The sequence below is a fragment of the Actinocorallia aurea genome (assembly GCF_054783995.1).
The window spans coordinates 110,474-156,719 of the sequence record NZ_BAAGPQ010000011.1 but is presented as its reverse complement, the minus strand read 5'-3'; the positions used below and the strand labels follow the sequence as shown (position 1 = coordinate 156,719).

General features: G+C 75.8%; 20 protein-coding genes and 1 riboswitch (1 of these 21 only partly in view). Of the genes, 19 read left to right on the top strand and 1 reads right to left on the bottom strand.

Features of this window, described 5'->3' with window-relative positions; translation table 11 throughout:
* Positions 1-72 precede the first annotated feature (72 nt).
* The gene (locus ACYVOM_RS12270; protein ID WP_460303427.1) at positions 73-474 is read left to right on the top strand and encodes a PPOX class F420-dependent oxidoreductase; all 402 of its coding nucleotides are present in this window, start codon (positions 73-75) and stop codon (positions 472-474) included.
* 36 nt (positions 475-510) lie between these two features.
* Here ACYVOM_RS12270 and sigJ read toward each other — a convergent pair whose 3' ends face one another.
* Positions 511-1,419 (bottom strand): RNA polymerase sigma factor SigJ, encoded by a 909-nt coding sequence (gene sigJ, locus ACYVOM_RS12265; RefSeq protein WP_460303426.1) that lies wholly within the window; start codon positions 1,417-1,419, stop codon positions 511-513.
* 303 nt (positions 1,420-1,722) lie between these two features.
* Here sigJ and ACYVOM_RS12260 point away from each other — a divergent pair, with 303 nt between their 5' ends.
* From ACYVOM_RS12260 to ACYVOM_RS12175, 18 genes are all read left to right on the top strand, one after another.
* Complete coding sequence (locus tag ACYVOM_RS12260) at positions 1,723-3,099, top strand: NtaA/DmoA family FMN-dependent monooxygenase (protein ID WP_460303425.1); 1,377 nt, start codon at positions 1,723-1,725, stop codon at positions 3,097-3,099.
* A 31-nt stretch (positions 3,100-3,130) separates the two neighbouring features.
* On the top strand, positions 3,131-4,318 hold the full coding sequence (locus ACYVOM_RS12255; protein ID WP_460303424.1) for an LLM class flavin-dependent oxidoreductase: 1,188 nt from the start codon (positions 3,131-3,133) through the stop codon (positions 4,316-4,318).
* A 187-nt stretch (positions 4,319-4,505) separates the two neighbouring features.
* A complete protein-coding gene (locus tag ACYVOM_RS12250) occupies positions 4,506-5,630 on the top strand; it encodes an LLM class flavin-dependent oxidoreductase (protein ID WP_460303423.1) in 1,125 nt (374 codons plus the stop codon).
* A complete protein-coding gene (locus ACYVOM_RS12245) occupies positions 5,627-6,487 on the top strand; it encodes a glutathione S-transferase C-terminal domain-containing protein (RefSeq protein WP_460303422.1) in 861 nt (286 codons plus the stop codon). Before ACYVOM_RS12250 ends, ACYVOM_RS12245 begins: the two co-directional genes overlap by 4 nt.
* Positions 6,488-6,583: 96 nt before the next feature.
* Positions 6,584-6,931, top strand: coding sequence for a hypothetical protein (locus ACYVOM_RS12240; RefSeq protein ID WP_460303421.1), 348 nt, complete (start codon positions 6,584-6,586; stop codon positions 6,929-6,931).
* A gap of 260 nt (positions 6,932-7,191) precedes the next feature.
* Positions 7,192-7,297, top strand: a riboswitch (SAM riboswitch).
* Positions 7,298-7,307: 10 nt separating this feature from the next.
* Positions 7,308-8,600: a response regulator transcription factor gene (locus ACYVOM_RS12235; protein ID WP_460303420.1), complete on the top strand. Its 1,293-nt coding sequence runs from the start codon at positions 7,308-7,310 to the stop codon at positions 8,598-8,600.
* Between the two features lie 89 nt (positions 8,601-8,689).
* Positions 8,690-17,737, top strand: a complete 9,048-nt coding sequence (locus ACYVOM_RS12230; protein WP_460303419.1) for a type I polyketide synthase — start codon at positions 8,690-8,692, stop codon at positions 17,735-17,737.
* A gap of 23 nt (positions 17,738-17,760) precedes the next feature.
* The gene (locus ACYVOM_RS12225) at positions 17,761-22,425 is read left to right on the top strand and encodes a type I polyketide synthase (RefSeq protein ID WP_460303418.1); all 4,665 of its coding nucleotides are present in this window, start codon (positions 17,761-17,763) and stop codon (positions 22,423-22,425) included.
* Between the two features lies 1 nt (position 22,426).
* Positions 22,427-31,174 (top strand): type I polyketide synthase, encoded by an 8,748-nt coding sequence (locus tag ACYVOM_RS12220; RefSeq protein WP_460303417.1) that lies wholly within the window; start codon positions 22,427-22,429, stop codon positions 31,172-31,174.
* Positions 31,175-31,184: 10 nt separating this feature from the next.
* A complete protein-coding gene (locus ACYVOM_RS12215; RefSeq protein ID WP_460303416.1) occupies positions 31,185-37,406 on the top strand; it encodes a beta-ketoacyl synthase N-terminal-like domain-containing protein in 6,222 nt (2,073 codons plus the stop codon).
* A complete protein-coding gene (locus tag ACYVOM_RS12210) occupies positions 37,403-38,176 on the top strand; it encodes an SDR family NAD(P)-dependent oxidoreductase (protein ID WP_460303415.1) in 774 nt (257 codons plus the stop codon). Before ACYVOM_RS12215 ends, ACYVOM_RS12210 begins: the two co-directional genes overlap by 4 nt.
* Before the next feature lie 60 nt (positions 38,177-38,236).
* The gene (locus tag ACYVOM_RS12205; RefSeq protein WP_460303414.1) at positions 38,237-38,662 is read left to right on the top strand and encodes an ester cyclase; all 426 of its coding nucleotides are present in this window, start codon (positions 38,237-38,239) and stop codon (positions 38,660-38,662) included.
* Positions 38,659-39,114 carry a nuclear transport factor 2 family protein gene (locus ACYVOM_RS12200; protein WP_460303413.1) on the top strand — a complete coding sequence of 152 codons (456 nt, stop codon included), beginning with the start codon at positions 38,659-38,661 and terminating at the stop codon, positions 39,112-39,114. The genes ACYVOM_RS12205 and ACYVOM_RS12200 overlap by 4 nt, the downstream gene beginning before the upstream one ends.
* A 127-nt stretch (positions 39,115-39,241) precedes the next feature.
* Entirely contained in the window at positions 39,242-40,894 is a 1,653-nt protein-coding gene (locus tag ACYVOM_RS12195) for an ABC transporter substrate-binding protein (RefSeq protein WP_460303412.1), read from the top strand.
* 7 nt (positions 40,895-40,901) lie between these two features.
* Positions 40,902-41,855 (top strand): ABC transporter permease, encoded by a 954-nt coding sequence (locus ACYVOM_RS12190; RefSeq protein WP_460303411.1) that lies wholly within the window; start codon positions 40,902-40,904, stop codon positions 41,853-41,855.
* Positions 41,852-42,712: an ABC transporter permease gene (locus tag ACYVOM_RS12185; protein ID WP_460303410.1), complete on the top strand. Its 861-nt coding sequence runs from the start codon at positions 41,852-41,854 to the stop codon at positions 42,710-42,712. The genes ACYVOM_RS12190 and ACYVOM_RS12185 overlap by 4 nt, the downstream gene beginning before the upstream one ends.
* Positions 42,709-44,445 (top strand): dipeptide ABC transporter ATP-binding protein, encoded by a 1,737-nt coding sequence (locus ACYVOM_RS12180; protein ID WP_460303409.1) that lies wholly within the window; start codon positions 42,709-42,711, stop codon positions 44,443-44,445. The genes ACYVOM_RS12185 and ACYVOM_RS12180 overlap by 4 nt, the downstream gene beginning before the upstream one ends.
* Before the next feature lie 189 nt (positions 44,446-44,634).
* Positions 44,635-46,246 carry the 5' portion of a WD40 repeat domain-containing protein gene (locus tag ACYVOM_RS12175; RefSeq protein ID WP_460303408.1) on the top strand. It continues 398 nt past the right edge of the window, so only the first 1,612 of its 2,010 coding nucleotides appear in the window; it begins with the start codon at positions 44,635-44,637; its stop codon lies beyond the right edge, outside the window.

Genomic DNA, 46,246 nt, shown 5'->3' with positions numbered 1-46,246 from the left:
GAGCGTGGCGGCCGCCGCCGTCCGTTTTCGGGGACTTGACCTCAACCTTGGTCGAGGACCGAGGCTCGGCGCATGACCTTCACTCCGGAAGAACTCGCCTATCTGCCGTCTCAGCGCCTCGGCCGCCTCGCCACGGTCGCGCCCGACGGCACCGTCCAGAACAACCCGGTGGCCTTCACGGTGCACGCGCAGGACGGCTACATCGAGATCAGCGGCTACCACATGGGCGAGAGCCGCAAATTCGCCAACATCCAGACCAACCCCCAGGTCTCCTTCGTCGTCGACGACATCGCCTCGTTCGACCCGTGGGAGGTCCGCGGCATCGAGATCCGCGGCCGTGCCGAAGCCGTCACCGGCATCGAGCGGGTCCCCGCCGCCTCCTACCTCAGCGCTGAGGCCATCCGCGTCCACCCGCGCCGCATCCGCAGCTGGAACCTCGAAGGCGTCTCCTCGGCCCGCTGGATCGACGCCTGACGGCCTTCCGGCCTCGGGGTCGCCGAGGCCGGAAGGTCAGGCGGTCCAGGGGGTGAGTTTGTCGGGGTTGCGGATGATCCAGATGCGGCTGATGCGGCCGTCGGTGGTCTCGGTGGACAGGACGCCCTGGATCTCCTCGCCGAGGGTGATGGCGGCGCCGGGGCGGCCGTTGACGGTCGTCTCGGTGAGGGTCGCGCCGTAGCCCTGGACCTTGCGGAGGATGCCGATGAGGAAGCGGGCCGCGTGGTCGGCGCCGGTGATCGGGTTGAGCGCGGCGCTGGCCTTGCCGCCGCCGTCGCTGCGGACGGTGACGGCCGGGTCGAGGAGGGCGGTGAGGGAGTCGAGGTCGCCGGTGAGGCAGGCGCGCTTGAAGGCGGCCAGGATCCGGGCGTCCTCGGCGGCGGGACTGAGCGACGGGCGTTCACGGGCCAGCCTGCGCCGGGCGGAGGCGGCGAGCTGTCGGCAGGCGGCAGGGCTTCGGCCGACGGCCTCGGCGATCTCGGCGAAGGGGACGCCGAAGACGTCGTGCAGGATGAACGAGACGCGTTCGGCGGGCGTCACCGAGTCGAGGACGACGAGCATGCCCATCGACACCGACTCGTCGAGGGTGATCCGCTCGGCCGGGTCGGCCGCGCCGCCCGCCGCCGCGCTCGTCCAGGTGCCCGCGCCCGGCAGGGGCTCGGGCAGCCAGTCGCCGGTGTACCGCTCGCGGCGGCGGCGGGCCGAGGCGAGGACGTCGAGGCAGATCCGGCTCGCGACCCGGGTCAGCCAGGCGACGGGCCGCTCGATCGCCTCCCGCTCGGACTCTTCCATCGCGTACCAGCGCGCGTACGTCTCCTGGACGACGTCCTCGGCGTCGTGCACCGAGCCCAGCATCCGGTAGCCGAGGTCGAGGAGCCCCCGCCGCTCCTCGGCGACCGGCCGGGGTCCTTCCGCCGCCGTCACCGGTCCTGCCCGGTGAGCGTGGCGACGCCGCCGCGCAGCCCCGGCCCGGTCGGCCTGGCCTGTGTTCCGACCGCCCGCGTGCTCTCGGCCGCCGCGATACGCATGGTCACCCCTTGTCTTTCGGGCGCTCCACGGCGCCCGTCTCTGTCTCTACCCCTATGACGAGACAGCCTTCCGGAATGTAGGGCGATCCCGAAAAAACCCTCGTTTCGCCCGGAACCCGGCATCCCGTGTGGGGGATTCCCTTGACGGACTAATACCTAATTTCCTACTGTTTAAGTAGGTCTTTTGCGAGGGGGGCGGATGAGGCGGATCCATCTGGCGGCGCACTTTCCCGGTGTCAACAACACGACGGTCTGGTCGGACCCCGCGTCGGGCAGCCAGATCGACTTCGCGTCGTTCGCGCATCTCGCGCGGACTGCCGAGCGCGGGAAGTTCGACTTCTTCTTCCTCGCCGAGGGCCTGCGGCTGCGGGAGATGAAGGGCCGCATCCATGACCTCGACGTCGTGGGCAGGCCGGAGTCCTTGACCGTCCTGGCGGCCCTCGCGGGGGTGACGACGCATCTGGGCCTCGCCGCGACCGTCAACTCGACCTTCAACGAGCCGTACGAACTGGCCCGCCGCCTCGCCACCCTCGACCACCTGAGCGACGGCCGCGCCGCCTGGAACGTCGTGACGAGCTGGGACGCCTTCACAGGGGAGAATTTCCGACGCGGTGGCTACCTCGCCGAGGCCGACCGCTACAACCGGGCCAGGGAGATGCTCCAGACGGCACGCGAGCTGTGGGACTCCTGGGACGCCGGCGCCATCCTCGCCGACCGCGCGACGGGCGCGTTCGTCACCCCGGGGCAGGGCGAATTCCGGCACGAAGGGCCCCAGTTCGACATCTCCGGGGTGTTCGGCACACCGCGTCCGCCGCAGGGCCATCCCGTCATCATCCAGGCGGGAGACTCCGAGGAGGGCCGCGAGTTCGCCGCCTCCGACGCCGACGTCATCTTCAGCCGGCACCACGCCCCCGACGAGGCCCGCGCCTTCTTCAAGGACGTGAAGTCCCGCCTCGCCAAGTACGGCCGCCGCCCTGACGAGCTGAAGATCCTCCCCGCGGTGACGGCCGTCGTCGCCGACACGGACGCCGAAGCCGTCGAGGAGGCCGCGCGCATTCGGCGCGCGCAGGTGAGCGCTCCCACCGCACTCGCGTTCGTCGAGGGCATCTGGGGCCGCGACCTTTCCGGATACGACGCCGACGGCCCGCTTCCCGACCTCGACCCCGACCCGGGCGAAGGCGTCTCGCAGGGCCGCGCCCAGTTCCGCCGCGACCGGCTCGGCATCGCCCGGCAGTGGCGGGAGCTTTCGGAGGCGCGCGGCGGGCTGACGATCCGCGAACTCGTCATCGAGGCGACCGGCCGCCAGACGTTCGTCGGCGCGCCGGGCACCGTCGCCGCACAGATGCACGACTACGTCCAGGACCGGGCGTCGGACGGCTTCATCCTCGTCCCGCACCTCACCCCGACCGGCCTCGACGCGTTCGTCGACCGGGTGGTCCCGCTCCTCCAGGAACGCGGCTCCCTGCGCGACGACTACACCGGCGCCACCTTGCGCGACCACCTCGGCCTGTCCGAGCCGCGCCGCCTGTCCGAGCCGCGCCGCCTGTCCGAGCCGCGCCGCCTGTCCGGATCCTGAAGAGAGCCGCATCCTCAAGAGAGAAGGACGCATGACCCACCTGCACCTCGCGGCAGCGCTCGACGGGGCCGGATGGCATCCGGCAGCCTGGCGGGACCCGCTCGCCCGGCCCGCCGAGCTGTTCGGCGCGCGGTACTGGGCCGACCTCGCGGGCGACGCCGAACGCGGACTGCTCGACTTCCTCACCTTCGAGGACGCCTTCGCCGTCCAGTCGTCGCGGTGGGCGGGGCCGGACGGGCGGACCGACCAGGTGCGGGGCAGGCTCGACGCGGTGCTCCTCGCCGCCCGGCTCGCCGCGGCCACCTCCGCGATCGGCCTGGTGCCGACGACGAGCACGACGCACACCGAGCCCTTCCACGTCGCGATCGGCATCGCCTCCCTCGACCACGCGACGTCAGGACGGGCCGGGTGGCGGCCCCAGGTGTCGGGGAAGGCCGCCGACGCCGGGCACTTCGGGCGGCGGACGATCCCGGAGTTCGCACCGGACGGCCATCGGACGGGCGCCGCCGCGGCAGCCGTCGCCGAGCTGTTCGGGGAGGCCGCCGACGCCGTCGAGGTGGTCCGGCGGCTGTGGGACAGCTGGGAGGACGACGCGGTCATCCGGGACGCGGCTCGTGGAAGGTATGTGGACCGCGACAAACTCCACTACATCGACTTCGAGGGGCAGCACTTCAGCGTCCGGGGGCCGTCGATCACACCGCGCCCGCCGCAGGGGCAGCCGCTCATCACGGCGCTCGCCCACGACGTCGTCCCTTACGAGTTCGCCGCGCGCTCGGCCGACATCGTCTACGTGACGCCGCACTCGCCGGCCGACGCGGGCGCGATCGTCGGCGCGGTCCGGGAGGCCGAGCGCGCCGTCGGCCGGACGGGCGCGCCGCTCAAGGTCTTCGCCGACCTCGTCGTCTTCCTCGGCCCGGCCGCCGCCGACCGCAAGGACGCCCTCGACGAGCTCGACGGCGTTCCCTTCACCTCGGACGCCTTCGTCTACGCAGGCCGGGCCGACGCCCTCGCCGACCTGCTCCTGTCCTGGCAGGAGGCCGGGATCGAGGGGTTCCGGCTGCGGCCCGGCGCCCTGCCGCGCGACCTCGGCCACATCACCCGCGACCTCGTCCCGGCCCTCCAGGCGCGCGGCGCCTTCCGGGGCGCCTACGCCGAGGACGTCCTGCGGACCCGCCTCGGCCTGCCCCGCCCCGCCAACCGCTACGCCCCCGCCCCGTGACCCGCCCGACGCCCCGGGGCGCCGCCGTCCGCTCGGCGGGCACGCCGACCGCTCGGGTGCTCCCGGGCCGGAAGGCGGCCGGCGGTTCTCCGCGGGTCGCCGGGACCCGGCGCGCGGCGACCCAGCGCGTTCTCGACCAGCGAGAACGCGCCGTACACCCTGTCAAACCTGCCTTCGGAAGGCGGCCATGAGCGTTCCCCTGTCGATCCTGGACCTCGCGCCCGTTCCGGCCGGGGGGAGCGTGCGAGACGCGCTGCGCAACACCGTGGACCTCGCGCGCAGGGCCGAGGAGGCCGGGTACCACAGGTACTGGCTCGCCGAGCACCACTTCGCGCCCGGCGTCGCCTCGTCCGCGCCGCAGGTGCTCATCGGCGCGGTCGCCGCCGCGACCAGCCGGATCCGGGTCGGGTCCGGCGCGGTGCAGACCGGGCACTGGACGGCGCTGGGCGTCACCGAGCAGTTCGGCACCCTCGACGCGCTGCACCCCGGCCGCATCGACCTCGGGCTGGGGCGCTCCGGGCAGGCCCGTGCCGAGATCGGCGCACGCCGCGCCGTGCCGCCGCGCGCGGAGCGGACCGTCGACGGGCTGCTCCTCCCGAAACCGTTCGACTACGGCGTGCTGGCGCTCTCCGACGCGCACAAGGCCTACGCGCTGCTCCAGCAACCCGGCGCGCAGACCCCGGACTTCGCTGAGACGGTCGACGAGATCGCCGCGCTCCTGGCCGGAGACCACCGCACCGCGGAGGGCATCCCGGTCCACGCCTACCCCGGCGAAGGCGCGGAGCTCGCCCTGTGGATCCTCGGCAGCAGCGGCGGCGAGAGCGCCCGGGTCGCGGGGGAGCGGGGGCTGCCGTTCGCGGCGAACTACCATGTGGCTCCCTCGCACGTGCTGGAGGCGGTCGAGGCCTACCGGGCGGCGTTCAAGCCGTCGGACGCGCTCGCCGAACCCTACGTCGTGGTCTCCGCCGACGTCGTCGTCGCCGAGGACGACGAGACCGCGCGCCGCCTCGCGTCCCCCTACGCGCTGTGGGTGCGCAGCATCCGCCGGACCGGCGCGGCGATCCCGTTCCCGACCGAGGCCGACGCCGCCGCGCACGAGTGGAGCGAGGCCGACCTCGAACTCGTCGTGGACCGGACCGCCACCCAGTTCGCGGGATCGCCCGGCACCGTCGTCGAAAGGCTGGAGACGCTCCGGCGCGTCACCGGCGCCGACGAACTGCTCGTCACGACCATCGTCCACGACCACGCGGCCCGCGTCCGCTCCTTCGAGCTGCTCGCGCGCGCTTGGCACGGCACAGGAGGCAACCCGTGAGCTACGCACCACCCGCCGACGTCGCAGCGAACGGCCCGTACGGCCCTGAAAGGGTCCAGGCCTCCTTGGCGGTTGGCCGGCCCGTCTACCCTTTCCAGGGGCGTCTCGGCACACCGCTCTTCCCGGCCGTCCCCGGGCGGTACCACCTGTACGCGGCCTGGACGTGCCCGTACGCGCAGCGCGCCGCGATCGTCCGTGAACTCGCCGGCCTCCAAGACGTCGTCGGGCTGTCGTATGTGGACGACGAGAGGGACGCGCTCGGGTGGGCGTTCCGGGAGCGGCGCGGAGCCGACCCCGTCAACGGGTTCCGGTACCTGAGCGAAGCCTACGAGGCCACCGAGCCGGGCTACCCGGGGCACATCTCCGTGCCCGTCCTGTGGGACACGCGGGAACGCCGCATCGTCAGCAACCACTACCCGGACATCACCTTGGACCTCGCCACGCAGTTCGCCCACTGGGCGGACCCTTCCGTCGAGCTGTACCCCGAACACCTGCGCGCGCGCATCGACGTCCTCAACGAGGAGATCCGGACCGACGTCAACGAGGCCGCGCAGCAGGCCCGCGCGGCGGACCCGGCGACGGCGGCGTCCGCGCGCGCCCGCCTGGCGGGGGCCTTCGCCCGCCACGACGCGACGCTCTCACGGACCCCGTACCTGCTCGGCGACTCCCTCACCGAAGCCGACATCCGCCTCTGGGTGACCCTGGTCCGCCACGACGCGGCGCCCAACCCGCACGACGGCCTCTCGGCTGAGCCCTTGGCGGCCTTCCCTTCCCTGGCCGCCTACACGTCCCGCCTTCTGGCCCTCCCGGCCTTCGCCGCGACGACCGACCCCGCCCTCGCCGGCGTCCCGCGCTGAGCCGTTTCCCCAGGTCACACGGGTCGACCGCATTGACTCGGCCGGTCGCCGCACGTAGCGTCTTAGGTGCTCTACGTAGCCACCGGAAGGGACTCGATGCGCCTCCGACCCATCCTCACCACCGCCGCCCTCGCGGCCCTCCTCTCCGCCGCCCCCGCCCGCGCGACCCCGCCGCCGCCCGCCCCGTCCGTGGTCGTCGCCATCACCTTCTGCCAGGAACCCGACTACAAGACCTGTGACCGCTACGGCGTGGACACCGGCACCCCCTACCGGGTCCCCGGCCCCTACACCGCCAAGCTGGCCTCGGCCCGCACCGAGCCCGCGGGCACCACCTGCACCCTGTACCGCTACGAGAACGCCATGGGCCCCCTCGCCGACGTCACCCCGGCGGGCACCTCCCCCCTGGACGTCAAGCCCACGTCCTTCCTCTGCTCCGCCCCCTGACCCGTCGCCGCGAGGACCTCCGCGCACCTCGCCCCACCCCGCCGACGCGTGCGGGTACCTCGTGCGACGCCTCCCGTGCGGCTGGCGCCCTCGCGTGAAGGTACCCGCGTGGCGGGGTGCTCCTTGACCCTCAACCGCCCCGTGCGTCCCGTGTGCGCGCGCCTTGCGTGCGCCGCATGGCGGATGCCCCCGGCCCGGTCGGGAATCGTGACCAAATTCATGTATTTCCTACTTTATTAGTATGTATTATGTGTGGTGTCGGCAAGGAGTGCCAGCGTCAAGCCCCGGCTAGCTGGCCGGCAACCCTCACTGATGCGGGGTGCCCCGGGTGAAGGCCAGGTGGCGTTCGCGTCACAAGCAACGGTGAGGGATGACTGTGAGCGTGGTGAGTGCGGTCGCGGAGACCGCCGTGGACAGGTTCGGCGAAGAGAAGATGTGGGATCTCGTGCGGGCCGGGCGGCCGCGCGAGATGGTGGAGGCGCTGACGCGCCCCGACGACGGACCGCGTCCGGGCGGGGCCCGGGACTGGGCCGCGGTCTGGTACCCGGGGCTGATCGGGACCTTGGCGGCGGGCACGCCGGCCGGCTCGGCGGCTCCGGAAGCGGGCTCCGCGGCGGGGGACGGGCGCGCGACCGGATTCGACGTGCTGCGCGATCTGCTGGCGACCGGCTCGGCCGAGACCGCGGTGCGGGACGCCGAGGCGGTGCTCGGGACCTGTCCGATGAGCACGGACGCGCTGACGTCGCTGGGCGGGGCGCTCACCGCGCTCGTCTACGCCGACCGGGCGGATCTGGCGGCGCGCTGGTGCCGTCCGCTGCTGGAGCAGACGACGGCGCACTGCGATCCGGTCTGGCTCGGGATGTTCGCCGCGATCCGGGGGGAGACGGCGCTGCGGCTCGGCGACCCGGCCGAGGCGGCGGCGTGCGTGCGGACCGCGCTCATGCACATCCCGTGGCGGGACTGGGGTGTCGCGATAGGGGTCCCGTTCGCCACGATGATCGCCGCGAAGACGGCGCTCGGCATGACCGAGGACGTCATCCGATATCTCGCGGTCCCCGTTCCCGAAGCGATGTGGGAAACGCCGGCCGGGCTGCATTATCTCGCGGCGCGCGGCCAATTCCACGCGGCTTCCGGAAATGCCGCCCGAGCCCTGGCCGATTATCGGGAATGCGGCGCGATAATGCGGCGTTGGGGCATCGACCTGCCGGGCCTCGCCCCCTGGCGGATCGGCGCCGGGCATGCCGCGCTCGCGCTCGGCGAGCGGGCCGAGGCCGCAGGGCTGGCCCGCGAGCAGCTTGCGCTGTCGGGCGCCGCGCCGACCCGCACCCGGGGCGCCGCGCTGCGGCTGCTCGCCCTGGCAGGCCCCGCGGAGCAGCGCCGAACCCTGCTCGAAGAGGCCTGCGACGTACTGCGAGAGGCCGGTGACACGGCGGAGGCGGAACGTGCCAAGGCCGACCTCGCTTCCCTCGCGCCGGACCGCGCGGTCCTCAGCGAGGCCGAGGCCAAGGTCGCCGAACTCGCCGCGCGCGGCCTGTCGAACCGACAGATCTCCACCCGGCTGTACATCACGGTGAGCACCGTGGAACAGCATCTGACGCGCATTTATCGCAAACTCGGCCTGCGCCGCAGAAGCCAACTCGCCGCATTCCTCCAGGCCGCTTCGCGATAGGGGGCGCTAGGGGTCGGCGCATCTGGTGGCGGTTTCCCCCGGTGGACAGAATCGATCAAGTAGAGATCGGTCTTCCCCGGGGGGACAGCATGGCAGCAGCCTTTCCCATCGCCGTCGTCGGCCTTTCCTGCCGACTGCCGGCGGCGCCCGATCCCGCGGCCTTCTGGCGGCTGCTGGAGGCGGGCGCGGACGCGGTGACGGCGCGGTCGGGCGTCCCCGGCGGATACCTGGAGGGCACCGACCTTTTCGACCCAGCCTTCTTCGGCGTCTCGCCGCGTGAGGCGGCCGCCGCGGACCCGCAGCAGCGGCTCCTCCTCGAACTGGCCTGGGAGGCGCTCGAGGAGGCCCGCGTCCCGCCCGCCCGGCTCGCCGGGCGGGCGGTCGGCGTCTTCGCCGCCGCGACGCACGGCGACTACGCGGCGGTGGTGCAGCGCGCCGGGGCCGCCGCGGTCACCCGGCACACCCTTCCGGGGCTGAACCGGGCGCTGCTGGCCAACCGGGTCTCCCACGCCCTCGGCCTGCGCGGGCCGAGCCTCACCGTGGACGCCGCGCAGGCGTCCGGGCTCGTCGCGGTGCAGCTCGCGGTGGAGAGCCTGCGCCGGGGCGAGACGGAACTCGCCCTGGCCGGGGGCGTCAACCTGATCCTCGCGCCCGAGTCCGACCTCGCGTCGGCCCGGTTCGGCGGCCTGTCGCCGGACGGCAGGTGCCACGTCTTCGACGCGCGCGCGAACGGCTACGTGCGCGGTGAGGGCGGCGGCGTCGTGGTGCTGAAGCGGCTCGCCGACGCGGTGGCCGACGGCGACCGCGTCCACGCGGTGATCCTCGGCGCGGCGGCGGGCAACGACGGCGCGACCGACGGCCTGACCGTGCCGAGCGCCGCGGCGCAGGAGGACGTGGTGCGCCGCGCCCTCGCCGACGCGGGACTGTCCCGCGACGACGTCCAGTACGTGGAGCTGCACGGCACCGGGACGCCGGTCGGCGACCCGATCGAGGCCGCCGCGCTCGGCGCGGCCCTGGGCGCGGGCCGGGAGGCGCCGCTGCGGGTCGGCTCGGTGAAGTCGAACATCGGGCACCTGGAGGGCGCGGCGGGCATCGCGGGGCTGCTGAAGGTCGTGCTCGGCCTGCGCCACGGGACGATCCCGGCGACCCTCCACCATGTCACCCCGAATCCCTCGATCCCGCTCGACGCCCTGGGCCTGCGCGTGCAGACCGAGACCGCGCCCTGGCCGCAGGACGCGCCGCGCCGGGTCGCCGGGGTCAGCTCGTTCGGAATGGGCGGGACGAACTGCCACGTGGTGCTGGCCGAAGCGCCCGCGCCCGCAGCGGCCGGACCTGCCGGATCCGACGCGCCGGTCGTGTCCTGGCTGGTGACGGGCCGGGACGCGGCGGGCCTCGCCGCGCACGCCGCACGCCTCGCCGACGCGGTGGGGGAACTGCCCGCCGCGTCGGTCGGCAGGTCCCTCGCCACGACGCGGGCGCACCTTGCGCACCGCGCCGTCATCGCGGGCGACGCGGTGGAGCTGCGCGCCGGGCTGCGCGCGCTCGCCGAGGGCGGCCAGGCCGCCCAGCTGGTGCGGGGCACCGCCCGCGACCGCGGCCGGACCGTCTTCGTCTTCCCGGGGCAGGGCGCGCAGTTCCCGGGCATGGGCCTCGCGCTCGCCGAGGAGTCGCCGGCCTTCGCCGCGGCCCTCGACGCGGCGGGCGCGGCCCTCGCCCCGCACACCGGCTGGGACCTGCGCACGGCCCTGGCCGACGAGGCAGCCCTGGCGCGGGTGGACGTGGTGCAGCCCGCCCTCTTCGCGGTGATGGTCGCGCTCGCCGCGCTGTGGCGGGCGCACGGGATCGAGCCGGACGCGGTCATCGGGCACTCCCAGGGCGAGATCGCCGCCGCGCACGTCGCGGGCGCGCTGTCCCTGGCCGACGCGGCCAAGGTGGTGGCGCTGCGCAGCCGGGCGCTCGCGGAGATCTCCGGCACCGGGGGCATGGCCGCGGTGGAACTCCCGGCGGACCGTCTGGCGCCCCTCCTCGGCGTCGGCCTGGACGTCGCCGTGGTGAACGGCCCCACCGCCACCGTGGTCGCCGGTGAGGTGGCCGCGTTGGAGGGGCTGCTCGAAGGGCTGCGCGCGGACGGCGTCAGGGTCCGCCGCCTTCCGGTGGACTACGCCTCCCATTCGGCTCTCGTCGAACCTGTGCGGGACCGCCTCGTCGCCGACCTCGCGGGGATCGAGGCACGCCCGTCCGAGGCGCTGTTCTACTCGACCCTGACGGGCGGGCTGTTCGACACCGCAGGGCTGGACGCCGCCTACTGGTACCGCAACCTCCGCGAGACCGTCGTGTTCGAGCGGACGGTGCGGGCCGCCGTGTCGGACGGGCACGGGCTGTTCGTCGAGGCGAGCCCGCACCCTCTGCTCACCGCCGCGACCGGCGACGTCCTCGACGCCACGGGCGGCCTGGCGTTCGGCACCCTTCACCGGGACCGTCCTGGCCTCCGGCAGTTCCTGCTCTCCCTCGGAAGGGCGCAGACCTCGGGCGCGCCCGTCCACTGGCCCGACGAGTGGGGCGGCGACCTCACCGACCTGCCTACGTATCCCTTCCAGCGCCGCTCCTACTGGATCGCCGGAGCGCCCTTGCCCGGGGAGTCCGCCCCGCTCGCGGAGGAGGCCCCTTCCACCGAGCCCGCTGCGCAGGCGCTGCCTACGGCGGACGCCACCGCGCTCGCCTTCGACGACGCCCTGCGGATCGTCCTGTCCGGCGCGGCCGTCGTCCTCGGCTACGACGGCCCCGGCGCGGTCGACCCCGACGCCGCGTTCCGCGAGATCGGCTTCGACTCCGCCGGCGCGGTCGAGTTCCGCGACAGGCTCGCCGAGGCCACGGGCGTCTCCCTGCCGAGCACCCTCATCTTCGACCACCCGACGCCCCGGGCCGTCGCCGCCCTGCTCACCGGAGAAGCCGCCCACGAGGCCGCCCAGGAGGAAGGCCGCGCCGCGCCCTCGGAGGAGCCGATCGCCATCGTCGCCGCGGGAGGTCGCTGGCCGGGCGGCGCGGACACCCCCGAGAAGCTGTGGGCGCTGCTGCGCGACGGCCGCGACGCGATCGGCGCGTTCCCCGCGAACCGCGGCTGGGACCTCGACGCGCTCTACGCGCCGCAGAGCGAGTTCCGCCCCGGCACGACGTATGCCAGGAACGGAGGCTTCCTCTACGACGCCGACCGCTTCGACGCCGCCTTCTTCGGCATCTCCCCGCGCGAGGCCGCGGTGATGGACCCTCAGCAGCGGCTGCTGCTGGAGACGGGCTGGGAGCTGTTCGAGCGGGCGGGGATCGACCCCGCCTCGCTGCGCGGCAGCCGGACCGGGGTGTTCGTCGGCGCGATGGCCCAGGAGTACGGCACCCGGTTGCACGAGACCCCGCGCGGCTTCGACGGGCACGCCCTCACCGGCAGCGCCTCCAGTGTCGCCTCGGGCCGCCTCGCCTACACCCTGGGCTTGGTCGGGCCTGCCCTGACCGTCGACACGGCGTGCTCGTCGTCGCTGGTCGCGCTGCACCTGGCGGCGCAGTCGCTGCGCTCGGGCGAGTGCGATCTGGCGGTCGCCGGGGGCATCACCGTGATGGCCACGCCGGGCATGTTCACCGAGTTCAGCCGCCAGGGCGGCCTCGCGCCGGACGGACGGTGCAAGCCGTTCGCGGCGGCGGCCGACGGCACCGCCTGGTCGGAGGGCGCGGGCCTGGTCCTGCTGGCCCGGCTGTCGGACGCGCTGCGCGACGGCAGGACGGTCCTCGCGGTCCTGCGCGGCAGCGCGGTCAACCAGGACGGCGCGTCCAACGGGCTCACCGCGCCGCACGGGCCGTCCCAGGAGCGGGTGATCCGCGCGGCCCTGCGCGCGGCCGGCCTCACCCCGGGCGACGTGGACGCCGTTGAGGCGCACGGTACCGGCACCCGCCTCGGCGACCCCATAGAAGCGGGCGCCCTCCAGGCGGCGTACGGGACGGGTAGGGCACGCCCCCTGCTCGTCGGCTCCGTCAAGTCGGTGCTCGGCCACACCCAGGCCGCCGCCGGGATCACCGGCCTCATCGCGATGACCGAGGCGCTGCGCGCGAACGAACTCCCCGCGACCCTGCACGTGGACGCGCCCTCCCCGCACGTCGACTGGTCCGGCGGCGAACTGGAGCTCCTCACCGGGCCCCGCCCCTGGCCGCGCGTCGGCGCCCCGCGCCGCGCCGGCATCTCCTCCTTCGGCATCAGCGGCACCAACGCCCACGTCGTCATCGAGGAGCCTCCCGCGCCCCGCGTAGCCCCCGCGTCCGAGCCACCCGCACAGGGCATCCTCGGCGGCCCCGCCCAGGGTCGCCCCGCCCCCTCCGCTCCACTCACCGGACGGGTGCTCCCCGACGGCCGCACCACAGCGCCCGGGACGGGCGAGCGTGCCGCCGAGGCTGAGCGCGCGCGCTCGCGGGAGTTCGCTTCCGGGGAGCGGCCGGTGGTGTTGGGGCTCTCGGCGCGGACCTCGGGAGCGCTGCGGGAGTCGGCGGGGCGGGTGCGCGACCTTCTGGTGGGAGGCGCCGACCCGGACGCGGTGGGGCGGGCGCTGGCGACGACGCGGGCGCTGTTCGAGGAGCGGGCCGTGTTCGTCGGGGCGGCCGGGGAGGCCGCGGCGGCGCTCGGCGCGTTCGCCGCGGGAGCGGGTGCACCCGGGCTGGTGACGGGCCGGGCGGCCCGCCAGGGCGGGACGGGATTCCTGTTCAGCGGCCAGGGCAGCCAGCGGGTCGGGATGGGGCGCGGGCTGTACGGGACGTCGCCGGTGTTCCGCGACGCGCTGGACGAGCTGTTCGACGCCTTCGCCCCGCACCTGGACCGGCCGCTGCGCGAGGTCGTCTTCGACGGCCCCGACGAGCTGCTCGAACAGACCGCCTACACCCAGCCCGCGCTGTTCGCGGTCGAGGTCGCGCTGTTCCGGCTGACCGAGGCGGCGGGTGTACGCCCCGCCGTCCTCCTCGGCCACTCCATCGGCGAGCTCGCCGCCGCCCACGTCGCCGGGGTGCTGGGGCTGCGCGACGCGGCAGCGCTGGTCGCCGCCCGCGGACGGCTCCTGCAGAGGCTGCCCGCGGGCGGCGCGATGGCCGCGCTCCAGGCGAGCGAGGAGGAGATCGCCGTCCATCTCGGCGAAGGGCTCGACCTCGCCGCGGTGAACGGGCCGGAGTCGGTGGTCGTGTCCGGGGACGCCGACGCGGTCTCCGCGCTGGCCCGGCGCTGGAAGGCCGACGGACGCCGGGCAAGGCCGCTGCGCGTCAGCCACGCGTTCCACTCGGCGCGGACGGAACCCGCCCTCGCGGAGTTCCGCGCGGTGGCCGCCGCGCTGGACTTCCGCGAGCCGCGGATCCCGATCGTCTCGAACGTGACGGGGCGGATCGCGACCGGGATGGCCGACCCCGAGTACTGGGTGCGGCACATCCGGGCCGCCGTCCGCTTCCACGACGGGGTGCGCACCGCCCGCGACCTGGGCGTCACCGCACTGCTGGAGCTCGGTCCGGACGCGACGCTCACCGCCCTCGCCCGGGAGAGCACGGACGTCCCGGTGATCGTGCCCGCGCTGCGCAAGGACCGGCCCGAGGCCGGGTCGTTCCTCGCCGCGCTGGCCGAGCTGCACGTCGCCGGCGTCGCCGTGGACTGGGCCGCCGTGCACGGCGACGGCCCGCGCGCCGACCTGCCGACCTACCCGTTCCAGCGGGAGCGGTTCTGGCTGACGGCCGAGCCCGCCGCGCCAGGCTCGGCGCACCGCCTGCTCGGCCCGGTCCTGGAACTCGCCGACGGCGGCGCCGTCCGCACCGGACGGGTCGCGGCCGAGGACGAGCCGTGGCTCACCGACCACCGGATCCTCGGCGACGTCCTGCTGCCCGGCACCGCCCTCGCCGAACTGGCCCTCCAGGCAGGCGCCCCCCTGGCCGACCTCACCCTCGAACACCCCCTCGTCCTCCCCGAAGAGGGCCAGGTCTCCCTCCAGGTCGTCACGGGCGCCCCGGGCAACGACGGCCTCCGCCCGGTCTCCGTCCACGCCCGCGTCGGATCCGGCCCGTGGACCCGCCACGCCTCCGGCGCCCTCGGCGCGCCGCACGGCGCCGCGTCGGGCGGCGCCGACAGCGCGCCGGGCGGCGCGGAGTGGCCGCCCGCGGGGGCGGTCGCGGTGGATCTCGCCGCCCTGTACGCGCGGCTCGCCGAGCGGGGGTACGAGTACGGGCCGGGGTTCCGGCTGCTGCGCGGGGTCTGGCGTGACGGGGACGCCGTGTACGCCGAGACGGGCACGGTCGCGGACCCGCAGGGGTTCGCGGTGCATCCGGCGCTGCTGGACGCCGTGCTGCACGCGGCGGTCGGCGAGGTGCTCGATGGGCCGGGGGTGCGGATTCCCTTCGCCTGGTCGGGGTTCGCCGTGCACCGGGAGGGCGCGGAGGCGCTGCGGGCGCGGATCGCCTCCCGGCGGGAGGGCGCGGTCGCGGTCGACGCCTGGGACGCGGACGGGAACCCGGTGCTCACGATCGGGGACCTCGCGTTCCGGGAGACCGCGGCCGACGAGCGGCCCTACCGCCTCGACTGGACGCCGCTCGACTGGACGCCCCCGGAGGGCAAGGACCCGTCAGACGACGGCCCCTGGACGATCCTGTGGAACGGCGCCCTGCACGACGACTGGGCGGCCGTGGCGGAACCGCGGACGTCCGGCCCGCTTCCCGAGGCCGCGCGCACCGCGACCGTGCGGGCGCTGGGCCTCGTCCAGGAGTGGCTCGCGCACGGCGAGGGGCGTCTGGCCGCCGTCACCCGCGGCGCGGTCGCGACCCGGCACGGCTCGGACGTCCCCGGGCTCGCCGAAGCCGGCCTGTGGGGCCTGCTGCGGACCGCGCAGGCCGAGCACCCCGGCCGGATCGTCCTGCTGGACCTCGGCCCCGGCCCGGTCGATCCCGCCGAGGTCGCCGCGGCGGCCCGCGCGGGCGAGGAGCAGGCGGCACTGCGCCGCGGACGGCTGCTCGTGCCCCGGCTGGCCAGGCCCGGCCGCGACGCGCTCGACCTCCCGGACGGCCCGTGGCGTCTCGACGTCGCCGGGGCGGGCGGCCTCGACGCGATCGCCGCGGTGCCCGCCCCGGAGGCGGCCCGCCCGCTCTCCGGCTGCGAAGTCCGGGTGGCGGTCCGCGCCGCGGGCCTGAACTTCCGCGACGTGCTCATCGGCCTCGGCATGTACCCGGGCCGCGCCAGCATCGGCGCGGAGGGCGCGGGCACCGTCCTGGAGACCGGGCCCGAGGTGACCGGGCTGCGGCCGGGCGACCGGGTGATGGGCCTGCTCCAGGGCCAGCTCGGCCCGCTCGCGGTGACCGACGCGCGGCTGCTGGCCCCGATCCCCGCGGGCTGGACCTACGCCGAGGCCGCCGCCGCGCCCGTCGCCTTCCTCACCGCCTACCACGGCCTCGTCGACCTCGGCGAGCTGAAGGCGGGCGACCGGGTCCTCGTCCACGCCGCGACGGGCGGGGTGGGCGGCGCGGCGGTCCAGCTCGCCCGCCACCTCGGCGCGGAGGTGTTCGCGACGGCCTCGCCCGCCAAGCAGCCGCTGCTCCTGGAGGCCGGGCTGGACGACGCGCACGTCGCCTCCTCCCGCGACCTGGAGTTCGCCGACCGGTTCGGCAGGGTCGACGTCGTCCTGAACGCCCTCGCGCACGAGTTCACCGACGCCTCGCTCGGCCTGCTCGGGCCCGAAGGCAGGTTCGTCGAGATGGGCAAGACCGACCTGCGCGACCCCGCGGACGTCGTGCCCGTCTACCGCGCGTTCGACCTGTTCGACGTGGACCCGGAGCGGATCGCGGTGCTGTTCGCCGACCTCGGCGTGCTGTTCGAGGACGGCGGGCTCCAGCCGCCGCCGGTCGAGTCGTGGGACGTGCGGCGCACCCCCGCCGCACTGCGCCGGCTCTCCCAGGCCCGGCACACCGGCAAGCTCGTCGCGACACTCCCGCGCCGCCCCGAGCCCGACGGCACCGTGCTCGTCACCGGAGGCACCGGCACGCTCGGCGCGCTCGTCGCCCGGCATCTCGTCCGCGGGCACGGCCGCCGGAGCCTTCTGCTGGCGTCCCGGAGGGGCCCCGGCGCGCCGGGCGCGGCCGAGCTGCGGGCCGAGCTTGCGGCGCTCGGGGCCGACGTGGAGATCGTCGCCGCCGACGCGGCGGCCCCCGAGGACGTCCGGGCCCTGTTCGCGGGCCGCCGGATCACCTCGGTGATCCACGCCGCGGGCGTCCTCGACGACGCGGTGTTCGCCGAGCTGACCGATGGCCAGGTTCACGACGTCCTGCGCGCCAAGTCCGACGCGGCCTGGTGGCTGCACTTGGCCGCCGCGGAGCACGACGTCGCCGAGTTCGTCCTGTTCTCCTCGGCCGTCGGCGTCCTCGGCAACCCCGGCCAGGCCGGATACGGGGCCGCCAACACCTTCCTCGACGCGCTCGCGGCGCTGCGCGCCCACCGGGGGCTGCCCGCGGTGTCGGCCGCCTGGGGCCGCTGGGAGGAGGAGAGCGCGATGACGGGCGGGCTCACCGAGGCGCAGCTGCGCCGCATGGCCCGGCGCGGCCTCGCGGGCCTGCCGACCGCGCGGGGCCTGGCGCTCCTCGACCGGGTGCTCGCCGCGCCCGACGCCGCGCTCGTGCCCGCCCGGCTCGACCTCGACGCCCTCGACGAGACGCCGCCGGTGCTGCGCGGCCTCGCGCGTCCCGTCCCGGCAGCCGTCGAGCCGTCCGGGCCCGTCGCCGGGCTCGCGGACCTTCCCGAAGCCGAGCGGCTGCGGCGGCTCCTGCACCTGGTGCGCGCCACCGCCGCCGCGGTCCTCGGGCACGCCGGACCCGAGTCCGTCCGGCCCGACCACGGCTTCCAGGAGTCGGGATTCGACTCGCTCGCCTCGGTCGAACTGCGCACCAGGCTCGGCGCGGCCGTCGGCCTGAGGCTGCCCGCCACCTTCACCTTCGACCACCCGACCCCGGCCGAGGCCGCCGCGCACCTCGCGGACCTGCTCGCGCCGGCGCCCGAACCCGTTTCCGAGCCGGACCCGGCCGAGGACGACATCGCCTCGGCGACCGGGGACGAGCTCTACCGCCTCATCGAAGACGAACTGCGGCTGTCGTGAGCCGTCCGAACAAGGAGAGAGCCATGGCGGAGGAAGAAAAGCTGCGCGACTACCTCCGGAGGGTGACCGTCGAACTCCAGCGGACCCGCCGGAGGCTCGCCGAAGCCGAGTCGGCGGCGCGCGCGGAGGCCGAGCCGGTCGCCGTCGTCGGGATCGGCTGCCGCTACCCGGGCGGGGTACGCAACCCGGACGACCTGTGGCGGCTCGTCGCCGAGGAACGCGACGTGATCGGGCCACTGCCCGCCGACCGGGGCTGGGACCTCGACCGGCTCTACCACCCCGACCCCGACCACAGCGGCACCAGCTACGTCCGCGAAGGCGGCTTCCTGCACGACCCCGCCGGGTTCGACGCCGACTTCTTCGGGCTGTCCCCGCGCGAGGCGCTGGCCGCCGACCCGCAGCAGCGGCTCCTGCTGGAGACCGCGTGGGAGGCCGTCGAACACGCCGGGATCGACCCGAGCGGCCTGCGCGGCAGCCGGACGGGGGTGTTCACCGGCGTCATCGCCCAGGAGTACGGGCCGAGCCTGCACCACCTGCCCGCCGAGGGCACCGACGGGTACGTCCTCACGGGCACGACGACGAGCGTCGCGTCGGGGCGGATCGCCTACACGCTCGGGCTCACCGGGCCCGCCGTGACCGTGGACACCGCGTGCTCGTCGTCGCTCGTCGCGGTCCACCTGGCCGTCCGGGCGCTGCGGGCGGGGGAGTGCGACGCGGCCTTCGCGGGCGGCGCCACGGTGCTCGCCTCGCCCGGCATGTTCATCGAGTTCTCGCGCCAGCGGGGCCTGGCCCCCGACGGAAGGTGCAAGCCGTTCGCGCGCGCGGCCGACGGCACCGCGTGGGGTGAAGGCGCGGGGCTGCTCCTGCTGGAGCGGCTGTCGGACGCGCGGAGGCTCGGCCACCGGGTCCTCGCGGTGATCCGCGGCTCGGCCGTGAACCAGGACGGGCGCAGCAGCCGCCTCACCGCGCCGCACGGCCCGTCGCAGCGCGAGGTGATCCGGGCGGCGCTCGCCGCCGCCGACCTCGCGCCCGACGAGATCGACGCCGTCGAGGCGCACGGTACGGGGACCGCTCTCGGCGACCCGATAGAGGCGGGCGCTCTGCTCGCCGCCTACGGCCACGACCGGGAACGTCCCCTTTACCTCGGCTCCTTGAAGTCGAACATCGGGCACACCCAGGCCGCCGCGGGCGTCGGCGGGATCATCAAGCTCATCGAGGCGATGCGCCGCGGCGTGCTGCCGCGCACCCTCCACGTGGACGAGCCGACCCCGCACGTCGACTGGTCGTCCGGGGCCGTCGCCCTCCTCACCGAGGCCCGCCCCTGGCCGGAGACCGGCGCGCCCCGCCGCGCCGCGGTCTCCTCCTTCGGCGTCAGCGGCACCAACGCGCACGTCGTCCTGGAACAGGCGCCCGACGCCGCCGCACCCCGTGACCCCGAGCCCGCGGACGACGGCGCAGGCCGCGGGACCGGCCGGGCGGACGCCGCCGAGCTGCCCTTTCTGTGGAGTCTGTCCGGAAAGGGGGAAGTGGCGCTGCGGGAGCAGGCACGGCGGCTCGGGGAGGCCGCCGGCGGGCTGGATCCCGCAGATGTGGCGCTGACGCTCGGGGCCGGGCGGGCGCGGCTGGAGGAACGGGCCGTGGTGATCGGGCGGGACGCCCCCGAACTCCTCGCCGGGCTGCGCGGGCTCGCCGACGGGACGGGCTCGGGCGCGGCGCCGCGCGGGAAGGCAGGAGGCGGCGGGCTGGTGTTCCTGTTCACCGGGCAGGGGAGCCAGCGCGCCGGAGCCGGCAAGGAGCTCTACGGGCGGTTCCCGGTGTTCGCGGAGGCGTTCGACGCGGCGGTCGAGGCCCTTGACCGGGAGCTGGCCGGGCACGCCGCGCGGTCGGTGAAGGACGTCTGGTTCGAAGGCGGCCCGGAACTCGACGAGACGCTGTACGCCCAGACCGGCCTGTTCGCGCTGGAGACCGCGTTGTTCCGGCTGCTGGAGTCGTGGGGCGTCCGGCCGGACTTCGTCGCCGGGCACTCGATCGGCGAACTCGCCGCCGCGCACGCCGCCGGGGTGTGGGCGCTGGACGACGCGGCGCGGCTCGTCGCGGCCCGCGCGCGGCTCATGCAGGCGCTGCCCAGGGGCGGAGCGATGGTCGCGGTGGAGGCCGCCGAGGACGAGGTGCGCGCCCTGCTCGTGCCCGGCGTGGAGATCGCCGCGGTGAACGGGCCCGCGTCCGTCGTCGTCTCCGGCGACGCCGAGGCGGCCGAGTCCGTCGCGGCGGCGCTGCGGGCCGCCGGGCGGCGGGTGAAGCGGCTGCGGGTCTCGCACGCCTTCCACTCGCCGCACATGGACGGGATGCTCGGGGAGTTCGCGGAGATCGCGGCTTCCGTGCCCGCCGAACCGCCGCGCGTGCCCGTCGTGTCGAACCTGACGGCCGAACTCGTCACCTCCTACGCCGACCCTTCGGTCTGGGCGCGGCACGTGCGCGGCACCGTCCGCTTTCATGACGGGCTGCGGGCGCTGGCCGACGCGGGCGCGACCACGTTCCTCGAACTCGGTCCCGACCCGGTGCTGACGGCCCTCGCGGCCGAGGCGGTCCCCGGCTCCGAAGCCGAGGCGGCGCTCCGCGCGAACACCCCCGAAACCGACACCCTCGCCTCCCTGCTCGCCCGCGCCCACCTGCACGGCGCCGACCTCGACTGGGCGGCCCTCTACCCCGCCGCCCGCAGGACCGACCTGCCCACCTACCCCTTCCAGCGCGCGCGCTACTGGCTCGCCCCTTCCCCCTCGTTCGCCCCCGCCCCCCGCGACCCGCGCCGCTTCACCCTCACCTGGCGCCCCGTCGAGCCCGTCCCGGCACCTCCGTCCTCCTGGCTCCTCATCTCCGACGGCCACCCCTGGACCGAACCCCTGCGCACCGCCCTGGAACGCACCGGCGCCCGCGTCACCGAGTCCCTCGCGCCGGACGCCCCGTCGGCAGCGGACGGAACGCCAGGCCCCGCGGAGGCGTCCGGACGCATCGACGCGCAGGCCGCCGGGTCCGGCTTCCCGGACGCTCTACCCGGGCGCGTCGCTGCGGTGGAAGGGGTGGGGCGTGCCGCCGTGCCGGAGTTCGTCGTGCCGGACGGGGTCGACGCGGTGGTGTCGTTGCTGCCGTTGGGCGGACGGGATGGGTATGTGGCGAATGTCGGGCTGTTTCAAGGGCTGCGGGTGCCGCTCTGGTCGGTGACGGCGGGGGCCGTCGCGGTTGGAGGGGAGGTGTTGCCTGCGCCGGAGCAGGCGCTGACGTGGGGGCTCGGGGCGGTCGCCGCGGCCGAGCATCCGGGTCGGTGGGGCGGGGTGGTCGATGTGGGGGCGGAGCCGGATTGGGATGCCGTGGCCCGCGCGCTTGTGGGGGCCGGGCGGGAGAAGGAACTCGCCGTGCGGGGCGGCGGGGTGTTCACCCGTCGTCTGGTGGCCGCCGAGCCTGAGGCCGGGGAAGGGTGGAAGCCGCGCGGGACCGTGCTGGTCACGGGCGGGACCGGGGCGCTCGGGGCGCGGGCCGCGCTGTGGGCGGCCCGGAACGGCGCCGCGAAGGTCGTCGTCGCGAGCAGGCGCGGGGCCGACGCGCCCGGGGCCGCCGCGCTGTCGGCCCGGATCGCCGCCGAAGGCGCCCAGGCCGTCGTGCGGGCCGTGGACGTCGCCGACCGGGAGGCGCTGGCCGCGCTCCTCGACCTGCACCCCGTGGACGCCGTCGTGCACACCGCCGCCGCCCTCGACGACGCGCTCGTCGGAGCCCTCGACGCCGCGCGGATCGACCGCGCGCTGGCCGCCAAGGCCGACGCCGCGTGGCACCTGCACGAACTCGCGGGCGATCTCGATGCCTTCGTCCTGTTCTCGTCGCTGGCCGGCGTCGCGGGCATCGCCGGGCAGGGGAACTACGCGCCCGGCAACGCCTACCTCGACGCGCTCGCCCAGCACCGCCGCGCGCTCGGCCTGCCCGCCACGTCGATCGGCTGGGGCCACTGGGGCGGCGGCGGGCTCGCCGACGGGGCCGCCGCCGAAGCCCTCGCCGGCCAAGGCGTCCGGGCGCTGCCGCCCGACGAGGCGATCGCCTACCTCGGCTCGGTCACCGCGGCGCACACCGTCGTCGCCGAGGCCGACTGGGACGTGCTGGCCCCCGGCCTGCCGCTCACCGCCGAACTGCGCACAGCCCCGCGCGAGACCGCCGCCGAGACGGGCCTGGCCGAGGCGCTGGCCCGGCCCGGCGCGGACCCCCGGCGCGTTCTGCTGGACCTCGTGCGCGCCCTCGTCGCCGAGGTGCAGGGCCGCAAGGGCGCCGCCTCGGTCGCGCCGGACGCGCCGTTCAAGGAGCAGGGCTTCGACTCCCTCGCCGCGGTCCGCCTCCGCGCCCGGCTCGCCGCCGAGACCGGCCTGGCGCTGCCCGCCTCCCTCGTCTTCGACCATCCGACGCCGGAGGCGCTGGCCGCGCACCTCGCCGGACTGCTCGCCCCGGACCCCGACGCCGCCCTGCTGGCCGGGATCGAGGCACTGGAGGCGCTGCTGGAGCGCTCCGGCGCCGACGGCAGGGCCGCCGCCGCGCCCCTGCTGCGCGACCTGGCAGGCCGCGCCGCGCCGTCGTCCGCCGCGGCCCTCCTGGCCGACGCCACCGACGACGAGCTCGTCGATTTCATCGGATCAACCCTCGGGATCGAGTGACATGAGCGACCAGATCAGGACCCTTCTCAAGCGCGTGAGCGCCGAACTCTTCGAGACCCGCGAACAGCTCAAGGAGGCCCGCGACGGGCTGCACGAGCCCGTCGCGATCGTCGGGGCGGCCTGCCGGTTCCCCGGCGGCGTCGCGTCCCCGGAGGACCTGTGGGAGCTCGTCGCCGAAGGCCGCGACGCCGTGGGCGGCTTCCCCGCGGACCGCGGCTGGGACCTGGAGCACCTCTTCCACCCCGATCCCGCCCATTCCGGCACCTCCAGCACCCGGCACGGCGCGTTCCTTTCCGACATAGCGGGATTCGACGCCGAGTTCTTCGGGATCTCCCCGCGCGAGGCCCTCGCCACGGACCCGCAGCAGCGGCTGCTGCTGGAGACGTCCTGGGAGGCGTTCGAACGGGCCAGGATCGACGTCTCGGGGCTGCGCGGAAGCCGGACGGGAGTCTTCGCCGGCGTCAACGGCCAGGACTACGCGGCCCGCCTCCCGTCCGTCCCCGCCTCCGTCGAAGGGCACCTCGCCCTGGGCAACGCGGCCAGCGTGACGTCCGGGCGGCTGTCCTACTGGTACGGGTTCGAGGGCCCCGCCGTCACCGTCGACACCGCGTGCTCGTCGTCGCTCGTCGCGCTGCACCTCGCGGTGCGGTCGCTGCGCGCGGGCGAGTCGGACCTCGCGGTGGTGAGCGGCTCGACCGTGATGAGCTCGCCGGTCAACTTCGTGGAGTTCTCCCGCCAGCGAGGGCTGGCCCCCGACGGCAGGTGCAAGGCGTTCGCCGAAGGCGCCGACGGGACGGGCTGGGCCGAGGGCGTCGCCGTCGTGCTCGTCCAGCGGCTGTCGGACGCGCTGCGCGACGGGCGGCGGATCCTCGGCGTGGTGCGCGGCACCGCGGTCAACCAGGACGGCGCGTCGAACGGGCTGACCGCGCCGAACGGCCCGGCCCAGCGCCGCGTCATCCGCGACGCGCTCGCCGACGCCCGCCTCGCCCCCGGCGACGTCGACGTGATCGAGGCGCACGGCACCGGCACCGCGCTCGGCGACCCGATCGAGGCCGAGGCCCTCATCGGCGCCTACACCCGTGACCGCGAACGCCCGCTCTGGCTGGGCTCCGTCAAGTCGAACATCGGCCACACGCAGGCCGCCGCGGGCCTCGCCGGACTGCTCAAACTGCTCGGCGCGTTCGCGAACCGGACCCTTCCGGCGACCCTCCACGTCACCGAGCCGACCCGCCACATCGACTGGTCCGCCACCCCGCTCACCCTCCTCACGGCCCCCGTCCCGTGGCCCGAGACCGACACCCCGTCGCGCGCCGCGGTCTCGGCCTTCGGCGTCAGCGGCACGAACGCGCACGTCATCCTGGAACAACCCCCGGCCCCCCTCCCGGAGGAGCCTTCCGCGCGGAGTCGGCGCGCTGAGGACGCGGCGCTCGCCGCCGAGCCCGGTGACGCGTCCGAGGCCGCCGGGGAGGGCGCGGCCCGCCCGCGTCCGGTGGCGTGGGTGCTCTCCGCGCGAACCGACGAGGCGCTCCGCGCGGTCGCGGGCGGGCTCGCGGGGCGGGCAGAAGGAATAGACAGGGCAGAGGCGCGGGACGTGGGGCTGTCGCTCGCGGTCACGCGGGCGGCGCTGCCGGAGCGGGCCGTGGTCGTGGCGCCGCCGGGCGGGCTGCGGGCCGCGCTGGACGGGCTCGCGGCAGGGGATCCCGGGGCGAACGCCGTGCGTGGAAGGGCCGAAGGCGGCGGGCTCGCCTACCTGTTCACCGGGCAGGGCAGCCAGCGCGCCGGCATGGGACGGGAGCTGCACGGCCGCTTCCCCGTCTTCGCGGCCGCCTTCGACGCGGCGGCGGCGGAGATCGACCGGAACCTTGTCGGATACGCGCCCAAGCCCGTGCGGGACGTCGTGTTCGAAGGCGGCCCGCTGCTGGACGAGACGCTGTACGCGCAGACCGGGCTGTTCGCGGTCGAGACCGCGCTGCACGCCCTGTTCGAGGCGTGGGGGGTGCGGCCCGACCTGCTCGCCGGGCACTCGATCGGAGAGCTGTCGGCCGCTTACGCCGCCGGGGTCTGGACACTGCCGGACGCGGCAAGGCTCGTCGCCGCCCGCGCGCGGCTGATGCAGGGCCTTGCGCGCGGTGGCGCGATGGTCGCGGTGGAGGCCGCCGAGGACGAGGTCCTGCCGCTGCTCGCCGGGCGGGAGCACGAGGTCGCGATCGCCGCGGTCAACGCCGCCCGGTCGGTCGTGGTCTCCGGTGCGGAGGAGCCGGTGCTGGAGCTCGCCCGGCGGCTCGCCGACCACGGGCGGCGCACCCGGCGGCTCAAGGTCTCGCACGCGTTCCACTCGCCGCTCCTCGACCCGATGCTCGCCGAATTCGGCGACGTAGCGGCCGATCTGTCTTACGCGCTCCCCACGGTTCCCGTCTTCTCCGGCGTCACAGGCCGGGAGGCGGAGTCCCTCACCGACCCCGCCTACTGGGTACGGCAGGTCCGCGAAGCGGTCCGCTTCCACGACGTGCTGGGCGGCCTCGCCGACGCGGGCGCGGCCTCGTTCGTCGAACTCGGCCCCGACGGCGTCCTCAGCACGCTCGCCGCGCAGGCCGACGCGGGCCCGGCGGTCCCCGCGCTGCGCCGGGACCGGGATGAGGAGGAGACCGCGCTCCTCGCGCTCGGCCACGTGCACGCACACGGCGGCGCGGTCGCCTGGGCGCGACTGTTCCCGGACGCGCGGACCGTCGACCTGCCCGTCTACCCGTTCCGGCACCGCAGGTTCTGGCTGGAGGCCGAGGCGTCCGGCGACGCCTCGGCGTTCGGCCTGGAGCCCACCGGCCACCCGCTGCTGCCCGCTTCGGGCGATCTGCCGGGACAGGACGGCGCGGTGCTCACCGGCCGGATCTCCACCGCCGCCCATCCGTGGCTCGCCGACCACGTCGTGCAGGGCGCCGTCGTCGTGCCGGGCACCGCCTTCGTGGAGTTCGCGCTCCGCGCGGGCGCGGCGGCAGGGACTCCGGTGGTCGCGGAACTGGTGATCGAGGCGCCGCTGGTCCTGCCGCCCGGTGCGGGCGCCGATCTGCGGGTCGTCCTCGCCGAACCGGACGCGCACGGCACCCGCGCGCTGACCGTCCACGCCCGCACGGGTGAGGACTGGACCCGTCACGCCCACGGCCGCCTCACCCCGGACGAGCACGCCCCAGCCCCGGTGGACGCTTCGGCTCCGGGCCGCGCGGCCCCCGCCGCGACCCCCGGGGAGATCTACGACGCCCTCGCCCGCACCGGCCTGGACTACGGCCCCGCCTTCCAGGGCGTCACCGAGGTGCGGCGGGCCGGCGAGGCGCTCTTCGCGTCGGTCTCCCTGGCCGACGCCGAACGCCCCGGGGCCGGCGGCTACGGTCTGCACCCCGCGCTCCTCGACGCTGCCCTGCACCCGGCCGCCCACGCCGCCGACGTGCCGGCCGGCCACACGCTGCTCCCGTACGCCTGGCACGGCGTCCGCCTCCACACGCCCGGCGCGGCCGACCTTCGCGTCCGCCTCGACGAGCGCCCCGGCCACGAGTTCGCCGTCCACGCGGCGACCCCCGACGGCGCGCCGGTCCTCACCGTCGAGTCCCTGCGCGCCCGGCCGATCCCCCTCGGCGGCCTCGCGCAAGCCCCCCGCTCCCTCTACCGGCTCACCTGGACCCCGTTCGCCGGGGAGCCCGGCGAGCCGGTCGCCGTGGACGTGCTGCCGGCCTTCCCCGACCCCGCGCACGACCCCGTCACCGCCGCCCACGCGCTGACCGCGAGCGTCCTCGGCGCCCTGCGGTCCCGCCCGGAGGACGCCCCGCCCCTGGCCGTCGTCACTCCCGACCCGCGCGAGGCCCCGTCCGCCGCGGCCGTCTGGGGCCTGGTCCGCGCCGCCCAGGCCGAGCTCCCCGGCCGCTTCCTCCTCGCCGCCGCAGCGGCTCCCGCCGACCTCCGCACGAACGACCGGGCAGACCCACCGCCCGCAGCGAGCGCTTCCGTGCCCAGTGCTCCGGTACCAGCCGAATCCTCCGGTGAGCGGCGGCCGAGCGGTTCGGGCGCGCAGGAAGCCGACGGGTCGGGGGAGTTCGGTCCGAGCGCCGGGAAGCCCGAGTCCGCGGGCTTGCGGTCCGGCCCGGTCGACGGCGACGGGCTCGGCGTCCCGCCCGGATCGAGAACTTCCGCGCCTGACGTGCGGGTTGCTGATCATGCGGGCGGATACGAGGCAATCGGTACTGAGGAGTCTGCTCTGGGAGTGGAACCGACGGTGTCAGAAGGTGCGCGCTCTTCCGTGGCGGAAGGCCCGGAAGGCGGGTCCGCGGAGGACGGTGAACGCGGGGTGCTGCCGGAGGCCGTGCTCAGGGCGTTCGGGGCGGGGGAGACACAGGTCCTGTTCGGCGCGGACGGGGTGCTGGTGCCGCGGCTGGAGCGGGCCGGGGCGCCGCGGGGTGCGGGCCGCAAGCCCGACGGGGACGGGCTCGTGCTCGTCACCGGGGGGACCGGCGGGCTCGGGGCCGTGCTGGCGCGGCATCTGGTCTCCGCGTCCGGCGTCCGGCGGCTGCTGCTGGCCGGGCGGCGCGGCGCGGCGGCGCCCGGCGCGGCCGAACTCGTCGCGGAACTCGGCGCGCTGGGCGCCGAAGTCGAGATCGCCGCGGTGGACGTGTCCGACCGGTCCGCGCTCGCACATCTCCTCGACGGACGCGATCTGACGGCCGTGTACCACCTGGCCGGGATCGTGGACGACGGGGCGCTGGCGTCGCTCACGCCCGAGCGCGTGGCCGGGGTGCTCGCCGCGAAGGCCGACGCCGCCTGGCATCTGCACGAGCTCACCCGGGACCGCGATCTCGCCGCCTTCGTGCTGTTCTCGTCCGTCGCGGGCGTGCTCGGCAGCGCGGGCCAGGGCGCCTACGCCGCCGCCAACGGGTTCCTCGACGGGCTCGCCGCGCTGCGCGCCGCGCGGGGCCTGCCGGCGCAGTCGCTCGCGTGGGGGCTGTGGGAAGGGGCGTCGGGCATCACCGGCCACCTCACCGCGGCCGACCTCGCAAGAGCGGCACGGCGCGGCGTCAGGCCGCTGCCGGTCGCCGAGGGCCTGGCGCTGCTCGACGCGGCGCGCCTCGACGGCGCGCCGCTGCTCGTCCCGGCCGCGCTCGACCTCACGGCCGAGGACCCCGCCCCGCCGCTGCGCGGGCTCGCGAGGCCGCGCAGGCGTCCCGCGCCCCGGCCCGACGCCGCCGCGCCGACCGGCGAGGCGCTGCTCGACCTCGTCCGGGCGCAGGCCGCGGCCGTGCTCGGCGACCCGTCGGGCGGCGTCCCCGCCGACCGCGCGTTCACCGACCTCGGCCTCGACTCCCTCACGTCGGTGGAACTGCGCGACAGGCTGTCCGCGGCGCTCGGCCGCAGGCTCCCGGCCACCCTGACGTTCGACCACCCGACGCCCGCCGCTCTCGCCGCCGCCTTGGACGTCACGGCCCCGGACGCGGAGGCGCAGCCCGCCGAGCCGAAACGGACCGCCCCGTCCGACGAGCCCATCGCGATCATCGGCATGGCCTGCCGCCTGCCCGGCGGCGTCGCCTCGCCCGAGGAGCTGTGGGACCTCGTCGCCGAAGGCCGCGACGCCGTCACGGGCTTCCCCGTGAACCGGGGCTGGGACCTGGAGGGCCTCTACGACCCCGACCCCGACGTCCCGGGCAAGTCCACCGTCCGGCACGGCGGCTTCCTGCACGACGCGGACGAGTTCGACGCCCCCTTCTTCGGCATCTCGCCCCGGGAGGCCCTGGCCACCGACCCCCAGCAGCGCCTCCTCCTGGAGACGTCCTGGGAGGCGTTCGAACGGGCCGGGATCGACCCGACGGGGCTGCGCGGAAGCCGGACCGGAGTCTTCGCCGGGGTGATGTACCACGACTACACGCCCCGCATAGGCGAGGCGCCCGCCGCGCTGGAGGGCTACCTCGCCAACGGGTCCGCGGGAAGCGTCGCCTCGGGCCGGATCGCCTACTCCTTCGGGTTCGAGGGCCCCGCCGTCACCGTGGACACGGCCTGCTCGTCGTCGCTGGTCGCGCTGCACCTGGCCGCCCAGTCGCTGCGCTCGGGCGAGTCCGACCTGGCGCTCGCGGGCGGTGTGGCGATCATGTCGTCGCCCGCGGTGTTCGTGGAGTTCTCCCGCCAGCGCGGCCTGTCCCCGGACGGCAGGTGCAAGGCCTACGCCGACGCCGCCGACGGCACGGGCTGGGCCGAGGGCGTCGCGGTCCTGCTCGTGGAACGCCTCTCGGACGCGGTGCGCAACGGCCACCGGGTCCTCGCCGTCGTCCGGGGCACCGCGGTGAACCAGGACGGCGCGTCCAACGGCCTCACCGCGCCGAACGGCCCCGCCCAGCAGCGGGTCATCCGGCGCGCGCTCGCCGCGGCGGGCCTCGGCCCCGCCGACGTGGACGCGGTCGAGGGCCACGGCACCGGCACCCGGCTCGGCGACCCGATCGAGGCCCAGGCGCTGCTCGCGACCTACGGCGGCGAGCGCGCGCACCCGCTGCTGCTGGGCTCGCTGAAGTCCAACATCGGGCACACCCAGGCCGCCGCGGGCGCCGCCGGGGTGATCAAGATGGTCGGCGCGCTCACCCGCGGCGTCCTCCCGAAGACCCTGCACGTGGACCGCCCCACCGGCCAGGTCGACTGGTCGGAGGGCGCCGTCGAACTGCTCACCGAGCAGCGCCCCTGGCCCGAGACCGGCCGCCCCCGCCGCGCCGCCGTCTCCGCCTTCGGCGTGAGCGGCACCAACGCCCACGTCATCCTCGAACAGCCCCCGGCGGCCGACGACAGGGCCGCACTCGGGCCCGACCCGGCTCCTGCCCCCGGCTCGCGGTCCGCCGCGGACGCGGTCTGGACCGTCCCGGGCGGCCCGGTCGAGCCCGCCGCGAACCCGCTCGCCCCGAGCGGAGCGGTCGTGCCCTGGGCCTTCTCCGGGCGCACCCCCGCTGCGCTCTCCGCGCAGGCCGGCGCGCTGAGCGCGCTGGACGACGCGCTCAGCGTCCGTGACGTGGGGGCGTCGCTGGTGCGGGGGCGGGCGGGCTTCGAGGAGCGCGCGGTCGTGCTCGGCGGGCACCGGGCGGCGCTCGCGGCGCTCGCGGAGGGCACGACGCCCGCGCAGGCCGTGCGCGGCAGGGCCGACCTGTCCGGGCGGACGGTGTTCGTCTTCCCCGGGCAGGGCCCGCAGTGGGCAGGGATGGGCGGCGATTTGCTCGACGTCTCGCCCGTCTTCGCCGCGCGGATCGCCGAGTGCGCCCGCGCGCTCGCCCCGCACACCGACTTCGACCTCGAAGCCGTCCTGCGCACGGGCGACGGGCTCGACCGGGTCGAGGTCGTCCAGCCCGCGCTGTGGGCGGTGAACGTGGCGCTCGCCGACGTCTGGCGGGCGCACGGGGTCGTGCCCGCGGCCGTCGTCGGGCACAGCCAGGGCGAGATCGCCGCGGCCGTCGTCGCCGGGGCGCTGTCCCTGGAGGACGGGGCCCGGGTCGTCGCGCTGCGCAGCAGGGCGCTGCGCGCGCTCGCCGGAACGGGCGGAATGGCCGCGCTGGAGACGACGCGGGAGGAGGCCGAGGCGCGGATCGGCGACCGGGACGCCGCAGTGGCCGCGGTCAACGCGCCCCGCGCGACGGTCCTGGCCGGGAACCGCGCCGACCTTGCGGCGATCGTCGCCGAGGTCACCGCGTCCGGCCGCCGCGCCCGGCTCATCGACGTCGACTACGCCTCGCACTCCCCGCACGTCGCGGCGATCGAGGCCGACGTGCTCGCCGTCCTCGCCGGCGTCCGGCCCGGCCCGGCAAAGATCCCGCTGCTGTCCACGGTGACCGCCGACTGGATCGACACCACCGCGCTCGACGCCGCCTACTGGTTCGCCAACCTCCGCTCCGAGGTGCGGTTCGCCGACGCCGTCCGGACGCTGGCCGCGGCCGGGCACGACGCGTTCGTCGAGCTCAGCCCGCACCCCGTCACCGTCTCGGCGCTCCAGGAGACGCTGGAGGACGCGGGCCGCCCCGACGCGGTGGCCGCGGGCACGCTGCGGCGCGGCGAGGGCGGCGCCGGGCGCTTCCTGCGCTCGGCCGCCGAGCTGTGGGTGCGCGGCGTGCCCGTGGACTTCCTGCCCGCGTTGCAAGGCGGCGAGGACGTCCCGCTGCCCACCTACCGCTTCCAACGCGCGCGCTACTGGCTGGAGCAGGACCACACGGGAGGCGGGACGGTCCGCGCCGACCTGCCCGCCGAACCGGCTTCGCAGTCCTCCCCGAACGCCTTCGCCGGGCTCGCGGGAGACGACCTGGACGAGGCCCTCACCCGCCTCGTCCGGGCCGAGTCCGCCGCGGTCCTCGGGCTCGCCGGCGCCGCCGAGGTCGAGGACGGCCGCGCCTACCGCGACGTCGGCCTCGACTCCCTCGCCGCGGTAGACCTCCGCAACCGGCTCGGCGCCGCGACCGGCCTGCGGCTGCCCGCGACGCTCGTGTTCGACCACCCGACGCCCCGCGACATCACCGCCTACCTCCGGACGGAACTCGGCGGCCGAGGCGGCGGGACGGCCTTCCCGTCGCTCGACGCCTCCGTCGCCTACCTCGAAGAGGCGTTCGCCGCCCTGGACGCCGCCGACCCCGACCGGGCCGGGCTGCTCGCCCGGCTGCGCGCCCTCGTGGACGCCGGCCGCGGCGCGGCCCCGGGCGAGGTCGACCTCGACACGGCCACCGACGACGAGCTCTTCGAGCTCATGGACAACCTGTAGGAGCCCCGAGATGGCCACCGAAGACAAGCTGAGGGATTACCTGAAGCGCGCGCTCGCCGACGTCACCCGGCTCAAGCGGCAGCTCGACGAGCCCGTCGCCATCGTCGGGATGGCCTGCCGCCTGCCCGGCGGCGTCGCCTCGCCCGACGACCTGTGGGACCTCGTCGCGGCGGGCCGCGACGCCGTCGGCCCGTTCCCCGGCGACCGGGGCTGGGACCTCGACGCCCTCTACGACCCCGACCCGGAGCGGACCGGCACGTCCTACACACGGCACGGCGGCTTCCTCGACGACGTGGCGGGGTTCGACGCCGCCTTCTTCGGGATCTCTCCCCGCGAGGCCCTGGCGATCGACCCGCAGCAGCGGCTGCTTCTGGAGACCTCCTGGGAGGCGCTGGAGCGCGCTGGACTGGACCCCGCCTCTCTGCGCGGAAGCCGCACGGCGGTCTTCGCCGGGCTCGCGGGCGAGGACTACGCGCCCGGCGAGACCCCCGAGGAACTGGAGGGCTACATCGGGACGGGCACGCTGCGCAGCGTCGCGTCCGGCCGGATCGCCTACACCCTCGGCTTCGAGGGCCCCGCGATCACCGTGGACACGGCCTGCTCGTCGTCGCTCGTCGCGCTGCACCTCGCGGCCCGCTCGCTGCGCGCGGGCGAGGCCGACCTGGCTCTCGTCGGCGGCGCGTCGATCATGGCGTCGCCGTTCGGGTTCATCGAGTTCTCCCGGCAGCGCGGCCTTTCCCCCGACGGCAGGTGCAAGGCCTTCGCCGCGGGCGCGGACGGCACGGGCTGGGCCGAGGGCGTCGCGGTGCTCGTGGTGGAGCGGCTGTCGGACGCGCAGCGGCTCGGCCACGAGATCCTCGCCGTCGTGCGCGGCAGCGCGATCAACCAGGACGGCGCGTCCAACGGCCTCAGCGCGCCCAGCGGGCCCGCGCAGCGCCGCGTCATCCGTGACGCGCTCGCCGCGGCGGGCCTCCAGCCGGGCGACGTGGACGCGGTCGAGGCGCACGGGACGGGCACGTCACTCGGCGACCCCATCGAGGCGTCCGCCCTCATCGCGGCCTACGGCCAGGGCAGGGAGCGGCCCCTCCTGCTCGGCTCCCTCAAGTCGAACATCGGCCACACGCAGGCGGCGGCGGGCGCGGCGGGCATCATCAAGATGGTCCAGGCGCTCCGCCACGACGTGCTTCCCGCGACCCTGCACGCCGCCGAGCCGACGCCCCTCGTCGACTGGACCGCTGGGTCCGTCGAGCTGCTCACGGCCCCCCGCTCCTGGCCGGCGACGGACAGGCCGCGCCGCTTCGGCATCTCCGCCTTCGGCGTCAGCGGCACCAACGCCCACGTCATCATCGAGCAGGCCCCTGCGCCGGCAGTGGACGGAGCGCCCGTATCGCCGCGCAGCACGGTTTCCGCCTCGGTTACGGACGGTGGGCCCGTCTCGGGGCGAAGCAGTACTTCGGGCACGGTGCGCGATGAAGAGCACGCATCCGAGCATGACGGGGCCTCGGGCACGGTAGAGGATCAAGCGCCGACTTCTCTGCCGGGCGGGCCCTGGCCGATCCCGTTGTCGGCCAGGTCGCCGGAGGCGCTGCGGGCGCAGGCGGAGCGGGTGCCGAAGGGGATCGCGCTGCCCGATCTCGGGTTCTCGCTCGCCACGACGCGCACCGCGCATCCGCATCGGGCGGTGACGGTCGCGGCCGACAGGGAGAGCCTGGAGCGCGCACTCGGGGCGCTCAAGCGGGGGGAGCCCTCACCCGACGTGGTCACGGGCCGCGCCGGCGGGCTGGCGTTCCTGTTCACCGGGCAGGGGAGCCAGCGCGCGGGGATGGGGCGGGAGCTTCTGGAGTCCGAGCCCGTGTTCGCCGACGCGTTCCGGGCGGCGGTCTTCGAACTCGACAGGCATCTCGCCGGGCACGCCGCCCGGTCCGTCGGAGAGGTCGTCGCGGAGGGCGGGCCCGACCTCGACCTGACGCTCTACGCGCAGACCGGCCTGTTCGCGCTGGAGGTCGCGCTGTTCCGGCTGTACGAGTCGTGGGGGGTGCGGCCGGACGTCGTCGCGGGGCACTCGATCGGCGAACTCGCCGCCGCGCACGCCGCGGGGATCTGGACGCTCGCGGACGCCGCAGCGCTCGTCGCCGCCCGCGCCCGGCTCATGCAGGCGCTGCCCGGCGGCGGCGCGATGACCGCGATCGAGGCGGCCGAGGACGAGGTGGTGCCGCTGCTGCGGCCGGGCGCGGATCTCGCCGCGGTGAACGGCCCGTCGGCCGTCGTGGTGTCGGGCGACGCCGAGGCCGTCGGGGAGGTCGCCGCGCACTTCGCCGCGCTCGGCCGCCGCACCCGGGCGCTGCGCGTCTCGCACGCGTTCCACTCGGCGCACATGGACGGGATGCTGGCGGAGTTCGGGGAGGCCGCCCGGTCCGTCGCGCACCGCAGGCCGGCGATCCCGATCGTCTCGAACCTCACCGGGGAGCCGCTGACGGAGGCTCCCGAGCCGGAGTACTGGGTGCGGCACGTCCGCGAGGCGGTCCGGTTCGCCGACTCCCTCGACCGGCTCGCGGCCGACGGCGTCACCGCCTTCGTCGAGCTGGGGCCGGACGGGGTCCTGAGCGCGCTTGCGGCCCGCGCTCTTCCCGAGGGCGGGAACGCGCTGCCCGCGCTGCGGCCGGGCCGCCCCGAGCGGGTCACCGCCCTGCTCGCCCTCGGCCTCGCGCACGCGGCGGGCAAGGACGTCGCGTGGCGGGAGTTCTTCCCCGGCGCGCGGACGGTGCCGCTGCCGACCTACCCGTTCCAGCGCGAGCGCTACTGGCTCGCCTCGCGCCCGGTGGGGGACGCGGCTGGGCTCGGCCTGGAACGGCCGGGCCACCCGCTGCTCGGCGCCGCCCTGTCGCTAGCAGACGCGCCCGGCACGGTCCTCACCGGACGGATCTCGCTGCGCACCCACCCGTGGCTGGCCGACCACGTGGTCCAGGGGACCGCGATCGTCCCCGGCACCGCGCTCGTGGAACTCGCCGTCCGGGCGGGCGACGAGACCGGGCTGCCCGCGCTCGCCGAACTCGTCATCGAGGCGCCGCTGCCGGTGCCGGCGCGGGGAGGGGTCGCGCTGCAGGTCGCGGCCGGCGAGCCCGCGCCGGACGGCACCCGGCAGGTCACCGTCCACTCCCGCCCGGAAGGGTCGGCGGGGCCTTGGACCCGGCACGCGGTCGGTGTGCTCGCACCCGGCCGGGCGGACGCGCCGCCCGCCGACTCCGCCTGGCCGCCGGCGGGCGCGGAGCCCCTGGACGTCGCCGGGATCTACCCCGAGCTGTCGGACGCGGGACTGCACTACGGTCCTGCCTTCCGCGGGCTGCGCGCCGCGTGGCGGACCACGGACGGCTTCCTCGCCGAGGTCGCCCTGCCCGCCGACACCCCGGCCGACGCGTTCGGCCTGCACCCTGCGCTCCTGGACGCGGCCCTGCACATCGCCGCCCACCACGGCCTCAGGACCAGCCCCGAGGGCAGCAACAGGCTCCCGTTCGCCTACTCCGACGTCCGGCTGCACGCGTCCGGGGCGTCCGCCTTGCGGGTCAGGATCACCCTGCGCGGGGACGACGAACTCGCCCTGGAGGCCGCCGACGAGACCGGCGCGCCCGTCGTCAGCGTCGGCGCGCTGCGCGCCCGGCTGGTCTCGGCCCGGCAGCTGCGCACCGCGGGTCCCACCGACCTGTACGAGGTCCGCTGGACCGAGGCCGCGCCGTCCGGGCGTTCGGGCACCGACGCGCAGACCATCGAAGCGGCCGACGCGGCCGACGCGCTGGAACGGCTCCAGGAAGCCCTCGAAGGGGACCGTCCGCTCGTCGTGCTCACCCGCGGCGCCGTCGCCGCCGCGGACACCGACAGCCCCGTGCTCACCGCGGCCCCCGTGTGGGGCCTCGTCCGCGCCGCCCAGGCCGAGCACCCGGGCCGGATCGTCCTGGTGGACGTCGCCGAGGGCGAGCGCGCGCCCGCCGACCCGTTCTCCTACGGCGAGCCGCAGCTCGCGGTCCGCGACGGGCGGGTCCTCGCGCCCCGCCTCGTCCGCGCCGCGCCGCCCGCCGAGGACGCGCAGCCGCTCACCTGGCGCACCGACGGCACGGTGTTGATCACCGGAGGCACCGGCGTCCTCGGCGCGGCCGTCGCCCGCCACCTCGTCCAAGCCCACGGCGTCCGCAACCTCCTGCTCCTCAGCCGAGGCGGTCCCGACGCCCCGGGCGCGAAGGCCCTCGCCGACGACCTCGCCGACCTGGCCTCCCCACGCACGAACACGACCGGTGCGACCGCCGTCGACCGGGCGGCCTCGGACACCGCGGCGCCTGCGGGTCGGCTCCGCACCGAGACCGCGCCTGACCGGGATACCTCGGTCGAGGCCGCGCCGGACTCGGCGACCTCGGCCGGGCCGGACGGGCCGCGCATCGAGGTCGTCGCGGTGGACGTGGCCGACCGGGAGGCGCTGGCGGCGGCGCTCGCCGCGATCCCGCCGGAACGGCCGCTGACCGGGATCGTGCACACGGCGGGCGTCGTCGACGACGGGCTGATCGGCACGCTCACCGCGGAAAGGCTCGCGGGGGTCTTCGGCGCGAAGGCGGACGGCGCGTGGCACCTGCACGAGCTGACCGAGGGACTCGACCTCGACGCGTTCGTGCTCTACTCGTCGGCCGCCGGGATCATCGGCGGGCCCGGCCAGGGCTCCTACGCGGCGGCGAACACGTTCCTTGACGCGCTCGCGGCGCACCGGCACGCCCGCGGGCTGCCCGGCACGTCGCTGGCCTGGGGCATGTGGGCCGAGCCCTCCGGGGTCACCGCGCACCTCACCGACGTGGACCGCAGCCGCGCCGCCCGCTCCGGCCTGCGCCCCCTGGAGACCGGGGCGGGCCTCGCGCTGTTCGACGCGGCCGTCGGGCTGGCCCGGCCGCTGCTCGTGCCCGCGCCGCTCGATCCCGCCGCGCTGCGCGCCCGCGGCGAGGACCTGCCCGCGGTCCTGCGCGCGCTGGTCCCCGCCGTGCGGCGCACGGCGTCGGCGGCGGCCGGCGGCCCGTCGCTCGCGCGCAGGCTCGCCGGGGTCCCCGAGGACGGACGGGAGGACGCTCTCGTGGAGATCCTCCGCGAGGAGGCCGCGGCGGTCCTCGGCACGACCGCCGACCGGATCGAGCCCGACCGGCCCTTCCAGGAGGCCGGCCTGGACTCCCTGGCGTCGGTCGAGCTGCGCAACCGCCTGGGCGCGCTCAGCGGGCTGCGGCTCTCGGCCACCGTCACCTTCGACCATCCCGACGCCCGCGCGCTGGCCGCCCACCTGCTGACGCTCCTCGCCGACGCCCCCGCCGACGGCCCCGCGCCCGCCGCGACGGCCGAGGCCGACCGGTACGGCCCCCTCTCGACCCTGTACCGGGGGCTCGCGGCGCGCGGCGAGTTCGCCGCCGCCGCCGAGCTGATCGGCGTCGCCTCGCACCTGCGCGCGGCGTTCCCGGCCGAGGAGCGCGCCGCGCACGCCAAGCCGCCGCTCACCCTCGCCGAGGGCCCCGCGGAGGTCGCCCTCGTGCTCTTCCCGGCGGTCAGCGCGATCTCCGGCCCGCACGAGTACGCCAGGTTCGGGCACGCCATGCGCGGCGAACGCGACGTGTTCGTGCTGCCGTCGCCGGGGTACGCCGAGTCCGACGCGCTGCCCGACAGCGAGGACACCTACATCGGGATGCACGCCGACACCGTCGCCGAGCTCGTCGGCGGGCGGCCCTACGCCGTGCTCGGCAGGTCCATGGGAGGGTGCATCGCGCACTCGGTCGCGGCCGAGCTGGAGCGGCGCGGGCACGGCCCGCGCGGGCTCGCGCTCATCGACACCTACCCGATCGACAGCCCCGCCCGGCCGGGCTTCGCCGACTGGTGGCTCGCCGCGATGCTCACCGGCATGATCGAGCGGATCGAGCGCTACGACATGGTGTGGAGCGACGCGAGCCTCACCACCATGGGCGCCTACGGCCGTGTCCTCGCCGCCTGGGATCCGGCCCCGATCGCCGCGCCCACCCTGCTGCTGCGCGCCGCCGAGCCGCTGGCGCACACGGTCGTCGACGGCCCGCACGACTGGCGCGCGTTCTGGCCGCTGCCGCACGCCACGGCCGACGTGCCCGGCGACCACTTCACCGTTCTGGAAGACCACGCCGGCACGACCGTCGAGGCGGTCCGCGCCTGGCTCGCCTCACTCACCACCCAGCAAGGAGGACCGGCATGACCTCAGTAGTGGCCGTCACCGGAGCGGGCTCCGGGATCGGCTTGGCGACCGCGCTGCTGTACGCCGAACGCGGCTACGGCGTCGTCGCGGTCGACGTGGACGCCGAGGGGCTGGCCAAGGCCGGAGCCGCGGAGGGCGTCGTGACGCTGCGCGGCGACGTGGCCGACGCCGACGTGAACGAGGCGTTCGTCGCGCTCGCGCTGGAGCGGTTCGGCCGCCTGGACGCGGTGGTGCTGAACGCGGGGTTCGGCGGCGCGGGGCCGCTGGACTCGCCCGGCGCGATCGAGCGGTTCGACCGGATCATCGCGGTGAACCTGCGCGCGGTCGCGCTGGGCGTCCGGGCGGCGCTGCCGGCGTTCCGCGCGGCCGGGGGAGGCGCCGTCGTCGCGACGTCCTCGGTGTCCGGCCTCGCCGGAGACCCCGTCACGTGGGCGTACAACGCGGCCAAGGCCGGGGTCGTCAACCTCGTGCGGGGACTCGCGATCGACTACGGGGTGGAGAACATCCGGGTCAACGCGATCGCGCCCGGCGGGTCGGCGACCGCGCTCACCGCGGGTGTCATCGCCCATCCGGAGCTGGGCCCGGCCGTCACCCGGCGGATCCCGCTCCAGCGCTGGTCGCAGCCGCGCGAGCAGGCCGAGGCGATCTACTTCCTCACCTCGCCCGCGGCGTCCTACATCACCGGCGTCACCCTGCCCGTCGACGGCGGCCTCAGCGCCAACGGCGGCATCCTCCTGCCGCCCGCCTTCCCCGGCGACGCCCCGCACTAGCCCGCCCGCACCAGACCCGCACGACCCGACCGCACCGACCCGACCTTCGAGGAGACACGCATGAGCACGACCACCCAGGACACCGCGGCGCGCAACAAGGACATCGCCCGCCGCTTCTACGCCGAGCTGGTCACCGGACCGCACCCGGAGCTGCTGGAGGAGTTCGTCGCGCCGGACGCGGTCGACGAGACGTCGGCGGGCCTCGGCGGCATCGAGGACTTCCGTGCCCACCTCGCCTGGATCGCCGCGTCCGCGGGCGAGGTGACCGCGTCCGTCACCGACGCCGTGGCCGAAGGGGACCGGGTCGTGGTCTTCTGGCGGATCGAGGGCACGCACACCGGCGAGCTGTTCGGCGTGCCGCCGACCGGCCGCCGCTTCAGCGGGCAGAGCGTCAGCACGATCACCTTCCGCGACGGCAAGATCGTCCGGTACGCCGTGCTGCCGGACCGCCTCGGCATCGTCCAGCAGCTCGGCGCGGTGTCATGACCGCGCCGCTCAGATACGCGGACCGCCTGGAGATCCTCCAGGTCCTCGCCCTGTTCGCGCACGTCTTCGACAACGCCGAGACCGAGGGACTGGGCCTGGTCTTCACCAAGGACGCCGTGGTCGAGATGCGCCGCAGCGGCCGGGAGGTCGCCGGGCTGGACGCCATCGCGGAGTTCACCCAGGCGCTCGCCGGCGGCGCGCCCGACCACCACACGCTCGACACCGTCCTGATCGCCGAGACGCCGGGCCGGGTGCGGGCGCGCAGCCGGTACCTCGCGGTCCTGCCGGACGGCTCGGTGCACAACGGGGAGTTCCTCGACATCCTGCTGCTCACCGACCAGGGCTGGCGGATCGCCCGGCGCGTCTCGGTGCCCCGCTACCCGCTCGGTGAGCCGATCGTCCCGCTCCCGGACGGATTCATCGACCCGTGGCGGCTCACGGGGGGCGGATAAGGGTCGGTAGGGGTTCCGTCGTCTGGTCCGCGGATTCGGGGCGGGCTAGCTTCGGGGAAATCTCTTCTTTTCCTATCGGAAGGGGTCGGATATCCGGCCCCTTCCGGCGTCCCCACGGAGCAGCAGCATGATCCTCACCAGACCCGTCGCGGCGGCCGCCCTGCTGGCCGCCGCGCTCCTCCTCGGCGGGTGCGGCTCGCCCGAGAAGCCCTCGGACACGGGCACGGGCGGCGGCGGAGCACCCGTCAAGGGCGGCTCCGTGGCCTTCGCCGTGGACACCGAGCCGGTCTCGTTCGACGCCCACGTCAGCGCGCAGGACATCACGGGCACGATCCTGCGCAACGTGTTCGACTCTCTCGTCTACCAGGACGCCCAGGGCGAGTTCCAGCCCTGGCTCGCCGAGTCCTGGGAGGTCTCCGACGACCTGAAGACCTACACGTTCAAGCTCCGCCAGGACGTGAAGTTCACCGACGGCACCGCGTTCGACGCCGAGGCCGTCAAGGTCAACTTCGACCGGATCCACGACCCGAAGACCAAGTCCCAGCTCGCCTCCAGCCTCCTCGGCCCCTACACGGGCACCGAGGTCGTCGACGCGCACACCGCGAAGGTCTCCTTCTCCGCGCCGTTCGCGCCCTTCCTCCAGGCGGCCAGCACCGCCTACCTCGGCTTCTACTCGCCGAAGGCCATCAAGGAGAGCGGCGACAAGCTCGGGGCGGGCGGCCCCGCCGCGGTCGGCACCGGCCCGTTCGTCTTCAGCGCCTACACCAAGGGCCAGAGCGCGGACTTCACCCGCAACGACGCCTACGCCTGGCCGCCCAAGGGCGCGGCGAACACCGGCGCGCCGTACCTGGACAAGCTGACCGTGCGGTTCCTGCCCGACTCGTCGGTCCGCGTGGGCGCGCTGACCTCCGGGCAGATCCAGCTCGCCTCCGCAGTTCCGCCGCAGGACGTGGCGAACGTCAAGGGCAACGCCTCCCTCGCCCTCGACACGCAGGACTTCCCGGGCGGCAACTACAGCCTCTACCTCAACGCCTCCAAGGCGCCGCTGAACGACGAGAAGGTCCGCAAGGCCATCCAGCAGGGCGTCAACGTGGACGCGGGAGTCAAGAGCCTGTACTTCGGGCAGTACAAGCGCGCTTGGAGCCCCCTGTCCCCGGCCACCGAGGGGTACGCGAACAAGCTGGAGAACAGCTGGCCCTACGACGAGGCCGCCGCGAACAGGCTCCTCGACGAGGCGGGCTGGACCACCAAGGACGCCGACGGCTACCGCACCAAGGACGGCGAGCGCCTCACGATCAACTGGCCGCTCCTGCCCGCCGCCTACGTCAAGGACAAGCGCGACATCCTCGGCCAGGCCTTCCAGGCCGACCTGAAGAAGCTCGGCGTCGAGGTCCAGCGCCCGCAGGACGACATCGGCACCTACATCGCCAACGTGTACGGCGGCAAGGCCGACATCGCCGACTACAGCTGGGCCCGGTCGGAGCCCGACGTGCTGTGGCTGCTGTTCAACGGTGCCAGCGACCCGCGCAAGGGCGGCCAGAACGCCACGTTCCTCCCCGACAAGGACCTCACCGCCTGGACGGACGAGGGCCGCGCCACGCTCGACCCGGCCAAGCGCGCCGACGTGTACGGCAAGGTCCAGGAGCGGGCGATCCAGCTCGGCCTGGTCATCCCCGTGTACACGCCGAGCGCGACGATCGGGCGTGCCAAGGCCGTCAGCGGGGTGGCCTACGACGCGAACGCGTGGCCGCTCTTCCAGGGCGCCTGGCTCACGAAGTGATCCGCGCGTGAAGACCCAGGCACCCGTCCGCCGCGCCCGCGCCCTGCGCGCGGGCGCGGCCCGGCTCGCCGGGGCCGTCGCCGTCCTCTGGGGCGCGGCGACCCTGGCGTTCCTCGCGCTCGCGCTCATCCCGGGCGACCCCGTCACGATCCTGCTCGGCCCGTTCACCACGGCGTCGCAGGACATCCGCGACCAGATCGCCGCCGACCACGACCTCGACAAGCCGCTGCACGAGAGGTACCTCCTGCACCTGGGGCACCTGCTGCACGGCGACATGGGCGAGTCGTACCAGCTGTCCAAGCCCGTCTCGGCGGTGATCGGCGAGGCGCTGGGCCCGACCGTGGCGCTCGCCCTGTCGGCCGTCGTCATCGCGGTGGGGGTCGCCGTGGTGTCGGCGGTGCTCACCGCGGGCCGCGAAGGCCGCCTGCACCGTATCGCCACCGCGTGGGAACTCGTCGCGGTGTCGCTGCCGTCGCACTGGTTCGGCATCCTGCTGCTCACGGCGTTCTCCTTCCAGCTGCGGATCTTCCCCGTCGTCGGCGGGGCAGGGCCCGCCGCGCTGGTGCTGCCCGCGGTCACGCTCTCCCTGCCGATCGCCGGGGTCCTCGCCCAGGTGCTGCGCGAGGGCCTGGAGGCGGCGCTCGCCCAGCCGTTCGCGGTCACCGCGCGGGCGCGCGGGCTCAGCCGCCGGCAGGTGCGCGTCCGGCACGCGCTCCGGCACGCCGCCGCGCCGCTGGCCACCCTTTCCGGCTGGCTCGCCGGGACGCTGCTGGGCGGTGCCGTCATCGTCGAGACGGTGTTCGGCAGGCCCGGGCTCGGCGCGCTCGCCCTGCAGTCGGCGATGAACAAGGACATGCCCGTGCTGATGGGCATCGTCCTGGTCTCGGCGCTGGTCTTCGTGGTCCTGTCCGCGCTCATCGACGCCTTCCACCTCCTGATCGACCCGAGGCTGCGCCCATGACGACCGCCCTTGCCCGCACCGCGCCCGGGTTCGCCCGCCCGTCCTTCCGGGTCCGGCGGCCCTCGCTCGCGGTCGCCGTCGCCGTGCTCGTACTGCTCGCCGTCGCGGCGCTGTTCCCCGGGCTGCTCACCGCGAGGTCGCCGATCGAGGTCGACGCCGCGCTGTCGCTCCGGCCGCCCGGGCCCGACCACTGGTTCGGCACCGACCAGCTCGGCCGCGACCAGTACGCCCGGGTCGTGTACGGGGCCCGTCCTTCGCTGCTCATCGGGCTCGGCGCGGTCGCCGTTGCGGTCGTGGCCGGGGCGCTGTACGGACTCGCCTCGGCGCTGCTCGGCCGGGTCGCCGACCGGGTGCTGATGGGCCTCGCCGACATCCTGCTCGCGCTGCCCCAGCTGCTGCTCGCGCTGCTCGCCCTCGCCGTGCTCGGCTCCGGCGAGTTCAACGTCATGGTGGCGATCTCGCTGGCGTTCCTGCCGGGCTACGCGCGGCTGATGCGCACCGAGGCCAGGGTCGTGCGCACGTCGGGCTACGTGGAGACGTCGGTGACGCTCGGGCAGGGCCCGTTCGCCCGCGCGTTCCGGCATGTGCTGCCGAACGCGCTCGGCCCGCTGCTCATCCTGGCCTCCGCCGGGTTCGGGATGTCGCTCATCGCCGCGTCCGGCCTCAGCTTCCTCGGATTCGGCGCGGTGCCCCCGACCCCGGAGTGGGGCGTCATGCTCTCCGAAGGGCGGGCGCTGCTCCAGACGGCCTGGTGGCTCGGGGTCTTCCCGGGCGCCGCCATCACCCTCACCGTGGTCGCGGTGACGATCACCGGACGGGCCGCGCAGGCCCGCCTCACCCGGAGGACCGCAGGTTGAGCCCGCTGCTGAACGTCGAAGGCCTCGAGGTCTCCTTTCCGGGCGTGCACGCCGTGCGCGACGTGTCCTTCACCCTCGACAAGGGCGAGTGCCTGGCGATCGTGGGGGAGTCCGGCTCGGGCAAGAGCGTCACCGCGCGCTCCCTCGTCGGGCTCGCCGGAGACCGCGCGCGGGTCGCCGCCCGCGCGCTGGAGTTCGCCGGAACCGACCTGACCGGGCTGGGCGAGCGCGGGTGGCGGCGGATCCGCGGCGGACGGATCGGGCTCGTCCTGCAGGACGCGCTGGTGTCGCTCGATCCGCTGCGCACGGTCGGCGCGGAGATCGCCGAGGCGCTGCGGGCACACCGGGACGTGCCGCGCGCGGCGGTCCACGGCGAGGTGGTGCGGCTCCTGGAGCGGGCGGGCGTGCCCGAGCCCGAGGTGCGCGCGGGGCAGTACCCGCACCAGCTCTCCGGCGGGCTGCGCCAGCGGGCGCTCATCGCCTCCGCGCTCGCGGGCGGTCCCGAACTGCTGATCGCCGACGAGCCGACCACGGCCCTCGACGTCACCGTGCAGGCCCGGGTCCTCGACCTCCTCGACGGGCTCAAGGCCGAAGGCACCGCGCTCCTGCTCATCAGCCACGACCTCGCCGTCGTCTCCCGGCTCGCCGATCGCGTCGCCGTCATGTACGGCGGGCTGCTCGTCGAGGAAGGGCCGGCGCGCGAGGTGCTCGACGCGCCCAGGCACCCCTACACGCGCGCGCTGGCCGCCGCCGTGCCTTCGGGCGCCGCGCGGGGGACGCGCCTCGCGCCCGTCCGGCACGTCGGGGAGCCCGCGTCGGCCGAAGGCTGCCCGTACGCCGCGCGCTGCGTCCTCGCCGACGACCTGTGCCGGAACACGCCGCCGCCTCCGGCGCCGCTGCGCTGCCACCACCCGGAGTCCGGTCCGGTCCTGCGGGTGGTCGGCCCCGCGGTGTCCCGGCCCGAGGCGGGGGAGCGGCTGCTGACGGTCGAGGGCGTGTCGAAGGAGTACGGCGGCAGGCCCGCCGTCAAGGACGCCTCCCTGACGCTGGACCGCGGCGAGGCCCTGGGGATCGTGGGGGAGTCCGGCTCGGGCAAGACCACGCTCGCCCGGATCGTGCTCGGGCTGACCGCGCCGGACTCCGGCGCCGTGACGTTCGCGGGCGTCCCGTGGAGCGAGCTGCCCGAGCGGCGGCGCAGGCCGCTGCGCCGCAGGATCCAGGCCATCGTGCAGGACCCGCTCGGCTCCTTCGACCCGCGCCACGCGACGGGCGCGCTCCTCGGTGAGGCGCTCGCCCTGGCCGGGGTGCCGCGCGCGGCGCGACGGGCCCGCGCCGCCGAACTGCTGGACCGGGTGGGGCTGCCGTCCGGGATCGCCCGGCGGCGTCCGGCCGAACTGTCGGGCGGGCAGCGCCAGCGCGTCGCGATCGCCCGCGCGCTGGCCTCCGGGCCCGAGCTCCTGGTCTGCGACGAGCCCGTCTCGGCCCTCGACGTCTCGGTGCAGGCGCAGATCCTCGACCTGCTCACGGCGCTGCGCGCGGACCTGTCGCTGGCACTGCTGTTCATCTCGCACGACCTGGGCGTCATCCAGCACCTCAGCGACCGCGTGGTGGTGATGAAGGACGCCGAGATCGTCGAGACCGAGGAGACCGGCCGACTCCTCGCCGCGCCCGCCCACCCCTACTCGCGGGAGCTCTTCTCCGCGGTGCCGTCCCTCGCCTCCGACCCCGCGTGACGGGCGCCGCCGCGCCACGCGGCAGGCCGGACCCCCTCCCGTAGAGGGACGGGAGGGGGCCTCGGCGCCGAGGCCGCACGCGACGGTCGGGGCCCGGGTCACGGGAGGGGAGGGACGGGAGTCCCGGCGCTGTCCTGATTCGGGGCGGATCAGCGCGCGCGGCGGCCGGCCGTCGCTAGCGTGGCCCGGGTGACGGGGACTAAAAGGACCAAGCGGAAGAATCCGGCGTTCGATCCGGAGGCCTACCGGTGGGAGCCGGACGGGGAGGTCGGCGGCTCGGACGCGCCGGTGCTCGCGCTGCTGGCGCTCACCGGGACGCTCGTGGTCGCGCGGGCCGACGGGACGGTCGAGGCCGTGCCCGTCGCGGACGGGCCGGGACCCCTCATGGGCGGGCCGCGCCTGCTCGGCCGGAGCGAGCCGCCGGTGACCGCGCTCGCCTGGGGCTTCGGCGAGGTGCTCGGCGCGGTCGGCGACCGGATCGTGCGGATCGGCGCCGGGCTGCGCGAGGGGCCGGACCTCGGCGCGCCGATCGGGGCGCTGTGCACGCGCGACGGCAGGGTCTTCGCGGTCGCGGGCGACGCCGTGCACACCCTCGACCGGGACGGGGACGCCTGGACGGTCTCGCGGCGCACCCCGCTCCCGTTCGACGGCGCGCACGACCTCGACGTCGACCGGAACGGCAGGCACGCCGTCGTCTGCCGCAGGCCGCGCGACGGCGTGGTGGTGGAGCTGGAGACCGGCGCGCAGATCGGTCACCTGCGGCCCGCGCAGCACGCGGTGAAGACCACCAACGAGATGTACGCGAGGTTCTCGCCCGTCGCCGACAACGTCTACCGGTTCTCCTCACGTGAGCACAGCGTGGACAAGATGGCGCGGCTCGCCAGATCCGGGCGTACCCTCGGATTCGCGCACGATCTGCACCAGCCGAGCAGCTGGTGCACGCCGGTCGCCTCCAGCCCGGACGGGCGGCACGTCGCGTCGCGGCAGAGCGGCGTCGGCGTCCTGGTCTGGGACCTCGCGACGGAGCGGCAGGTGCTCTTCGCCGAACTCGACGACGCCGACCGGCAGGCGAAGTATGCGCGCAGCGCCCGCCGCACGCCCACCGCGGCCCGCGCCCTCGGCGACGGGATCAAGATCACGCGCTGGGCGGGCCTGCCCGAGATCGACGGCGACGCCTCGGCCGTCGCCGTCGCCCCCGGAGCCCGGTACGCGGCAGTCGGGGGCGCGGACGGCACCGTCACCGTCGTCGACGGCGCGACCCGGCGGATCGAGGCCGGCGCGGGGCGGGTGCGCCAGCCCCCGCTGCTCACCGGCATCGTGCCCGTCGGGCCGACCGAGCGCCGGGGATTCGCCGGAGGGGCGTTCCTCGGCGTCGCCAAGGACGGCCGGGTCGTCTCGGTCGATCTGGCCACCCGAGAGGTCCGCGAGCACGGCGCGCTCGACCTGACCGGGATCGTCGTGCTCGGCAGCGACGTGGCGGTCGAGGACGACGTCTTCGTCCTCAAGCACTGGGAGGGGCACCGCGCCTACGACCGGGAGACGCTCGCCGAGGTGTGGCGCACCGACGACATTTCAAGCGCCTACCCGAGGCAGTTCTCTTCCGGCGGACTCCTGCTCGGATATCCCGACGAGGGCGAGCCGCCGCGCGCGCTGATCCGCTACGACCCCCGCACCCGGGAGCGGGGCCAAGACCTCCCCCTGGTCTGCGAGCACGGCGCCTTCGCCCCGGAGGACGCGGTCGGCGTGCCCGGGACGCAGGACGTCGCCGTCCTCGGCGAGTGCTTCCCGGGCCGGCGCGCGA

Excerpts from the sequence above, each read along its gene's own strand:
- ACYVOM_RS12270 (WP_460303427.1), top strand. The coding sequence starts at position 73 with ATGACCTTCACTCCGGAAGAACTCGCCTATCTGCCGTCTCAGCGCCTC.
- ACYVOM_RS12260 (WP_460303425.1), top strand. The coding sequence starts at position 1,723 with ATGAGGCGGATCCATCTGGCGGCGCACTTTCCCGGTGTCAACAACACG.
- ACYVOM_RS12255 (WP_460303424.1), top strand. The coding sequence starts at position 3,131 with ATGACCCACCTGCACCTCGCGGCAGCGCTCGACGGGGCCGGATGGCAT.
- ACYVOM_RS12250 (WP_460303423.1), top strand. The coding sequence starts at position 4,506 with ATGAGCGTTCCCCTGTCGATCCTGGACCTCGCGCCCGTTCCGGCCGGG.
- ACYVOM_RS12240 (WP_460303421.1), top strand. The coding sequence starts at position 6,584 with ATGCGCCTCCGACCCATCCTCACCACCGCCGCCCTCGCGGCCCTCCTC.
- ACYVOM_RS12230 (WP_460303419.1), top strand. The coding sequence starts at position 8,690 with ATGGCAGCAGCCTTTCCCATCGCCGTCGTCGGCCTTTCCTGCCGACTG.
- ACYVOM_RS12225 (WP_460303418.1), top strand. The coding sequence starts at position 17,761 with ATGGCGGAGGAAGAAAAGCTGCGCGACTACCTCCGGAGGGTGACCGTC.
- ACYVOM_RS12220 (WP_460303417.1), top strand. The coding sequence starts at position 22,427 with ATGAGCGACCAGATCAGGACCCTTCTCAAGCGCGTGAGCGCCGAACTC.
- ACYVOM_RS12215 (WP_460303416.1), top strand. The coding sequence starts at position 31,185 with ATGGCCACCGAAGACAAGCTGAGGGATTACCTGAAGCGCGCGCTCGCC.
- ACYVOM_RS12210 (WP_460303415.1), top strand. The coding sequence starts at position 37,403 with ATGACCTCAGTAGTGGCCGTCACCGGAGCGGGCTCCGGGATCGGCTTG.
- ACYVOM_RS12205 (WP_460303414.1), top strand. The coding sequence starts at position 38,237 with ATGAGCACGACCACCCAGGACACCGCGGCGCGCAACAAGGACATCGCC.
- ACYVOM_RS12200 (WP_460303413.1), top strand. The coding sequence starts at position 38,659 with ATGACCGCGCCGCTCAGATACGCGGACCGCCTGGAGATCCTCCAGGTC.
- ACYVOM_RS12195 (WP_460303412.1), top strand. The coding sequence starts at position 39,242 with ATGATCCTCACCAGACCCGTCGCGGCGGCCGCCCTGCTGGCCGCCGCG.
- ACYVOM_RS12185 (WP_460303410.1), top strand. The coding sequence starts at position 41,852 with ATGACGACCGCCCTTGCCCGCACCGCGCCCGGGTTCGCCCGCCCGTCC.